Origin of the sequence: Algoriphagus resistens, assembly GCF_001442615.1 — a bacterium.
Lineage (GTDB): Bacteria > Bacteroidota > Bacteroidia > Cytophagales > Cyclobacteriaceae > Algoriphagus > Algoriphagus resistens.
Genome location: NZ_LMXN01000008.1, coordinates 1 through 57,671, shown reverse-complemented (window position 1 = coordinate 57,671; position 57,671 = coordinate 1). Strand labels below are relative to the sequence as shown.

Here is a 57,671-nt window from a genome sequence, read left to right as displayed (position 1 = left end):
GCCCCTTGAACAACCAGGACAAAAACTATTGTTCCTATAACCAGATCAGGCGTACTGGATTCTAGCCAATGAACTAATAGGCCTGCGGCAATTACACCTAAATTAATAATCACATCATTTGAAGTAAAAATCATACTTGCTTTCATATGAGCCTCTTCTTTGCTTTTCGATTTTTGCAACAGGTAAAGGCAAATTCCGTTCGCCATGAGGGCAAGAATTGATACAATAATCATTGTTGAAAAATCCGGAAGCTTCTCGACTCCAAAAAATCTTCTTAATACCTCTACAAAACCGATAATCGCAAGGATGATTTGAAAATATCCAGCCCATTTAGCAATCCGCTTTTTCCTATATACTGTTCCCCCCACTGCAAATAGACTAATCCCATAAACAAAGCTGTCCGCAAGCATATCCAAGCTATCGGCAACCAGCCCCATAGATTTGGAAATAATTCCCGTGGTCATTTCGATTAGAAAAAATGCGAAGTTTATTGCAAGGACAGACCATAGTAACTTTTTTTGGTGAGTGTGTTCTTTAAAGACCGTTTGGTCAGTCTGTACAGTGGAAATTTTCCTTCCTCCTAAATTTAAGCCCACAATAGACTTTTCGATTGCTTCAATTTCCCCTTGATGAAAAACTGTCAGTTTCCGGTTAGGAATATCAAATTCCAAATTCTCAATACTGGAAATATCGTCCAAATTCATCCTGATAAGATTCTCCTCCGAAGGGCAGTCCATTTTGGTTATCTCAAAGATTGTTTTTTGCATGTTGACTAGCTTATCTTTTGACTGCAAGATTTTTAAGATTTAAATATATATTATCAATCAGAACTCTTCAGATCAATGTTGATATGTTCGGTATCTATATCGCTTAAAATTGCATGAATCTGCTCTTTTATAGCACTTGAATCCGATAATAATCGAATGTCTGAAACTATAACATGTGCAGTGACCACAGCTTTTTCCTCCGTTAGCGACCATATATGTAAATGCTCTACATCTTTAACTTTGTCCAGGCAAAGTATTTTTTGACGAAGTTCAGGGAGATTGATGTTCTTCGGAACTTTTTGAAGCAGTATTTTTAGTGCCTGTACCAGTTTATGCATAGCAAATACAAGAACAGTAAGGTTAATAACAATGGCCAGAATAGGATCCAATATTGGAACATCAAATAGCAACATGACAATGCTCCCAACAAGAACAGCAACCCATCCAAGAGCATCCTCTAAAAGATGAATCATCATAACCTGTTTGTTCATCGATTTACCGGATTTCAACTTCCAAACACCGATTCCATTTAAGGCTATACCCAAAAATGAAATGCCAAGCATCCAATATGCATCAGGGTTCTGTGGATTTATTATTCGGTCAATAGATGCATAAACTATATAGATTGATCCGAGTAATAATGTCACCGCGTTTATCATCGCTCCCAATAACGAAAACCGGGCATATCCATAAGAATATTTATCCGTACTTCCTTTCCTGGATTTCTTTTCGAAGTACCAGCCTGCACCCAGTGAAAGGCTGTCAGCAAAATCATGGAGAGAGTCTGCCAAAATAGCGATACTGCCCGAAATCAAACCACCTGTAACTTCTAACACCGTAAAGGCTAGATTCAAGAAAAAGGCCGTCCTAATACTATTATCTTTTTTTGCCACTGCTTAGCTGTTATTTATGATCTACTTGAATCCAGTTTCTTTTTCTGAAATATCAAAATATTTGACTCCAGCAGATAAAAAAAAGCGCAATAAAAACCACTTTTTTTCACTCACTTTTGACCTAACCTAGCCACTACCTAAGCCCTTAATTCATTTCTTCCTTATATCTATATCAAAATAGAAATTAATGATATTAAAGTTTCTTTTGTTGTATTCTTACAGCATTTAAAATTGCCAGCAAAGCCACACCAACATCAGCTATTACGGCTTCCCATAATGAAGCAACACCTCCGGCCCCCAATGCAAGAACAACCACTTTAACAGTCATTGCCAATATGATATTCTGCCAGACAATGTTGCGGGTCACTTTTCCTACCTTTATAGCTACTGGTATTTTGGAAGGCTTGTCATTTTGAATGACCACATCAGCTGTTTCTATGGTTGCATCGCTGCCCAGACCGCCCATTGCAATACCAACATCAGCCAGGGCGATAACGGGTGCATCGTTGACACCATCTCCGACAAAAGCCAGTTTGTGTCCTTCTTTTTTGAGATTTTCAACTTTATCTACTTTCCCGTCCGGAAGCAGTCCACCAAAAGCATCATCAATACCTAACAATTTCGCTACCTGATCTACTACGGTTTGCTTATCACCAGAAAGCATAACTGTTTTAATATTTAAGTTGTGCATCTCCCTGATAGCCTGATAGGCATCTTCTTTTATTTCATCGGCAATGGTGATGTAGCCGCTGTATTTTTGATCAATGGCCACCACAACAATCGTGTCGGTTACCCTCTCTGCTTCTTCTGGATATGCGACACCATATTTCTTTAATAATTTCAGATTTCCTGCCAGCACATCTTTGCCATCCACCGTTCCTTTTAACCCATGACCCGCTACCTCTTCAATATCAGTGACATGTAAACTTTCGTAATCTTTATTTGCATAGTCTGTTACTGCCTTAGCAATGGGATGTGTGGAGTTTTTTTCCAGTGCTGCTGCTATTTTTATCAGTTGGTCTTTTTCTAATTCCTGGGTTACTACATGCTGAACTTTAAATACTCCTTTTGTTAATGTACCTGTTTTGTCCATAACCACTGTTTTAACCTGGGTCATGACGTCCAGGTAATTTCCGCCCTTGAACAGTATTCCATTCCTTGAGGCCAGGCCAATACCCCCAAAATAGCCCAAAGGTATTGAAACAACCAGTGCACAGGGACAACTGATCACCAAGAATACCAAGGATCTATAAAACCATTCTCTGAAAACGTAGTCAGTGACAAAAAAATAAGGTAATAAACAAAGTGCAAGGGCTAAGAAAAACACGATGGGCGTATAAATTTTGGCAAACCGTGAAATAAAAAGCTGTGTCTGAGATTTTCGTGCCGTTGCATCCTGAACCATTTCAAGGATTTTACTGAGCTTACTATCCCTGAAAAGTGCCGTTACCTTCACTTCAGCAAGGGTATTCAAGTTGATCATTCCTGCCAGCACCTGTTCGCCTTTGTACTTTGTATCAGGTTTGCTTTCCCCAGTCAACGCGGCTGTGTTAAACGAAGCGGTCACGGAGACAAGCTCTCCATCCAGCGCTACTTTTTCACCAGGTTTAACCTGAATACTTTCTCCTAATTCTACTTCCGCGGGGTTGCTAACATGGGCCTTACCATTCCGCAACACAGTTACTTCATCCGGCCTTATGTCCAACAATGCTTTTATACTTCTCTTTGCCCTGTTCACTGCCGAGTCCTGGAACCACTCACCGATCTGATAGAATACCATTACAGCCACCCCCTCTTCATACTCACCAATGATAAATGCACCTATTGTGGCTACACTCATCAAGACAAATTCATTAAAAAAATCACCTCTTTTGGACTTTCTCCAAGCAAGATGCAATACCGTTCTACCAGCAAGAAAGTAAGCTACAAGGTTAACGGCAAGTAAAGGAATGTCGGGAATATTAAGATTAAAACCATATTCCAAAACCAGCAATGCCATAAGGAGAACCAGGGCGAAGAGCAAATCCCAATGGGATTTCCATCCAGTATCTTCTTTACCATGGTTATGTGTATCTTTCATTTTAGGCTGCCCAGCTACTTTTTCCAGTTTGTCCAGCTCCAGATTTTCATCTTGTCTTATATTTTTGTTTCGTGCCATTTCCAATGTTTTAATGAGTAAAGAATGATATGATACCGGTGATGATTAGGACTGCCCCCGAGATCAGCCCTGAGTTGTGCTCCAGTCTGTGCCAATTGAATCTGTGCAAGCCTTTCTGCGCCAATGCGACCCAAAGGGTGATTCCCGCAACGGATATCAGGCTGTATAAAAGTCCTATTCCAAGGATTGCTTCCCAGCCATAGGTCCCTGCTACTATAAAATAAGCCTCAATTTCTAGACAGGGAGACAGGAACATCACGAATAGGAGCAAGGTGATCACTTGTCCACGCCCTGCTTTTTCCAGCTTTTGTTTTTCCTGGACATGAAAGTGTTGATGCCTATGGTGCTGGACAACAAAATAAATTCCAAGCATGACTAGCAATACCGGAACAGCCCAACGGGTATAGTTGGTTAAATTATCTGCCAATGACAAACTGGACAAGCCGAGCAATACTCCCAACATGAAAGTACTTAAGGAGTGTGCCAAGGCTGCCCACATTGCCACACGAATAGTTTTTGCAGCAGGCCATGCAAATTTTTCTTTCAGTGCCAATACCGGGATCCAGTGGCTTGGGATGAGACCATGAAGAAGGCTGAGCAATAACGTACCGGTGAAAAGTGTTAACATGGTTTGTTTAGGTCAGCTTAAAGCCCGATTTCATTGAGAATAAATTCTTTTACACCTTCCGGTCCTGACAGTTCCAGCCACACAGGTGAATCCCCGTCGGAAACCATAATTTTAAATTTGAAAAACCCACAGCACAATCTTTCGGTTTTGATGAAAGTAATAAGCAGATCTAGTAATTCATCAGAACCATAAAATCTATACCTGAACCCGTTGTGGATTACCTGCCTTTCCAAGAGCAACTGCTTAAGGCTACCTATGACGGTGGCTTTTCTTTCCATTAATTCCGGAAAGGTTAGCCTGCAACTTAACGTGTCATTCTTATTGCCCATTTAACTGATAGAAAATAATGAAAGGATTTGAAATCAGGTCTGACTTCAAGACACTTTGCCTTAACAGACTGAATGATGCTAAATTACTGCTTAATTGAATGCACAGGAATTGCATTTATAAATGCTAAATAAGCAAGTCCTGGAGTCCAAAGGAATTAACAACAAGACTTAGAATGTAACCTACTTGTTATTATAAAGTATCAGTCCAGTCCCATAGCGGAACAGAAATAAAAAAACCAAAGAGTGCACAATACCTTACGTTGGGCACCCCCAAATTTCCAGCATAGTTTTTAACATCAGGCACCTATGTCGCTGATCTGTTTAGGAAGGCAGGGCAAAGAGCAATAAATAAAATAATCTCCTTGCTTAGCCTTTACAACTGTTCTACTGTAAACATCTTCTTAATTAATATGTAGGCATAGGTGGCCATTCCAACTGATTTCTCAAGCTCATTCAGTACCTGTTAGTATTGACTCCAAAAGGGTACCCTCCAATCTATTTATAAATATAGTTAACTGAATAACCTATATACATTTCCCACAGACACCCTTTACAACCAGATTTGCTTCTTCAGACCTGAATTCCTTCGGTAAATCAATTTCCGGAATTTTATAGTTTGGGAGACAGAAGGTCTCATTGCATATTCTGCAATGAAAATGGACATGCAGATCTCTATTTATATCGCATTCGCACCCTTCTTCACAAAGGGCATATTTAGGTACCCCAGTACCATCGTCTATGCCATGCACCAGTCCGTTTTCCTGGAATGTCTTCAGAGTACGGAAAAGTGTTACCCTGTCAGACTTTTCAAATGATTTTTCCAGATCAGAAAGACTTGTAGCAGTTTGCTGATCTAATAAAGCTTCAAGCACCAACAATCGCATAGCGGTCGGTCGGAGCTTTTTCTTTTGTAGAATGCGTTCAGTTTCTTCGAGCATATGTGTTTGTTGACCTTTTCGGTCATTTTTCAGTTTCTTTTCAAAATAGCTGCTAAATATTAGAGAACACCGGCTATGCCGGGCACATTATCCCAGATTTTGTTTGATAATTCCTTTTGTTTTTCAATTCAGTCCAATAGCAATTATTTGTATTACTATGTTATTTTTAGTCAATGATGCCCACCTTCTTCTTCGCTATTTTTAGCTTTTGAAAGCAGAGTAAAAGCCCCTTGTGTCACCAGCTTGATTTCCTCATAGCTTCGAGCGGAATCCAATAATGTAACCTGAGTGAACCCATCTTCTTTATTCCCCATCATTACTTCTATCATCTCATAATCATAAGCCGGCTGTCCATTTTCATCCCGCTCCCCCAAGTAGGAAAAAATAAAATGCTTCTCACCAAAACGTACTACAGCATCATCTGGTGCTACCAACGCTTTTTCAGTAGCGATTTCTATTTTGGCAGTCACATACATTCCTGGGAGCAAATCAGTATTCTTGCTGTCAAAATGACCATGAACCGTCACAGATCTATCTTTTCTGACTCCCTTACCTACCAAAAACACATGCGCCTCTCTCCATTCTTCATCCGTATTGGCAATGTTGAATTTGATGCGTTGATCCTTTTTAATTTTAGGAATATCATTTTCATAGACAGAAAGCTCCACATGCAAATCATCTGAATTGGTTAAATCCATGATTACATCCTGCGGACTGACGTACTTGCCAATATTGGTATAAACATCCAGCACCGATCCGGATACAGGCGAATAGATGTTTACCACGGATTTAATCTCTCCTGTTTCCACTTTCTCGGGATCAAATCCGATCATTTTTAATTTCGCCCTGGATGTCTTTATCCTGGCTTCATTGGCCAGAAAATTACTTCTTGATTCTTCAAAGGTCTTTCCGGAGGCCACTTGTTCACCATACAATTTCTCCTGACGCTCGTACTCAGATTTTAAAAAGGAACTGTTAGCCAGGCTCTCTAAATAGTCCTGCTGAAATTGAATGAAATCAGGGTTTTCAATGGATACAAGCAGCTGTCCTTTTTTCACAACATCACCGGGAAGAAGTGTAGTGTTTTTTACAAAACCTCCATAAGGCATGGTAATGGAAATGTTATTTTGCGGTGGGACATCAATCATCCCATTCACCATAAGTTCACTTCCAATTTCCTTGAATTCCAATTTACCCAGTTCGATCCCTGTCACCTCAAATTGCGCTTGAGACAGTTCTACCCTGGATTCATTTTCTTCGTGCTCTCCCTGAATTTCAACACTTTCAACTTTTGAATTACAGGAAGCTATAAAGCCTGCTATTGTTAAGGCAAATAGGCTGTTTATGATATATTTTTTCATTTTATAAGATTTTTAGAAATGGTATTATGGAATCGTGAAAGGTTAAACTCATTCTTCTATGTGACTTTTTAGTCATGCTCGATTTCATATTTTTCATTTTAATTGATACCAAATATGAATTCAATCTGAATAAGTGTCTGATTGGATTTGTCGAGCAAATCCAGATAATCAAAACTTACTGATAAACTTCTGTTTAACCCTTGAGTATATTCCACATAACCGATTGCACCGCTTTGGAAGCCCCTTTGAGATTGATTTAGAATGAGTTCGGCCTGGGGCAGAGCATTGGCTTCATAAAAAGCCAAACTTGTCTGGTATTTTTCGTAATCCAGAAGTAAAGTGGCCAAGTGATTTTCTAGCTCGTTGGTAAATGCCGCTTCCTTCTGTTCTGCTTCAGCTATCCTTATGGATTTGGACTTTATGGTTGCGGATTGCGATTTAAGGCTGAAAATCGGTATTGCCAGCCCCACCTGAAAACCATCGAAACGATCTTTGGAAGTGAAGAATTTGGGATCACCTGCCATAGTTTCGCCTGGACCGTTAAAAGATTGATTGAAATACCCCAGTTTAATATCAGGCATCAACCGTGATTTTTCGACCGACTTTTCCTTTTCTGCAACTGCAATCTGCTGCTGAACCCAGCTTAGTGTAGGATTACTATCCACGCTTAATGAAGTTAAGGACACCTCAGAAAGCTTTTGCTCAAGCTTACCCAAATTAGGTTCGATAGCAGCATCTGAGTTTAAAAGCATTTTCAGCCTTCTCAAGTTGATCTCAACATCTGCCTGATTCTGTGCCAATAATGCTTCAATTTCAGCCACCTGCGCTTCGGCAGTTGCCTTTTCAAGCAGGTTGGTTTCCCCTGCCTCAAAGCGTAAGGTGGCAGCTGATGCAAACCGGGAATAAATACTATCCTGTCTAAGGAGCAGATTTCCCTTTTCCTTTGCTGCCCATAACGCATACCAAGTTGACTTTACAGCTCTGATGAGTTCATTTTTACTCATTTCAACGGCCAATTCACCTGAAGTTACTTTGGCCTCAGCCAGTCCATTTTGTCTGCTATAAGTAGTCGGAAATTCAAAGGTTTGTGAAACTGAAAAGCGGGAATCGTTGGTAAATGCACTGTTAGTCTGACCATACTCCATATCCACAGCAGTTTTGCCAATATTCCAGCTAGCCCCCTTTAAAGCCCGCTGCTGCTCCAGCCTTAGTGCTTCTGCTTTTACGTTGGGATTATTTTCAAGCGCCAGTTCTATTGCCTGATCTAAGGAAGAAATTTTTTGAGTTTCCTGAGCAAAAGTCGGGATACTTATAACAGCCAGAAACGTGATGGCGAGCAATCCTACTTTTCGGGTGGGTATTCTGAATCCTTTTTCAAAATAATAATACAAAACAGGCAGTACCACCAAAGTCAGAATTGTGGCAGTGATTAGCCCACCGATGACTACCGTAGCCAATGGTTTTTGAACCTCAGCCCCACTTGAAGAAGAGAGTGCCATAGGCAAAAAGCCTAAGGATGCTACAGAAGCAGTCATAATCACGGGTCTTAGTCTGGTGCGTGTACCTGAATAGATCCGCTCAAATACGTCCGTGATGCCTTCTTTTTTCAGATGGTTAAACTCAGCTATCAGCACAATACCATTGAGTACCGCTACACCGAAAAGTGCGATAAACCCTATTCCTGCTGAAATACTAAAAGGCATCCCTCGCAACGTCAAAGCAAAAATTCCCCCAATGGCAGAAAGCGGTATCGCAGTAAAAATCAGAATACTTTGCTTTATTGACCCGAAGGTGAAAAATAACAATACAAAGATCAGCAATAGTGCCAGTGGAACCGCAACCCCCAACCGCTCTTTCGCTTCAATCAGATTCTCAAACTGCCCACCGAACGTCACAAAATAACCAGATTCAAAAGTAACAGCATTTGCTATTTTGCTTTCAATTTCGTCGACGATACTTTCCACATCCCTATTTCTCACATTGAATGCCACCACAATTCTCCGCTGGGTATCGTCCCGCTGAATCTGGTAAGGTCCTTCTTTCACGGAGACTTCTGCAACTTGATATAACGGGATCTGATCCCCATTTGCCCGGGCTATAAATAGGTTCCGGACATCCTCCAGTTCATTTCTTTTGGTCTGGTCAAGTCTGATCACTAAATCAAATCTCTTTTCGCCTTCGTAAACTTTCCCAGCGGAAGCCCCGGCAAAAGCTGCCTGGATCGAGCGGTTTACTTCTTTGATGCTTAAGCCATATTTTGCCAATTGTGCCCGTTTATAGTCGATGACAATCTGGGGCACACCTGTCACTTCCTCTATGTAAATATCTTCTGCTCCTTCCACTCCTCTGGCTATCTGACCTATCTGATTGGCATATTGAGAAAGCTGGTCTAATTCCTCCCCATAAATTTTTATGGCAACATCTTGCCGGACACCGGACATCAATTCATTGAACCGCATTTGTATTGGCTGTTGAAACCCAAAGTTCACTCCCGGCAAAACAGCTAATGCTTCAGACATTTCATTCGCCAGATCTTCCCGGTTCGTGGCAGATGTCCATTCGCCTTTATCTTTTAGGATAATCATCATATCAGCTGCCTCTACAGGCATTGGATCTGTTGGAATTTCACCAGCTCCTATTTTGGAGACTACCTCTACTACTTCAGGAAACTGATCCAAAAGTATCTTTTCAGCCTGGGTGGTTGCCTTAATGGTATTCTGAAGGGAGGAACCGGTAACCACACGGGTTTCCACTGCAAAATCCCCTTCTTCCAGGGTAGGAATAAACTCACCTCCCAATCTTGAAAAAACCCAACCTGATACCACCAATAATACCAGTGCTACACTTAGTACAACCCCTCTATGATGCATAGCCCAACGGATAGAAGGATCATAAAAACCATGGAAAAAACTCATGATTTTGTCAGAAATATTCGGCTTGTTACTCAGCTTTTTACTCAGAAAAAGAGCTGAGATCATCGGTACATAGGTAAGAGACAGAATAAAAGCACCCAATATAGCAAAGGCAACTGTCTGCGCCATAGGCCTGAACATTTTTCCTTCTGTGCCAACTAATGCCAAGATGGGCAAGTAAACAATGAGGATGATGATCTCCCCAAAAGCGGCAGAATTTCGGATCTTGCTGGCCGAGAGAAATACCTCATCGTCCATCTCTAACTGTGTCAGTTTTCTTTCCTTTTTGACTAACCCAAGATGATGCATCGTCGCCTCAACAATGATAACAGCCCCATCCACAATCAGCCCGAAATCTATAGCACCCAGACTCATTAAGTTTCCTGAAACCCCAAACAAATTCATCAGGGTGAAAGCAAATAATAAGGCTAAAGGAATTACTGAAGCCACAATCAAACCCGCCCTCAGATTGCCCAGTAACAGCAAAAGGACAAAAATAACGATCAGTGCCCCTTCGATGAGGTTCTTGCTCACAGTACCTATTGCGTTATTAACCAGCTTGGAACGGTCTAGGAAAGGCTCAATGGTAACCCCCTCAGGAAGGGTTTTTCTGATCTCATCAATTTTAGCTTTAACATTATCAATGACTTCTGCAGAATTTTCACCTTTCAGCATCATTACTATGGCACTGACTACTTCACCTTCACCATTTCTGGTAGTCGCTCCATAGCGGACAGCATTCCCTAGCTGTACTTTAGCTACATCTTTTATCAGGACGGGAATACCGTTTTCGTTCACTCGCACTGGGATATTATTGATATCTTCAAAAGATCCAACAAGGCCTTCACTTCGTATGAATAGGGCTGTTAGGTTTTTCTCAATGTATGCACCTCCGGTATTTTCATTGTTATCTTCAAGCGCCTTAAAAATATCAGCTATTGAGACATTCAAAGATTTCAATCTATCAGGTTCAATCGCTATTTCGTATTGCTTGAGGTATCCCCCGAAACTGCTCACATCTGCAACACCAGGTGTCCCAAGCAGCTGTCTTCTTACTATCCAATCCTGAATAGTCCGGAGCTCTCTTGCATCGTACTTATCCTCATAGCCAGGTTCTACACCGACTACGTATTGATAAATCTCACCAAGACCTGTAGTGATAGGAGCCATCCCGGGAGCTCCAATATCCGGAGGAATCTGCTCTTTGACTTCGGACATTCGTTCATTGACCTGTTGTCTTGCCCAATAGACATCCACATTTTCCTCAAATACGATAGTAACTACAGAAAGCCCGAAACGGGAAAAGCTTCGGATCTCTTCGATATCAGGAATTGTGGCCATCGTGATTTCAATGGGGAAGGTAATTAAACGCTCTACCTCCTCAGCAGCCAGTGAGGGAGAGGTGGTGATTACCTGTACTTGATTATTGGTAATATCAGGAACTGCATCGATGGGAAGCTTGGTGAGTGAATACACTCCCACAATGACCAATCCTATGGTAAGTAGCCCGATAATCAGTTTATTTTTAACTGAAAACCGGATTATATTATCCAGCATAAGGAATTAATTTTTATGTAATAAAATGGAAATGGGCTCAGGGGCCCTTAGAAAAAACCGCGCACAACAGACCTAATCAGTTTAGTGAAAAGAGCTGAACGAAAAGGGTAAATATGGTGTAAAGCGGGAAATTTAGCTCCGAGGAGGTTGAAAGAGTTCACCTAAAACTGGTGAAGTAAAAAGAAAGGTATAGTAAGTTTCTGGCTCTACTTTCTCATTAAAAGTCCGGACTACAGAAAAATCATTTATTGAAGAGAAATAGATGGGAGCGTGTGAACAGGTATGATTGCCATGAAAAGGTAAATTTTCATGACTTTCTTCATCATGGCTGGTATTGTTTGATCCATGATCAATATAATCTTCTACTACGAATTCAAATACGGAGTCGTCATGCAAAACTTTATGCTCTCCAAAATGTGAAAGCAAAAACGGGATTTTCTGAATCTGACAACATAGATCGAAATTCATCGATAGCATCCCCAAAAGGAGCAAAGCAATAAAAGATCTGTTTCTTATCAGTTTCATATTCTGCAAATCTATGAAATAAAGTAGTGCAAGGCTATTGCACAAAATCGCTAATCCCAGATTCAATTGATGAGGTATAGCTACGACCCAATCTGAGCAAGGGAGGAATTTTTTTTGTCTTTTTTTATAAGCGGTAACCTTATCTGGATTATTACGTGTTTTAGAATTCAATTGGATTTATTTTCATTCTCATGTGAAAAGCCTATAATTGTAATAGTGAAGAAATCATTTTCCATAGTTTTAGCATTCTTACTTCTTTTCGCAAACATTGGTTTGGCGAAGAGCAGCCATATATGCATGGGATCTGAGATGTTAAATGCAATTGGCCTTTCAGCAAAAAATTTGGATTGCGGAATGAAACATCAATCGGAATCTCCTTCGAGTGATCAAGGAGATTTAAGCAATGCTGATGAATGCTGCCAAAATAGTTTTGAACTCATTCACAATGACAGTGATCAGAATCTTAAAGTAATAAACCTCGACGCTGCACAAGTTATTTTTGTAGCAGCTTTCACACAAACATTCATTTTTGGAATAGATTCAGTTCCTACAACTGAATATTCCAACGTATTTATATCTCCCCCTGCGATTGATAAGAACTATACTGTTCTTTTTCAATCTTTCTTGATTTAATCCGGATAGGTAAACTTAGGTCTTACAGACCGTCTTTTTCCATAAGCTCAATTGCTTGTAGCAAAGTTTATCCAGTATTCCATTTTCTTAGGATTATTTCATGCTTAACTCAATTATCAAGTATTTTCTTGAAAACAAATTAGTTACAGTTCTTTTGCTTATCGCTTTGATAGCTTGGGGAATTGTGACAGCTCCCTTCGGTTGGAAAGTAGGTTCGCTTCCATCAGATCCTGTCCCCGTTGATGCCATTCCTGACATTGGCGAAAACCAACAAATTGTTTTCACCCAATGGCCAGGTAGATCTCCACAGGATATTGAGGATCAAATCTCCTACCCACTTACTACCTATCTATTAGGAATTCCTGGAGTAAAGTCCATCCGTAGCTCTTCTATTTTCGGCTTTTCCAGCATATACATCATCTTCAATGAAGACACAGAATTCTATTGGTCTAGATCAAGAATCCTGGAAAAACTCAGTTCATTACCTGCAGGATTGCTTCCAGAGGCAGTTCAGCCGGGACTGGGTCCTGACGCCACTGCTTTAGGCCAGGTATATTGGTACACACTGGAAGGAAGAGATGAGCAAGGCAATCCGACCGGAGGATGGGATCTTCACGAGATAAGGACTGTTCAGGACTTCTTTGTTAAGTATGGCTTAAACGCCGTGGAAGGCGTTTCGGAAGTGGCTTCAATCGGTGGATTTGTACAGGAATATCAGGTAGATGTAAATCCCGACGCGCTTAAAGCCTATAATATTCCCTTGATGAAAGTCATGGAGGCAGTTAAGCAATCCAATAGGGACGTAGGTGCCAAAACCATAGAAATCAACCAAGCAGAATATTTAGTGCGAGGTTTGGGCTATATCAAAAAGGTAGAGGACTTAGAAGAGGCGGTGGTTGCCGTGGAACAAAACGTTCCGATCCGGATAAAAGACATTGGCGTGGTAAGCCTAGGACCAGCCAACAGAAGAGGACTTTTAGATAAAGACGGAGCTGAGGTAGTCGGCGGTGTAGTAGTCGCGCGATACGGCTCTAATCCTCTTCAGGTCATCAACAATCTGAAAGAGAAAATCACAGAAATAGCTCCTGGCCTCCCAAAAAAGACCTTAGCCGATGGTCGTATTAGCCAGTTGACCATTGTTCCATTTTACGATAGATCTACACTGATTCAGGAAACCCTAGGCACCTTGGAGGAGGCGCTTTCTTTGGAGATTCTGATTACTATTCTGGTTGTGATTGTGATGGTCTATAACCTGCGAGCATCTATTCTGATTTCAAGCTTATTACCAATTGCAATTCTGATGGTTTTTATAGCGATGCGCTATTTTGGGGTAGATGCAAATATTGTAGCTCTTTCTGGAATAGCTATCGCCATCGGTACGATGGTGGATTTGGGGATAATCCTTTCAGAAAACATTATCAAGCACATCGATGAAGCTCCTCCAGAGCAGAAGTTGGTCACGACCATTTACAAAGGATCATCAGAAGTAGCCACTGCAATCCTTACCGCTGTGTCCACCACTATTGTGAGTTTTATTCCGGTTTTCACAATGGAGGCTGCCGAGGGGAAATTATTTGGACCTTTAGCCTATACCAAGACTTTTGCACTTATAGCAGCATTGATCGTATCCTTGTTTATTCTGCCAATGTTGGCTCATGTGTTCTTTGGTTTCAAAATCAAAAATCAGCGATATAAGCTTCTAGGAAATGGATTATTACTAATTCTAGGAGTAGGCGCACTGATTTACGGCTACACTTGGGCAGGAATTATTTTGTTACTATTTGGCATTATTTCCTTCGCCAAATTCTATGTAGAGAAAGAGTCTATAGAAATCCCAAAGCGCATACGCCCTATTTATAACCAACTTGAAATTATTCTGGCAATAGGTGGTGTGGTTTGGTTATTAGCGACGTATTGGTTGCCACTTGGTGCTTCACGTTCTCTATTCTCCAATGTCTTGTTCGTCGCCATTCTAGTGAGTTTGATATTGGGGGCATTCACCCTTTTGGAAAACAATTACAAACGTGTATTAACCTGGTGCCTGGATCACAAAGCAATCTTCCTGACTATACCGGCAGTCTTGATTCTCTTTGGAGCTACGGTTTGGCTTGGGTTTAATACCACTTTTGGATTAATCCCAAAGACCACCAATCTGGTTGGCTGGGATATTCAATCCAGTAAGCCTTGGTCTAGTCTAACGCATACTTTCCCAGGTATGCAAAAGGAATTTATGCCTTCCCTGAATGAAGGTAGCTTCCTGCTGATGCCAACCGCCATGCCGCATTCCGGCATTGCTTATAACAGAAAAATCATCGGCCAACTGGATATGCTGCTGACCAATATTCCTGAAGTAGATCTCACGGTCGGAAAACTTGGTAGAGCTGAATCAGCTTTGGATCCGGCACCGATCTCTATGTATGAGAATATCATTAATTATAAACCAGAATATCTTCTCAATGCAAAGGGCCATAAACAGCGGTTTAAAACTGACAAGGAAGACCGATTCATTTTTTCCACGGGAGATACCCTTTACAACCAAGATGCAATCGCACAAAATAAGCCTGCCAAAAACTTAATTCCTGACGAGGAAGGCATGTATTTCCGAAACTGGCGGGAACACATCAAATCTCCAGATGATATATGGAAAGAAATCATCGCAGTTACCAAAATACCGGGAATCACTTCCGCTCCTAAATTACAACCGATAGAAACCAGATTGGTCATGCTCCAAACAGGTATGCGAGCACCAATGGGTATTAAAGTATATGGGCCTGATCTACAGACTATAGAGGACTTTGGTATTCAACTGGAAAACATCCTGAAGCAAGTTCCATCAGTCAAAGAGGAAGCAGTTTTCGCAGATAGAATCGTGGGAAAACCTTATCTGCATCTAAATATCAACCGAGAAAAAATAGCGCGATTTGGACTGACGATAGAAAATGTGCAGCAAACTATAGAAACGGCTATTGGTGGCATGAACATAACCACTACAGTAGAAGGCAGAGAGCGTTTTCCTGTGCGTGTTCGCTATCCAAGAGAATTGCGCGATGACCCTGAAAGTTTGGCTAAGATCTTTGTTCCAACTCCTACCGGAGCTCAAATCCCTTTAGGGCAACTCGTGGATTTTGAGTACAAACGTGGCCCTCAAGCCATCAAAAGCGAGGAGACTTTCTTGGTCGGTTATGTGCTTTTTGACAAAAGAGACGGGGATTCTGAGGTGACTGTGGTTGAAGATGCACGACAGTTGATCCAAAGCAAAATTGATTCAGGGGAGCTGGATGTGCCCGCAGGAATCACCTACAAGTTTTCTGGTAGCTATGAAAATCAGGTTCGTGCTGAGAAACGGCTGAGTATCATCGTTCCGGCAGTATTGGCTATTATCTTTTTGATTCTGTATTTCCAATTCAAATCAGTCACTACTTCCCTGATGGTATTCACTGGAATAGCCATGGCATTCAGTGGTGCATTTATCACACTTTGGTTTTATGGACAAGGATGGTTTGCTGATTTTGATCTCTTCGGTACCAATATGCGAGACCTGTTCCAAGTTCACCAGATCAATCTAAGTGTAGCAGTCTGGGTGGGATTCATTGCACTATTTGGTATTGCCACTGATGATGGAGTGTTAATGGCCACATATCTGGATCAAAGTTTTGAACGAAATAAAACTGATACTCCACAAGGAATACGAATGGCTATTGTGGAAGCTGGTCAGCGAAGAATCAAGCCCGCCGTGATGACTTCAGCTACCACAATCATTGCATTGCTTCCGATTTTAACCTCTTCTGGAAGGGGATCGGACATCATGATTCCTATGGCTATTCCAGCCTTTGGAGGAATGATCGTAGCGGCTATCACCTACTTTATTGTACCAGTTCTTTACTCCATTCGAGAAGAACGAAAACTTAAAAAAAGCTGAAAATGAGAACTTTCACACTTTCCTTTCTTTTGCTCCTGGGGATGAGTTTCTCAGCTGCTTCGCAAAGCTTAGAAGACTATTTTCTAGTGGCCGCCGAAAACAATCCAGGGCTTCAGGCTAAATACAAAGCATTTGAAGCTGCCATGGAAAAAATCCCACAGGTTGGATCACTACAGGACCCCACTTTATCTTTTGGCTATTTTCTTTCTCCTGTAGAGACTCGTGTTGGACCCCAAAAAGCAAGATTTTCATTGACACAAATGTTCCCTTGGTTTGGCAGCTTACGTGCACAAGAAGATGTAGCTGCATTGATGGCTGAAGCGAAATACCAAGAATTTCTAGATGCTAAAAATCAATTATACAGTCAATTGGCTGCGGTGTATTTCCCACTGCAAGAATCTCATGAGTTAATAGCCCTAGAGGAAGAGAATCTAAGAATTCTTCGCACCTATTATATTCTGGCTACTTCCAAATTTGAAAACGGCCAAGGGAGTCTAGCCGATGCACTACGGGTGGATATTATGATTCAAACTTCAGAAACAAATTTGGAGGTTCTTCATAAGAAAATTCAATCTACCAACTCCTGGTTCAACTCACTGCTTTCTAGACCACATGACAGCGAAGTACCTATAAGTGAAGGGCTAATTATTACAGCACAGGATCGAATGATTCTTCCTGATTCTATCCAGTCCAATCCAATGCTGGAAAGTCTGGATTTGAAAATTCAGGCAAGCGAGGCAAATGAGCGTGTAGCCCAAAAACAAGGAATGCCCAAGTTAGGTGCAGGTTTGGACTATGTACTTGTGGGCGAGCGAGAGGATATGGTAATCGCTGACAATGGCAAAAATGTACTCATGCCTATGGTGACAATGAGTCTTCCCATTTTCCGTGGAAAATACAAAGGGGCCCAAAAAGAAGCTCAGCTGATGCAGGAATCCTATTCACTGGAAAAAGAGGAGCTTACCAATAGGCTATACGGGTCTTATTACCGCTACTCCTTTGATATGAAGATACAAGATGATTTGCTCCTCCTCTATGACAGACAAATCAAAACCACCGAACAGACCTTGGACTTGCTGTACAATTCCTATAGCAATTCAGGGAGGGATTTTGAGGAGGTTTTGAGAATCCAGCAGCAATTACTCGAATTCCAAAAAATGAAATTAAAAGCCATGGTGACTTACAAGTCTTCCCTGGCACAAATCAATTATCTAACCGCTAAAACCTACTAATTATGAAAAGCAAAAGCTATGTAAAATTCGCAGCAATGATGGCCGTTTCATTCGTCATTATGTACGCAGTCATGTTTTTGAATGCAGATCTGTTCGAGCATGTGATGCTCAGTACAACTAGAACCTACATGACTATTCTGATGGTGGCGCCCATGGCCATCTCTATGATACTATTTATGTGGGGAATGTACGAAAACAAAAAAGCCAATTACATCATCCTAGTGAGTGCTGCGATAATTTTTGTAGGCACACTGACCATGCTTAGAAATCAGACTTTGATTGCTGATGTGCAATGGATGAAAGCAATGATCCCACATCACTCTTCTGCAATCATGGTGAGTCAGAAAGCCAACCTTAAAGACCCGGAAGCACAAAAACTGGCGCAAGACATAATTGAAGCTCAGAAGCGGGAAATAGCCCAGATGCAGGATATGATCAAAAGACTGGAGGCTAAAAAGTAATTAGACATGATAAAGCTAAACCAATTACCTCATCTAATCACATGGCTTTCCCTTATGGTTGTAACCATGGCGACTGGTTATTCCCAAGCGATACCGACGGATACTTCGACCTACACACTTACTTTAAAGCAAGCAATGGTCTCGAAGACTGGAAAGCCTGTCGCTGCAATGACGATAAATGATGGAATTCCCGGGCCAACTCTGCGATTTAAAGAAGGAGGCTATGCTGTAATCTATGTCAAGAATGAAATGGACGAAGAGACTTCTGTGCATTGGCATGGCATCTTATTGCCAAATTTCTTCGATGGAGTACCCTATTTGACAACACCCCCCATCAAGCCGGGTGAAACTCAGAAATATGAGTTCCCACTGAAACAAGCTGGCACCTATTGGTATCATTCCCATACCATGCTCCAGGAACAAAGTGGAGTGTATGGTTCTATTGTGATTGAACCTAAGGAGGAAACATTATCCTATGATTCAGAATTAGTGATTGTTCTTTCTGATTGGACTAATCAAAAACCCCAAAACGTATTACGGAATCTCAAGCGCGGTAACGAATGGTACAATATCAAAAAAGGAACTGCAACTCCTTTGAATCAGGTGATTAGTCGAGGCGGATTTGGTGCCCAGCTTAATTTTTGGAAACAACGAATGGAAAGTGCGGATATCGCAGATATCTATTACAATGCATTCTTGAATAATGGGGAAACCACTACTGAATATCCAGATTTTAGCCCTGGAGAAAAAGTGCGTGTGCGTTTCATCAATGGTTCAGCTTCCTCTCAGTTCTGGCTGACTTTCGGAGGTAAGGATCCATTACTTGTCTCAGCCGATGGCCTGGACGTGGTGCCTATCGCTCACAATAAAACTTTTATCGCTATAGCAGAAACCTATGATTTTATAGTTACGATCCCACAGCAGGGCAAATTGGAAATCCGTGCTACTGTGCAAGATGGTTCTGGACAAACTTCCACCTTCTTAGGAAAGGGAGATATTATTTCTGCTCCTGATGTTCCCCGACCCGATAAAATAGATATGATGATGAAAATGGCGAAAATGGACATGAAAATGGGTGCTCCTGCTATGAAATTTAAGCCATCTGAGGAGGATCCCAAAGAAATGATGGACAAGTGGGGAATGCAGATGGGTGATGAAATGAATATGGGTGAAATGGATCATTCAAAAATGAATTCCACAGACATGGGCACGGATCATTCCCAAATGATGGACAAGAAAAATCGCACTGATTCTACTAGTAAACCTTCTACGAAAAGCATGGATCATTCCAAAATGAACCACGACGAGTCAATGGACAAATCCATGGAAATGAAAGGCAAGATGGACATGGGAGCAACTATGGACAAAATGCCTGGCATGGACATGTTTGCTGAGTACAATTATAACTACCTCAAGTCCCCTGAGAAGACCAGCTTTCCTACCGACGAACCTGTCAATGAAGTTCTGCTGAATCTTACCGGGAATATGTGGAGATACATTTGGAGTATGAATGGAGTGCCATTGGCTGAAGCTGACAAGATCAAGATCGAAAGTGGAAAAGTGACTCGAATTACATTAAATAATCTTACGATGATGCATCATCCCATGCACTTACACGGGCATTTCTTCCGGGTAATCAATGATAAAGGAGAATATTCGCCGCTAAAGCATACCGTGAATGTACCTCCAATGCAAAAGATCACGATAGAATTTGAAGGGACTGAGGAAGGTGATTGGTTTTTCCATTGTCATGTCCTCTATCACATGATGGGTGGTATGGCACGAGTGTTCTCTTATGACACCCCACGTGATCCAAGATTGAAAGGCTTTCCTTTGAAAAAACTCCTCCATGAAACAGACGGTCTATTTAATTGGGGGACGGCAGAAGTTTCTTCTCAAATGCTCGGACTGAACCTGATGTCATCCAATATCAGAAATCAACTGAACCTGAACTTAGAGTATGGGTATAACCAGAATTTTGAGGCAGAAGTAAGTTATGAGAGGTACTTGTACGATTATTTCAGAGTCTTTGCCGGGGTAAATATGGAAAATGAGATAGAGGAGAGTTTGGATGAAATCAGCACTACGGCCGTAGTCGGTATTCGATTTCTAACTCCATACCTATTCAATCTGGATGTAAGAATGGACAGTAAGCTGAGACCAGAATTCCGGATAAGCAGAGAGATAATGGTCTTTCCTCGCACCACCATCTTCGCAAATTATGAATATCAAATGGATTTTGGGTGGACAGATACCCTTCCTGAATCCGGAGAAAACTCCAATTATAAGGGAGAAACTACCTGGTCTGCCGGAGCTAGCTATATCCTTTCCAGAAATTTCTCATTGATGGGACTTTATGATAACCGTTTCGGTGCTGGTGGGGGCTTAACTGTCAGATTTTAAGCATTCAATTAAAACTAAAAGAGCTACACTATGGATCATTCACATCACAGCAGTACGCAACATGCCTCTCCCAAAAAGGGAAAGCATGAAATGAAAGGAATGGAAGGCCATGATCATAGCATGCATCATATGCATATGATCGAAGATTTCAAAAAGCGGTTCTGGATTTCACTGGTGATCACCTTACCAATTGTAGTCTTAGCACCAATGATCCAAGGACTCTTGGGTTATGAATTTACATTCGAAGGCGATCGGTATTTACAGTTTGTGCTCTCCTCACTAGTCTTCTTTTACGGTGGCTGGCCTTTCTTAAAGGGAATGGTGGGTGAATTGAAAAATAAGAAACCAGGCATGATGACTTTGATTGCTCTGGCCATTTCAGTAGCCTATTTCTATAGCTCAGCTGTGGTATTTGGCTTAACTGGAAAGATGTTTTTCTGGGAGTTGGTCAGTTTAATTGACATCATGCTACTAGGCCACTGGATAGAAATGAAGTCCGTAATGGGTGCATCCAATGCCCTACAGGAGCTGGCTAAGATGATGCCCTCCGAAGCAAGGAGAATTAAGGAAAATGGAGAATCCGAAGATGTACCAATTGCAGAGCTAAAGTCTGGAGACACCATTCTGGTGAGGCCTGGAGAGAAAATTCCAGCTGATGGACAGGTTCTCGAAGGAAATAGTCATGTAAATGAATCCATGCTTACCGGGGAATCCAAACCAGTATCAAAACAAAAAGACGATGAGGTGATTGGTGGGTCAGTCAACGACAACGGTGCACTGAAAATCAAGGTGAAGCACACCGGTGAAGACTCCTATTTGTCCAAAGTAATCGGATTGGTGACAGAAGCACAGAAAACTAAGTCTAACACTCAAAATCTGGCTGACAAGGCAGCAGGCTGGTTGTTTTACATCGCTTTGGCAGCAGGGATTATCACCTTGGTGGTCTGGCTAAGCTTAGGCAAAGATTTCAACTATGCGCTGGAGCGAATGGTAACGGTCATGATTATCTCCTGTCCCCACGCACTGGGATTGGCGGTACCATTAGTGGTCGCGATTTCTACATCAGTTTCGGCCAAGCATGGCTTATTGATTCGAAACAGGACAGCTTTTGAAAACTCTAGAAAACTGACCACCATCATATTTGATAAGACTGGAACCTTGACAAAGGGGGAATTTGGAGTGACTCGATTCAAAAGTGTAAATGTAGAAACTGACGATCAAGAATTACTTGCCATCGCAGCTGCTCTTGAAAATAATTCTGAGCATCCTATAGCTGCTGGAATAGTTAGGAAATCCAAAGAACTAGATCTGAAACTTGACAAGGCAGAAAACTTCCAGAATATCACTGGAATGGGTATAGAAGCTAATCTCAATGAAAAAGAAATCAGCATTTTAAGCCCTGGAGGATTAAAACAAAAAGGAATCGAACAACCAGAAGGAGCTTTTAAAACAGAAGACGAAACTGTGGTTTTTGTTCTTTCGGATGAAAAACTAATCGGCTTCATCGCATTGGCAGATGAAATTCGAGAGGAATCCAATGAGGCAATAGATACCCTCAAAAAGCAAGGGATAAAAGTTCTTATGGCAACAGGGGACAATGAAATAGTTGCAAAGGCTGTAAGTGAAACACTCGGGCTGGACGGCTATTATTCTGAAGTAATGCCAGAAGACAAGCAGAAGATAATCAAAGAATTACAAGGGAAAGGTGAATTCGTCGCAATGACGGGGGATGGAGTGAATGATGCACCTGCTTTGGCTCAGGCAGATGTGGGAATCGCAGTGGGCTCAGGAACTGACGTTGCTGCTGAAACTGCCGATATCATTTTGGTCAATAGTAATCCAAAAGATATTGCCAATTTAATCCTTTTCGGGACGGCCACTTACAGAAAAATGATGCAGAATATCTGGTGGGCGGCAGGCTACAATATCGTGGCAGTACCTCTGGCTGCAGGAGTATTAGCAGGTGTAGGAATTATTCTTAGCCCTGCAATCGGTGCAGCTTTGATGAGCCTCAGTACTGTGATCGTAGCACTTAACGCACAATTCTTAAAAAGACAAATTAAATCCTAAATAAACGTGCTTTACTTATAATTCCCTGTGAGCAACTAAATCAATTAAGTAACCAATTTAAAATTCAAAATTATGAAAACTCAAAAATCAATTTTATCGCTGGCACTCATTGCCGGACTGGCAATTTCCCTTATCGCCTGTGGAGAGAAAAAACTAGATGACCACGCTGAAGGATCAGAAGAACATGACCATGAGGCTATGTCTGAAACTATGGAAAATATGGATCAAGAAATGACCATGGCCGGAACTGCTTCTAAAACAGAACTTATTAACGAATACTTGGAAATTAAGAAAGCTCTAAGTGCCAACAACAAAGAGGATGCTGCCAAAGCAGCCTCCAAACTTGCTGAAAATGCCAAAACGATCTCTTTCGATCAGGTATCTACTGATAATAAAACAACTGTGAATGAAATTCTTGAAGTTATTCAAGAACACAGCGAACACATTGCTAAAAGTGAAATGGATCATCAGATTGAACATTTTCAGGCCATGGGTAAGGATTTTGAAGATCTACTGGCCATTGTAGGTTCGGACAGAAAACTTTATGAGCAATACTGCCCAATGTACAATAATAATGAGGGAGGTATGTGGCTGAGTGATTCAGAAGAAATTGTTAATCCTTTGTTCGCTGGAAAGATGCAAACCTGTGGTTCTGTTAAAAAAGTAATTGACGTCGGGTGAAAAAGGCAATCTGGGTTTCCTTGTTTATACTCATAATTGTATTGGTGGGAATTCAATTCATTCCCACCAACCACAATCCAAACATACCTGCAGGCCCCGATGACTTTCTGATTCTCAATAATACCCCAGTCCAGATAGGAAAGATGCTTAAAACATCGTGCTACAACTGTCATAGTGAACAGATCAACTACCCTTGGTACAGTAATTTTCAGCCAGCAGGCTGGCTATTAGATAAGCATATCCGAGAGGGAATGGCAGAGTTAAATTTCTCAGAATTTGGTAGTCTATCTAGGCGGATGAAAAAGATGAAATTGGAAAGTATGATGAAACAAATTGAGCAAGAAAAAATGCCTATCCCTTCTTATACACTGATTCACAGAGATGCAATATTGTCTGATTCTGAACGGAAGGAGCTTACAACTTATTTAAAAACTCTGAATTAACCCTAAAATCTACATATGGAGAGGCCTCTTGGATAGATTAAAAATAGATCGCAAAAATGAAAAATATACTCAATAACAAGCTTGTAATGCTTGTCACCATATTGGTGGTAGGAATAGCTGTAGGCTGGCTGACTAAACCAGATACAGCTCCGAACATGGAAGTGGATGAACATGATCATGTAGAATCGATTGCAGGAATCCCTATTACGTACACATGCTCCATGCATCCTCAGATAAGACAAAACGAGCCTGGTGATTGCCCTATCTGTGGAATGGATTTAATCCCTCTGGAAAATGAAAATGTAGAAGCTGACCCCATGGCTATCACTATGTCTCCTACTGCTATGCAATTGGCAGGAGTCCAATCATTGGTCGTTGGCAATTCTTCAAGTGATAAGTCCATAAGACTTAATGGAAAAATCCAAGCTGATGAACGCCAAAACTATACCCAGTCAGCCCATATTTCTGGGAGAATAGAAAATCTGACAGTCAACTTTACAGGAGAGTATGTTAAAAAAGGTCAAACTTTAGGACAACTCTATTCTCCGGAATTGGCTACAGCTCAAGAGGAATTGTTTCAGGCTCAGAAAATTAAGGATTCTCAGCCTGCACTTTTCGCTGCTGCAAAATCAAAACTGAAAAACTGGAAATTAACAGATGGTCAAATTGATCAAATTCTGGCAACAGGAAAAGTAACTGAACAGGTACCAATTTTAGCTAATGTTTCTGGATACGTGACTGAGAAAATGGTGAATCTGGGTGATTATGTAAACCGTGGAGAGCCTATCTATCAGATCGCTGATCTCAGCAAAGTTTGGGTGCTGTTTGATGTTTATGAGTCAGAATTACAATGGATTAATAAAGGTGATGAGATTGAATTTACTGTGCAGTCACTTCCAGGAGAGACTTTTACAGGAAAGGTTAGCTACATAGACCCCATGGTCAATCCTCAGACAAGAGTTGCGAAAGCAAGGCTGGAACTGAGCAATTCTAACCTGAAGTTCAAGCCCGAGATGTTTGTTTCAGGAAAAGTTGAGAGTGAAGGTTCCTCAAAGGATAATAGCATTGTGGTGCCAAAAACTGCGGTAATGTGGACTGGAACCCGTTCAGTAGTATACGTTAAGACAGCTACAAATCAGTCCGTAACCTTCCAGCTTAGAGAAGTAACTCTAGGCCCGGCTCTGGGGGATCATTATCAAATAGAATCGGGGTTGTTGCCAGGAGAAGAAATAGCAGTGAATGGCACATTCAGTATAGATGCCGCTGCGCAATTGGCAGGAAAACCAAGCATGATGAGTCCTGATGGAGGTGCAGCAATGTCTGGGCATAATCATGGCGGTATGGCAATGCCTGTTTCAAATACCTCAGCTACTGCAAGTCCCGAACTTATATCTCAAGATGCTAAAAATGAGTTGAAATCTCTTTTTGATAGCTATTTTGAGTTAAAAGATGCTTTGACCCAAGATAAGTTAACAACCTCTTTGATCTCCGCAAGGAAAATGAAATCGATCATTTCAAAAGTAAACATGAGCAAATTCAAAGGTGAATCCCATATGAGTTGGATGAAATATGAAAACAATCTTAAAACCCATCTTGATAAGTTTGTTGAGCAAAAATCACTTGATGAGGTGAGAAAAAACTTCCTTAATATTTCTGATGAAATGGTATCAATGGCAGAGAAATTCCATCCCTATCCTTCAAAAATATATGTTCAACATTGTCCTATGGCAGATAGTAATAGAGGCGCAGATTGGTTAAGTCTCCAGGATAAAGTAGTCAACCCATATTTCGGCCCTTCCATGCTCAGCTGTGGGGAAGTAATTAAAATAATCGACTAATTGCACGAATCCAACTTGTTAAAAATCAATTTTTATTCGTACGCCTCGTACACCTCGTACCCCTCGTACCGTACGAATTCTACGAGGCTAAATTGAGATTCTAAACCATTCAAATTATTTCAATCCTGAGACAACTCAAATACCTTCAAATTTGCAGGAAATTCAAAGGTTCATTTTCTAGTTTTGACCCTACCTAAAATAGGTTCGTTTTCTGATTTTACATCAAAAAGGAAAAAGATCATTCAAAAACCATAAACATTAAAAGTGCCTATACGGCGTATAAATGCACATTTTGAGAGGTTCGAAATGATTGAATTTAAATAAATTTAAAACTGTAAAAACAAAATGAACCTGTCCCAGGTTTTGTCCCAGTTTTATTATAAGTCACTGAAAATCAACAGAAGTTTGTAGCGCTGTTCCCGCTACTGAGCAATTAGTTGATCGTTTTACGGTCAACTTTTTGTGTTTTATAGGGTTTCTGATGCAGGTTGTGGATTCAAATCGGTTTCATTTGTTTCAAACTGTGCCCGGATTTGTCCCACTTTTTGTCCCCTTTCGCTTTTTTAAGGTTTTAGAGCTTTGTGAAACCAAGAATTAAGCAGTTTGGGGGAGTATTAATATGGTTTGCGTTTTTTTGATTTCATCTTAACTAGGAATCCCACCGCTTTTTCCAGGCAGAAAATTCGGAAGGTCTAATTCGATAGCGAACAAAATTTCCTTCATGTAACCCGAGTAATTCTGTTTCTACTACTTCGGCCAACCGGGATCGATCCGGTTCAGGCACTTTTTTGACTTCAGATTTTATTGTTTCGGATGCAGCTTCTTTTTCCATTGCATTGCTTACGATTTGGCTGACGATCCCGCGTAGTTCTTCTCGGTATTTTAAGCGGAAAGGATCCGGCTCCCCAAGAGATTGGCGAATTGCTGCATACCTTAAGGCTGACCGCTCATAGGCCCACAAAAAAACATCTTTGAATAACTCGATACGGTTTAATTCATAAATGCCGAGCATTCCTTTGATATAGCTTTCTTCCGGTACATCTATAAATGAAAGAGGGGCAAGGTTATGTCTGTTTAATGGAATATTGGCAGCCAATCTGGATACTCGCTTATTGACATCATCAAATGGTTGGAGATAAGGAAGCTGAACCAATACAAAAAAAGCTTGCTCAAATGGATTTTGGATTTGGCTTGCATTCGCCAGTATTAGGTCAAAAGATTCTTCGATGAGTTGTGGAATTCCCAACGGAGTAAATACCGAATTGGTGATTCCCACGCCAAATGTTCTAAGCCTGCCGGATGCAGCCGGATTTGGTAATAGGTTGTTTGAAAGCAGGGCATGTAGATTGAGAAAAGTATAGCGATTAAAGCCTACCTCATTAGACGATTCTACCAAAAATTCAATAGCTTCCTTGTGGTTGAGAATCATCTGCGTTTCCATTGGAGATTTATTCGAGGGGGTTTTTCCGTCATGGATTAACAGCTCTGTATCCAACAAGGAATAGGTGTTGCCTTCCAGTCTACTTGAATTCCAGGAAAGGTCGATCAACAAACGATTCAATATTTCTCTGGCATAGGTTCCAGCCGGTCGTTCCTCATTCCTTGTTTTTCCCCATTCTGCCAGTTTTTGTTTTTCTTCTTTGCTGAGATAGCCGTCGATGTTGGGACGGTAACTTTCCAAAAAATCCCGTTCGTAACCGACGGGGTTTCTTAGCACTTCAGGACGGGAGACCAAAGCCCAAACGTCTTTGCCTTCTGGTGAAAGAGGGATTGACATTGACGATTCGTTCTTCGTTTCGATTTTAGAAGGAAAAGCAGCTATATCCTTAATAAAATACCGAGTTGCATGCGATCCACCTTCAGTATAGATTAAATGGACTTCTTTAAGTTTCTTTAATCTTCTCTGCAGAGTTCGTTTTTCTATAGAAATAGGAAGCGCTTCATTTATCTGTTCGAGACTTGCTCCTTTGGGAAAAGACCGCAAAGCAAGCAAAATATTTTCAAGCGTATTCGGAATATTCATGATACTAAATCATTTTTGCGACAATAATAGCGATTTATTGTCGCAAAAGTAAGTTCGCGACAATAATTTGTCGTTAAAAGAAAAGATTGTCGTGAAAAAGCAATAGTAAAAATGGGAACAGTTAAGGCCTATAAAGTTGAACTACCGAGTTTAAATTCTGCACACATCGTGTGCACAAAGTGATAGATTAAATGTATGATAATGTCTTACATCTATACAAGATGGTTGAAACTGCAAAAAGAAAAAGGAGGCTATCAATATTCAATGCTTTGCCTATCACGAATGATAGGATTATATAGTGCTCATGATAGTTTAAAATTCGGTTTTCCTATCACACATGATAGGATTAAATTAATTACCTGCAAAAAACAGGTGCCGGTAGGTCTATAGCCTATATTGTAACTGCTTTTTACAAATTATTCGCGCCAGTTAACTCTGATGATTATTTCAACCTTGAACCCGATGATCGTGGAGCTTCCACAGGTTTTAATTATGAATTGGTTGATAGATTGCAAGTCATTGAAATCTTCACGGCCAAAGAACAAAAATTTCTTGAAAGCCTCAAAAAGGAATATCAAACCAATATTGCCAGCCTTCCCCCAACCCTTTACCTAAAAGAGCTTGAGCGACTGACAATCGAATTGAGCTGGAAATCATCACAAATTGAAGGTAACACTTATTCTCTACTGGAAACCGAACGGCTTTTTAAGGAAAAACAGGAGGCCGACAACAAAACAAAAGAAGAAGCCATAATGCTTCTTAACTATAAGGATGCCCTTACCTATTTAATGGACAATAATGACATTGGCAAAACAATAAATATTCGGTTTTTAGAAGAGATACATATCCTGTTAACCAAAGACCTGAACGTAAGCGGAAATATCCGCGCGCGAGCTGTCGGCATCACAGGAACAGCCTATAGACCTTTAGATAACAACCATCAAATTAGGGAAAGCCTTCAAACGATGTGTGATTTTATAAATGTCAAGGATAATGGCTTTGAGAAGGCCTTACTGGCTGTTGCCATTATTTCCTATATCCAGCCCTTAGAGGTTGGCAACAAACGTACCGGTCTTATGGTCAGCAACGCCCTCCTCATAGCTTACGATGCCTGCCCACTTTCATACCGTAGCGTTGACTCTTTGGATTATAAAAAGGCAATGCTTTTATTTTATGAGCAAAATAACCTTTCGGCCTTTAAACAAATATTTATCGAACAAAATGAGCTTGGGGTTAAAAACTACTTTCAGTAGGCAATTTATCAATAGAACAATATTCGATGTGGCTTCACAGATCAAGTTCTAAAACAACATGGCTCCCAGCAGTACCCTTAGAGATATCAGCATTTAATGGTAAGTCAAACCATCTAGAATTGGGTATGGGAGTTACTTCTTACTAAGATAGAAGTAAAGCTTTTGATTCGGAAACATTTGAAACAATCGATAAAGTGGTTTTTTCTGCTTTGATTCCACTAAGAATTGGCTATAGGTTTCAAAAGCCAGAAGGAGTTTTTTTTTTTTCGTGTGGGATATATTCTATTTACTGGCATTTATGAGTTAATTTTTGTCTCTCGATTTACTGTTATAAAAGTAAATCACAATCGTAATAGGTATTGCGGTGCTACTAGGGGAGGAGACAATTCGATCGCGATATACAGCAATCAGTTTGCTGAAATAAGCACTAGTCGAATACCATGATAGAAGTTCTAATAGCCCGTGTCAAGTTCAGCTGATAGCTTTTGACATGGATAATAGCGCCATAGCTTCCATTAGGTACCTTAGCTCCATTATAGGTTCCGTCCCATACACAGCTGGATTTGACTTCATTTCCAGGAGCTTTATCTTCACAATGGTATATCAATTGTCCCCATCGGTTGAATATCTTTAATTCAATTTCATCCACTAGGTTGTCAGGGTAGATTTCGAATAATCTATTCGGATCATTGAGCCAGATGGCATTTGGAAATCTCAATTCCGGCTCACATTTCTCCTCTACTTCAAACTCTGAAAAGAAGGAACATCCCAATATATCTTTAGCTTCCAATTGATAGTGACCAGCTTCTTGTGGAATAAAAACCGGGTCATAGCCCACCTCTTTGCCATTTAGCATCCAGCTTACTTCTATAAACCTCACTCCGGCTTCAATTTCCACTCGTTCATTTTTTTCCGGGCAATAGGAATATAAGCTGTTTAATACTGGGGGATCGGTGAAAGATTGACGTACCTCAAAATCTGCCCTGCCAATCAAGCAGCCCTCTGTATCGCTCAGGGTTACTTGGTAGTGCCCCTCTTCTGACACGATCAATTGTCGGTTATTTTCGAAAAGGGCCAGGTTTTCATATTCATCGGATCCCTTCTTGTACCAATGGATAGTTAATCCATCGGTGCTCTCTACCAAATCCACAGTCGTTGAGCTGTCATCGCTGCAGAAGGGGCGTAGGTCAATTTCAACTTCGTAAGGTTGGGTGATTTCTGCCTCAAAAGTTTTTACCGCAGGACAAAAACCAGAGTTCCCATTCGTCCCCCTGACAGAATAAGTTCCGGTTTGAACCAATGAAAAACTTCCGTCCGCACCACGTGTCACACTGCTACCGTCTGGAGCTGTTAGAGATAAACTAATGTCGGGACCTGTTTGCGGAAGCCACATGTATTCCGCGCAGGCTATTACAGTCCCGGGTATGTCAAATTGTACTTCGTCTTTGTCTTCTATGGTTACTAAACTTATTTGATAGCTATTTTCATCCCTGTCTAAAAGCTCCAAAGAATAAGTTCCTGCAGGTGCTTCAATAATCAATTGGGTTTGGGGAAGGAAGGTTGCTACCTGTTCAATTTCTCCTGTTTCCGAATCAGTGAGAATGTATGATCCACCCTGTTCTTGAGTCCAGGAAAGGGTAATCCATCCCTTTCCACTTCCACCCAATTCGCAGGAGGCTTCCTTAATGTTAAGAGAATAGTCCAAAAATCCCGGCGCAAAGGAGCCTCCGGAGATTTCCTTGGCATCATTGTCGGTAACCAATGATCCCTGCAAGTCGTTTCCCCCAGCTTGCGAGGATACCCAGACTAGTGTATTTGCCAAGTCCCATGTAGAAATGGAGTGTCTTACCTGAAAAGATTGCTCCTCCTGCGGATCCAGTTCTGGAATTTGCCAATTCCCGTTATAGAGCGATTCATTCACATACACATTAAAAAGAGCATTCTTTCCAGAGTTTTTGACAGTAATTGTGAAGACCACCTCTTCTCCTTCCTTAGTGAATTTTTCTACATTGGAAGTGATGGATAGTTCTATTTGCGGACGAAGGCTGCAGTCTTCGATGTAAAATGAAACTTCTTTTCTGGGACTTTCGCATTCTCCCTCTTTCAGTTGACTCACCCAAATAGAATACTGTTTTGGGGTGGACAAATCGATCATTGGAGCTCCGCTCATCGGACCAGTGCCTGGGTCATTGTCTTTATAATAGAATAGGGTATAGCCTGGTGTCGGTTCCAATACATAAGGAACTGAACTTTCCTCCATGCAATAGTTTAAGTTATCTGTTACAGGTTGCGGACTGGATGGAATTACAGTTAGTTCTAAAGGAATTCGCAATCCTGTACAGCTCCCTTGGGGGCCTTCAGAAACCCACACCTTCTCAGTGCCTACCATAGAGGTGTTGACATAGTAGTTAATCAGGGGAGTGCGCCCGGTTTCATCTGCAAAGAAGTATACTTCAAACCCTTCCTGAGAAGGGGCGATTAGATCGGCTAAGTCTGTTGGTGAATCTCTATGGCAGAATATTGGGATATTTCCTATGTTCAAATCTGTAAATAACTCAAAATCTGGGCAATGAATTGCTGCCCATTCTGCTTTTCCCGTGATAGGTATTTCAGTGGGGCCATAGATTGCGTTGCCTTCACAGGCTTCCTCCTTATATCCTTTGATAAATGGAATGCCTGAAAAGCGCTGCTTTGAAATGCTTCCAGTTCCAGAGATAGACCCATTTATAGAAAGCAATGACTCACAATTGTCATTGGCCAGGACAAAGCAATCTTCCGTGAATTTTAGGGTATATCTCAATGAGGTGATGATGTCATTGTAGGAGTCCGGAATTGGAATGTCCCCCATATCCCAGACAATGGAGCCAGCCACCCCTAGATCGGGATCGAACATGACTGTTCCGAAGGCATTTGGAATGATTTCCGCATCAACAAACAGCGCATTATAGGGCACTGGGATCACTAATTTGTTTTGCTCGGTTTCCTCCGTGCCCACATTTCTAATATCCACCTGAAAGGTAACCTCTTGCCCGGGCTTTATGGTAGAAGAGTCATCGGAAGGAGCACCATTGATACTTTCTATTTTGTTGTGAGCTTCGATACTTGGGGTGTAGCTGGACACGGAAAATGCAAAAAGATATAGGGCAAAAAGATCCTGATTGGTACCAAAGCGGAATTTCGCAGAAGATTGATTGTTGGCAATAAGAGAATTGTCAGGGTTGGGGACCTCCCATTTGAGGAGATCTATTCCCACGTTGTTTTTTAAGTTTGGGAATCTTTGATTTTCCACAAATTCCCCATTATTCATCCGGACTGGCGTGTAGATAGAAGAGTTGAAAAAGTTTTCCGTATTGTTTCCAGGGTGGCTCAGGCGGTTCCAATTGCCTTTCCGATCCAATATTTCCAAATAATCCCCTCCGATAATATTGTCACCTTCACTAGCCATAATTCCCAACTTCACACTTACTGGACCTTCCTCAACCGCTCCAAAGCCTTTGATTTCCAGTTCTCCGTTTTGTGCCAAGCCATTCAAGGCTTCGATGTATGTATATCCGTCAAAAATGGTAACATCCCTGAAGTTCATCTTGGAGTTTTGGTAAACTACTATAAGTCCCCAATTCCCAAACATCCCCGCCTCATCAGATAGCCCCTCAGTCAGAGCAAGGTCGGCTACCGTATAGGCCCCGGCACCATATTCTTTGACCAGATCGGTAACGTCAGCATAGCCGACATAGATGTCCTTGAGCTCCTGGTCTGGGAACAGAATAGCATTTCCCGAGGAGATGATCTCCTGATAATCGGCTGCTCCCGGGGGCTTGAATTTCAATTTCCTTTTGTCAAACTCTTGATTGTAATAGGCTGCGGGAGTATATGTACCCGAACTTTCCAATAAAACGGAATTGTTTCCGTTGATAAACTCATTATAATCGGGAGATAATGAGCGGATTAGGCCATAAAGAGTGACGTTCATTCCGTTACCGCTGAAATGTATAGGCTTAAAGGTTGCTGTGGCCATCCCATTTGATTCCTCAATCTGGAGATCTTCTACAGCGGTCCATCCGGATTGGTTAATGTCGTATTCTATGGTTTTGTCATTATTAAAACGGATGATGTAATAGTTTAGGCCATCCTTGGATACAATCTCATACTGCGGAACGGGTTTGTTTTCCGAGTCAAACATTACAGACATGTAGACATTGTAGGGAAGGTATTCCAATTCGTTTCCTGATCCGACAGTGTCTTTTTTGCCATCCAAGGTTACGGGGTCCAGAAACCCCTCTTTTTTCGTCAGCTCAAATGTCATTCCCGGTGTCTGCACTCTTCCGGACCAATAGAGACCTGCATAGACAATATCGGTGCAGTTTGGATCTGCGCCATTTTCGTCTGAAAACAAAAGGGTGGCAGAAGAGGAATTAAAGGTGCTGGGCACCTCATCAATGTCTACAAAAATCATCTCCTGCCCCGAATTGCCTATATCCTCAGAGTAATTCTTCAAGGTCATATTCGTGTTTCCGATAATGGTAAAGTCCCCCCGGATCCGAAAAATATTATTGGGGACGTCAGATGAGCCAATTCGGTGTCTGAATGGAACCCGGTAGTCATTTTGAGCTTTCAAATCCTGAAACAGTCCCAAAAAAACAAAAAGTAAATAGAGGGAAATTAGCTTTCCAGCATTCATATAACGGATCAATTGTAAACTATACTATGGAAAAACTAAATTTTTGTGGCTGAAAGTAATTCTATTATTTCTATTTCCTAGTTGATGGACATGGATTTATTTAATTGGCTGGGCGGGAGGTAAGGAGGAAGACCTAAAACACAAGACAAGGAACCAAAAGTATAAAGCAAAAATATCAAAAGGCTACTTACTTCACTTATCCTAAACCTACTTTTCTAACTTAAGGTAGTAGAAGGTATAACTTTACCGAAATAAAACTAAAAGCTATTTTACCGATTTTAAGCTTAGTTAATATCCTCGATGAGTTAAGGGCAATAGATTACTTGGGATTATGATGCTACTATCGCCGTGACATCCGCTACAGCAGTTGGAACTTGCTTTAATAGCCCAACAGTAGACTTATTCGACGAAAATCGGGAAAGTCCTCCCATTCTTTTATCTTCAAACAATCATTTTTAAAGGATCGTCCAAAATGGATATTGAAAAAGCGAGACGCATACCCTTATCTGATATATTAGAAAGACTGGGTGTTGCACCCAGTAAATCATCTCAAAAGGAGGAATGGTATCTCTCTCCGTTCAGGAATGAGAAAACAGCAAGCCTTCATGTTGATATTGCCAAGAATATCTGGTATGACTTCGGTGAAGATAAAGGCGGTGATAACATAAAATTTGTACGTGAATACCTGGCATCAGTCGGACAGGATTCAACAGTTTCAGCTGCTTTACGCTGGTTGGGCAATAGGGTTGGGGGGGCAACATTGATTGAGCCTATTCCTAAAAGGGGAAAATCTGAAAAAGACACCAAACTGGTTATAAAAAGTGTTCAGCCATTACACCATATTGCGCTTGTCCGTTATTTGAAGTCCCGTGGGATTCCTCTAAAGGTGGCTCAAAAATATGTCAAAGAAGTTTCGGTCTACCATACGGAAAGAAAAAAAGCCTATTTTTCCATAGGCTTTCAAAACGAAGAACAGGGTTATGAATTGCGCAATCCATATTTCAAAGGATGTGTCCGCCCCAAATATCTCAGCTTTATTCGAGGCACAATGACCCAACCTGATGGCATACACATCTTTGAGGGATTTATGGATTTTCTATCTGTTATAACCCAAAGAAAGGGAGAATCCCTGTCGAATGATACGATCGTTCTGAATTCTCTTTCCTGCATGAAACAGGCAACAGAGTTTATCAAAAACTGTGGCTACAGCATCGGGTTTTCATGGCTGGATAATGACACTGCAGGACAAAAGGCCCTTAAAGCAATTGATGCATTTATTAAAAAGGAGGGTATGATCCATAAGCCTAAAAATGACATCTACGCTCCGCACAAGGATGTCAATGCCTGGCACATACACACGCTGGGCTTGACTTTGTAGGAGTGATCACATAAATGCAATAATTTCCGGTCTCTACTTATTTTCCCTCAGCATGATCTTTATGCTGCATGATAGCTGCAGAGACTGTTTCTACTACTACGGAGCCTGTCAGAAATGATCGTCTTTTCGCTGGATTCAAATCCTGTAAATAAATACATAAGAGCAGCTAAGTACCTGCTTCTGTTTGCACAATCCAAAACAGATAAATGTTCGAAAAACCTGTTCTCAGAGAAAAAGCTTACTTGAAAATATAGGGACCACCTGGGGACAGGCTATTATTTCCCTTTTGATCAAATGGGCCGATTTCTCTATCTCCCTGATCTTCCCGCCACTTAGACAGCCTCGTCTTCAAGTCTTTTACTATTTCTTGATAAAGCGGATTAAAAGCCAGATTATTCGTTTCATCAGAGTCTGCCAACATATCGTAAAGTTCCTCCGTCGGATGATTATGGTAACGTTGCAAGACAGCTTTTGCATGTTCATCTAAGTAGGATTTTTCCACCCAGGTTTTCCAGTAACCTTCATTTGGATGGGCTTTATCCATATGTGTAGTGTATTTCACTTCAGGGGCGATATTGAGGATATACTTGTATCGCTTAGTGCGGATCATCCGCATGGGAGATCTATTCATGTCACCATCGCCGGTATGTGAGGCAACTATATATTCCCGGTGTTTATCCGTTTTCCCCAGCAGCAAAGGCAAAAAACTTTTCCCGTCAATCTTGCTTGGTTCTGAAGGGACATTTCCGTTGGTAGCAGCAATTATTGTCGGCAAAAGATCCACTAAAGATACCAACGCATCGGTATCACGACCTTCTTCTATTACACCGGGCCACCTGACCAGGAGCGGGACTTGAATTCCATAATCATACAGACTCCATTTTCCGAATGCCCACTGAGGGCCTTGGTCGCTAGTGAATATGAAGATAGTATTGGTAAGAAGATTTCTGGTTTCCAGAATTTTCATGAGCCTGCCGACATTCCTATCCATTTTTGTGATGTCAGTATAGTATTTTGACCTGGCTGTCCGAGTCTCTTCAGTATCAATATGGATGGTGGGAATCTGCACCTCAGAAGCATTATATTCAGGGCTTTCGGGCCAGAATACATGGGGACTGTGATCATTGACTACTAGCATAAAAGGAGTGTCTGCCTCTTCAGAGGCATCCGAAAGCCAATCGTCTACGGGATCCATGATCAGATCCGTCCAGAGTACTCCGTCTCCTTCATGCCCCGGCTCGGCCACGTTTGTACCATGGACCATCTCAAAAGGATATGCCTCCATTGGACCCAGATGATATTTACCGGCAATGGCTACTTTATACCCTTCACCCCTTAGATAGGCTGGTAGAGTCAGTATGTTTTCCTTTATTCCGGTATGGTTAGCATGTGCGCCGTTCCTGAATGGCATCATGCCTGTATGGATGGATGCTCTGGAAGGAGAGCAGGTAGGGGAACTGGCAAATGCATTTGTAAAAGTAAGTGATTCACTGCCTAGCTTATCGAGATTGGGTGTCTTCACCAGTTGGTTCCCATAAAGTGGAATATCAATTGCACCAAGATCATCTGCGATAAAAAGCACAATGTTAGGTCTCTTCTGGCAATGGGCCTCAGCTATACCCACAAGGAAAGCCATTATCATTAACGGTATATATTTCATATGTTTATAATTTGTCTTTTAAAGGTCATATGGAATCTCACATGCATTATAATCATCTCAGTGTGTGAGGTTCTGCCTCATGCTCGATTTCATGGGGGTTAACTGAGATTTACTTTAGAGATAAGCTGCATATGTTCTCGGTCATTTAATGACAGGTGTTATAGGGTATGGGCAGAGGCAATTTTTTATCTGCGGGGGGCCTACGGTCTTTCCATTTCTTGCAGATAAAGCTATACTTTTCAAAAGGGTGGTTAGTTCAGCCTCGCCCACTTATTATATTTATTTCTGTATTCAATAGGAGTGAGACCAGTGATCTTTTTGAAAGTAGTACGGAATGCTTTCGTATCAGAGTAGCCGACATCAAACATGACTTCTGCAATGTTCTTCATGGTAGTTTCAAAGCTCCGTTTGGCCGCCTCTACTTTTACACGCTGAATATATTCCAGGACTGAGTTATTAGTTACCCGTTTAAATCTTCTCTCAAAACTTCTTCTTCCTACGGCCACCTGATCAGCTAGCACATCTACAGTAATGCGTTCTTCCAGTTTCTTTTCTATGTACTCCTGCGCTTTTTTGACTGCCTCATCCTGATGGGATTTCTGACCTTTGAACATCGAGAAAGCAGTCTGACTGTCCCTGTCTATATCTATTGCGAAATATTTTGCTGTCAAAATCGCTAGTTCACGATCGGCATATTTCTCCACCAGATGCAATAATAAATTCCAATAGGAATTAGCCCCGCCACTGGAATAGATCCCGTTTTCTTCGGTCACGATTGTCCCGTCCTGGATTTCCACCTCCGGATATAGCTCCCGAAATTGATTTGTAAATCCCCAGTGTGTAGAACATTTTTTACCATTCAGTAATCCTGTGGCGGCTAGTAGAAATGCTCCTACACACAATGAGGCGATTTCTGTTCCGACTGCATACTGAGTTATTATCCAAGGAATATAGGCTTCATTTGCTTTTACAGCTTTTTTCATATCTCCGAAAAGGGCGGGAATCACCACAAGATCCGGTGGGGTAGCCGTTGGTAAAAGCTGGTCAGGAAATACCGAATAGCGTTTGTCATTTAATTTTATCTCTGGGCTCAGTCCTACCAGTTCAACATGAAAAAGAGGAGTGCCACCGGATTTGACCAGGAATTCATTGACCGCTGAAAAACAATATTGAGGGTCCGCAATCGCTTGCAAAACAGATTGTTCCGGAACTAGAATAGCAATATTTTTCATAACTTGAATTTAATGTTTCCTGTCGCAATTCGCCCATTATTTGTCTGGATTGAACAGGATGTATCAAAACTGTGCTTGATAGATTTGTTAAGTTAACTTTTGAAACTAAACTAACTACCATGACTACAACTCAAAAAACCAAAATTACTGTGCAAACTACAGTAAATTCACCTATGCAGACTGTCTGGGATTACTTTACTAATCCCAAGCACATCGTAAACTGGAACAATGCCTCACCGGATTGGCACACCACAAGAGCAGAAAATGACCTTCAGCCTGGCGGAAGCTTTACGTCCAGAATGGAAGCCAAAGATGGAAGTACGGGTTTCGATTTTGAAGGTGTATATCAAGAAGTGGAAAAGTATTCTTTTTACTCCTACATCATGGATGATGGGCGCTATGTGGAAGTTTCCTTTAAGAAAGTGCCTGATGGAATAGAAATCGCGGAAACATTTGATGCTGAGACAGCCAACTCCCTAGAAATGCAAGAAAATGGCTGGCAGGCAATTTTAGATAACTTTAAAACCTATACAGAATCCCATGGCTAAACTAGAAAGATTACACTACGAGATCCAAATAGCATGTCCTCCTGCGAAAGTCCATGAGCTCATGCTTGCAAAAGAAACTTACAAAGAATGGACCCACGCCTTTTCGCCCGGTTCTACGTTCATTGGAAACTGGGACGAGGGAAGCAGGATAATTTTTGTGAGTGAAAATGAAAATGAAGGAATGTATGGACGGATTGAGAAAAATGATCCCGGCAAATTCGTAAGTATAGAGCACTTAGGTGAATGGAAGGACGGGAGAGAAGTGGCACCTGACAGTGCTACCTTAAATTGGGTTGGAGCCCATGAAAATTATACGTTCGAAGAGACAGACAGTGGTACCCTACTGAAAGTTGATCTGGATTCTCCAGAAGATTTTTCAGAACAGTTTGATGGAATGTGGCCAAAAGCACTTGATAAACTCAAAGAAATCTGTGAAAAAAATGGATAAGCAGGCAGTCAACTTATTGAACACACCGATTTACCCCTGTTTGTGGTTTGATGGCAATGCAAAGCAAGCAGCTGAATTTTACTGTGCCGTGTTTGCTGATTCGGTGATAGTGGATGAGAACCCAATGGTGGTAACCTTTGAGTCTGCCGGTCAAAAATTTATGTGCCTGAATGGCGGCCCGGATTTTAAATTTACCCCGGCGATTTCCTTTTACACCCCCATCCTGGATGAATCCGAAATTCAGACTGTATGGGATAAGTTGATTGAAAACGGAAGGGCTTTGATGCCTTTGGATTCTTATCCTTGGAGTAAAAAGTATGGCTGGGTTCAGGATAAATTCGGGGTTACCTGGCAGCTGACAATTGACAGGCCAGATTATTCAAACCAAAAATTCATACCTGCCTTGATGTTTTCTGGGGCTAACTTTGGCAGAGCAGAGGAAGCTATCCATTTCTACAGCAGCATCTTCGGCAACTCCACTACTCGCCTGATTTCCAGGTATAGAGCAGACGATCCCAATGGTCAGGATGGTACAATAAACCATGCGCAGTTTGAACTCAGCGGTAAATTGTTCTCGGTAATGGACAGCGTGGTTGTTCACGATTTCGATTTTAACGAAGCACTTTCCTTAGTTGTGGAATGCAGGGATCAGACACAGGTTGATTATTTCTGGGAAAAGTTAGTAGAAGGTGGCCAGGAAAGCCAGTGCGGCTGGTTGAAGGATAAATTTGGTGTTTCTTGGCAAATTGTTCCTGAAATTCTCCATGAATTGCTAGCTGATCCGGATCGGTCGGATCGCGTAATTCAAGCATTCATGAAAATGAAGAAGTTTGATATTGAAAAACTAATAAACGCCTAAAAAAGACTTATAGTTTTTGATTGGCAAAAGTTATCCTGCTTCTCCAGAAGCAGGATTTATTTTTTACCATTCTAAAATGAAATTTCTTCTTTGAGCAGCCTACTTCGATAGACAGTGAAGTCTTCCTGTTCTTCATCTCCCCCGTACTTTTTTATCCACCAGATATCATTTCCTATTATGGAGAAATCATATGGATTCATTTCTGGCAAGCTTAAGGGGATTATGTCTCCCTTCGGAGTCAGCACTACTGTTCTTTTTTTTGTTTCCTCAGATAGCCTCGCTCTCAACTCCCTGGAAGCCTCGCCGGACATTAAAAGGGAAAGGTCACCTTTGTCAGCTGGAGTAGGTTTATAGGTTATCAATAAATCTTTCCCATATTTTTCCAGATTGAGCACTGTTGATGGAGCGGGATTGATTTTGTAATCTGAAATTTTACCGAAACTCACTGCTCCTTTTTCGAATCCTTCACCAGCTACAAATCCAGAAAGATCCAGGTTTGTCTTATCTTTTAAAACTGGCCCATAACCTGACCAATCATAGGTATATAGGATTGGCTCATTTTGAAACATGAGGTATAGCAGCTGAGATTCCCCGTCGTATGTAAATACAGGTCTGAAATCACTGAATAAAAATACATTCCCATTCAGGAATTGGGAACCATCGGGGAATGGTAGGAAGGTTTTAGTTTCCTCCGTTTCAAGATCTGTAAGAATCAGGTTCTTCCTTGTTTTCAAATATTCTGGACCGTATTCGCCAGGTGCCTCTTCGATTATGTCAAGAGAATAAAGCAGGTATTCCTTCCCCTCTTTTTCGATAACTTGATATGATTTGAAATGCGAAAAAGCACTTCCCAAACTCCTTTGGTTTTGGTAAATACCAAAATTTTGTATTACGCTACCGTTTTTCTTAAATACTTTGAGTCCATTCATGATGTCCAAGACCACCAGATTTCCTGCTTTATCCAGTGCTAAATTCCCGCTTGCCATGGAGATAGCACCGGGGACATCACCGGTTTTTTCCCATTGGTCAATTGGATTCCCCTCCCTGTCGAAAACGAATACTTTACCAGATGCCCCATCCTTGAAGATGATATTGTCCTGGTCGGCCGTTTGAAATAAAAAAAGCCGTGCAAGGATATCTTTGACAGTCACCGAGTCGAGTGTCTCCAGTGTATAGTTTGGTAGATCCCCGGAGTGTTTTTCAGTCTGATTTTGCCCAGTCTGACAAGAAAAAATAGCTAAAGGCAGAATATAATAAAGCAGTTTAATCTTCATCTATGTAGTTTTAGGACTACTAGTATAAGAACAAACTAGGAGATTATCTTAAATCAATAACCTCTATTCCCGGGTACTGTTTGGCATCAAACACAAAATAGGAGGCAGGCAGGTTTGCATCGGGTTTTAGGTTTTTGAAGGTGTAAGAAAATATACCTCCCTGACCGTCAAACATTTCCCATCCCAGCAAATCTGAGCTACTCTTGTCAATCATTAGTTTTACCTGCTCGAATGGGGCGTTGTTCTTTTCCGCGATCAGTTCTACCACCTGAGTTGCTTTGCCCTGAAATTGCTTTTCGGCAAGCAATTTATAGCTATATCCTGCTTCATACAGCCTGTAAATATTAGAAGGGGTAAGTTCCCCTTCCATTTCGGAGGCATCGTTTATGGTGACTTCTTTGTAATTATCAGACTGGATGAAAGTCCAGACAGTCTTTCCATCATTGTAAATTTCCTGATCCGGAAGTTTGAGGCGGTATTGCTCTCCTTTTACTGAGATCTCACCGGAATGACGGTCACTTGTGCCTGAAGCATCTTGGAAGGTATAGTCAAAATTTGCGGTGAAGCCGTTCATTTTCTGGAACTTTTGGCTCATGGCATCCAGAACAGTTTTTGCTTTGGGGTCCTTTTGGGCCGAGGCTTCGAATGAGAATAAGAGGGTAAGAAAAAGCGTATAAACTAAGGCGATTTTTTTCATTGAAATGGGCTGTTTGAACTAGTTGAACAGCTTTTACAAACTCTCCAATAACCGTTCCAAACTGGCTTCATCCTGAATAAGCACTTCACGCGCTTTTGAACCTTCAAATGCCCCTACAATGCCTGCCGCTTCCAGTTGATCGATGATTCTGCCCGCTCTGTTATAGCCTAGTTTTAGCTTGCGCTGGATCAAAGAGGTACTTCCCTGCTGATGCATTACCAACAATCTGGCAGCGTCATTGAAAAGTGGGTCCAAATCAGAGAAATCCACATCACCGACAGAGTTATCAGAATCTTCTCCCTCAAATTCAGGAAGTAAATATGCGTCTGAGTAGCCTTTTTGCTCACCGATCCAATCACAAATAGAATCCACCTCCGGTGTATCCAAGAATGCGCACTGAATACGTGTAACTTCAGATCCATGGGATAAAAGCATATCACCCATACCGATTAATTGATCTGCACCACCTGAATCGAGAATGGTTCTACTGTCAATTTTGGAAGTTACCCGGAAGGAAAGCCGAGCTGGGAAATTCGCTTTGATGATACCCGTGATCACGTTGACCGAAGGTCTTTGCGTAGCCACTACCAGGTGGATCCCGATTGCCCTGGCAAGTTGCGCCAGACGTGCAATAGGTCCTTCTATTTCCTTACCTGCGGTCATCATCAGGTCTGCCAATTCATCTATTACCAAGACGATGTATGGCATAAAGCGATGGCCATTGTCAGGGTTAAGCTTTCTTGCGATGAACTTCGCATTATATTCTTTTAAATTCCTGGCACCCGCATCTTTTAGCAAATTGTACCGATTGTCCATCTCGATACAAAGGGAGTTAAGCGTGTAGATTACTTTCTTGGTGTCAGTGATAATAGCCTCTTCGGCTCCCGGGAGTTTGGCTAAGAAATGCCGCTCTATCTTATTGAAAAGTGTTAATTCTACCTTTTTTGGATCTACTAGGACAAACTTCAACTGAGATGGGTGCTTCTTGTAAATTAACGAAGCCAAAATCATGTTTAATCCTACAGACTTACCCTGACCGGTTGCCCCCGCCATGAGTAAGTGGGGCATTTTTGCCAAATCAACAACAAAAACCTCGTTGGAAATAGTTTTTCCTAAAGCAATCGGAAGATCCTTATCTGAGCGCATAAACTTCTCGGTGCCCAAAACTGCCCGTGCCGGAACCAACTCTCTGTTTTTGTTTGGAACTTCTATGCCTATTGTGCCTTTTCCGGGAATTGGAGCAATAATACGAATGCCCAAGGCTGCCAGACTCAAGGCGATATCATCTTCCAGGTTTTTGATTTTGGAAATCTTTACACCCGGTTCAGGGACGATTTCATACAGCGTTACGGTCGGGCCTATCGTTGCTTTGATCTCCTGAATTCCGATCTTGAAATTTTCAAGTGTCTCTACGATCTTATTTTTATTGTCCTCAAGTTCCTGGCGGCTTACCGTAACTTTCTGGACATCGTACTCATTCAAAAGGTCAAGAATGGGATATTTATAGTGGGGTAAATCCAATGTAGGATCATAAGCATCTAGATTTTGCACCTCCTCAGCGGTTTTTTCTTCTCCGGCCGGTTTTACCACCGAAAAGTTTTTTTCCTCAATTTTCTTTTCTGCCCCCCGGTCTACTAGTGGGTCTAGGATATTTAGTTGAGGTACATCGAAAGCAATTTCCTCTTTTTTTGGTTTTGCATTAGACTCAGACTTCAATTCGATTGGAGCTCCCAGTTCGTCATCTTTGATAGTCCATGAGCTACCGTCGTCTTCAATTTCTTCGTCCTCATCAATTTCATAATCCTCTTTGAAAGGATTTTTCACTGGACTTGCGGATACGGTTTCCAGCTCATCCTCGTCCAAATCAGAATCGGGATCAGTAGCTTTACTGCTAAACCAGTCCAATTTGTCAATATCAAAGAAGAATATCACAAAAATGAGCATGGATCCACCAAGCAATATAAAGGTGCCCCAACTTAAGAAATCTGCGGAGAGCTTGGCTAATTCATAGCCAAATCCGCCGGATAGAAAGCTCCAGTAAGAATATCCCTGAATCAGAATTACCAGATACCCCGTAAGCAAACCTAGCCAGAATGTAAAGAAAAGTGCGAATGTGGTGTATCGTACAAGTGAAACCAGAGAGATCTTAAACGCCCACTTGAAACCTAGCAAAAACAAAAACGGAGGAAACAGGAAAGCAGCTATTCCAAACCAGCGATAAATCAGCCAGTTACTGGCCTGTGCTCCGAAGTACCCGAGCCAATTGGTTGATTCTCGGGCTGTCTGGCGAATTGCCTCATTGGGATTATTCATGACCAAACTTTGATCTGCCGGGCCATTCAGAAGGTAGCTGATAAAAGCAATGGATAGAAAAACCGCCGTTGACATCAGCAAAATACCAAGTGTCAGGCTGATCTTAGCAGTATTTATCTTTCCAAAAGAAAAGCTTGGCGCTTTGATGCCTGTGCCTTTCTTTTTGGTTGGTTCCCCTTTTTTTCTAAAAGTATTGGTCCTTGGTGAATTGGTGGCCATGTATGCGATTCAAATCCGATTTAAGATAAGATTAATGAATTTAGATTGACAAATTACTTAGAAAAATGAGTCAATAATCCTTGGTTAATCTTTTTGATCAGCCCAGGTCCCTCATAAATCATGCCCGAGTACACTTGGACCAGGCTGGCTCCAGCCTCGAGTTTTTCTATAGCATCTTCTGCAGAAAATATTCCGCCCACTCCGATGATTGGGAATGCTTTATTTGATTTTTCGGCCAGGTACCTTATTACATCTGTACTTCTTTTTCTCAATACTTTTCCGCTTACTCCACCTGCTCCAATTGCTTCTATTTCTGCTGCCGAAGTGCTCAATTGCGAACGGTTTATTGTGGTGTTGGTCGCTATTACACCATCGATTTTTGTTTCCTGTACGATCTCGATGATATCGTCCAATTGTCCATTTGTCAAGTCAGGTGCGATTTTCAGAAGAATTGGTTTAGGCTTTGCCTTAAGGTCATTTGCATTTTTCACGGCCTGGAGCAAATGTTTCAGCGGCTCTTTTTCCTGCAGATCCCGTAGATTAGGTGTGTTGGGAGAGCTTACATTCACTACAAAATAATCCACATGATCATGTAGGGCTTCCAGGCAAATCAAGTAATCGTCCACCGCATTTTCGTTTGGTGTGACTTTGTTTTTGCCAATATTTCCGCCGATGAGCACGTTTGATTTTCGCCTTTTCAACCGCTCTACGGCATCGTGCACTCCTCCGTTATTGAAGCCCATGCGGTTGATCAGGGATTCGTCTAGCGGAAGCCTGAAAAGCCGTGGCTTTGGGTTTCCTTCTTGGGGTTTTGGGGTCAGCGTGCCTATTTCGATAAAGCCGAAACCGAGCATTGCCATTTCATCAATTACCTTGGCATCCTTGTCAAATCCCGCTGCCAAACCCACAGGATTCTTGAAGTTCAAACCAAAAACTTCCCGTTCTAAACCTTTGTTTTCCACCGAGAAAATCGATTTTACAATCGGGCCGACTAGTGGAAGATTAAATGTTAGCCTGGTGAGAGCTACCGTGAAGTGGTGGGCTTCTTCTGGCTTTTTTAGGAAGAAAAGAGGTTTCAGTAGCGATTTGTACACTGGAAGTTCGGATTGCGTTTGGAATGCAAAGATACCGTTTTATGAAATTTGAGGATGGGGAAATCCTACGAATTTCAAAATTTGTATTTCTTGGCCGTTTTTTGGAAAAGAAAAAGGCTAACAGATTTCTCCATTAGCCTTTACTATTCAATCTGTATAACTCTTTATTTTTCTGTTCTCGTGTTGGTTCCGTCAACAGGAAGTCTTTTGTCTCTGTTTGCCACGTCCCAGGCGGTATAGAAAATCAGTCTGGCTCTTTTCTCCATCAGCGGAAATTCGATTTTGTCCACTGTATCGGTCACCTGGTGATAATCATCGTGCACCCCGTTGAAAAAGAACGCTACCGGGATATTATGCTTTGCAAAGTTGTAATGATCTGATCTGTAATAGAATCTGTTTGGATCGTCCTCAGCGTCATACCTGTAATCCAGGATTAGATCAGAATAGGTGATGTTATTGTATTCCAGGATTTTTTTCAAATCTGTGGATAGCATCTCTGAACCGATCACATAGACGAAATCTGTGTTTTCAGCATCCTGATACTCGTAGTCAATCCTTCCCACCATGTCGATGTTGAAATTCACAACTGTATTCTCCAATGGGAAAATAGGATGATCAGAGTAATATTCAGATCCCAAAAGTCCTTTTTCCTCACCTGTAACATTTAGAAAAAGGATGGATCTTCTTGGTTTGATACCGTCTTTTGCCGCTGCTGCAAAAGCTTCGGCGATTTCGGTGACCGAGACAGTCCCTGATCCATCATCATCAGCACCATTGAACACTTCACCCGTACTGCTCACCCCTACATGGTCGTAGTGGGATGAGATCACCACTAGCTCATCTTTCTTATCAGATCCTTCTAGATAGCCCATTACGTTTGAGCTTTCAATTTCCTTAACATCCTTTTCGACCTGGTAAGTAACTTTTTGAGATTTAATAGACTCAGGATTGGCTTTTGCAGCTTCTTTTAGTTCTTCAACAGGCGTGTCGAATAGTTCAGCCATTTTATCAGAGCTCACCATGAACACTGGCTTTTGTTCTGTTGGCTTTGCAAACCCGACTCTACCTTTGCCCGCTAGACTTTGGTAGCGACCGGCAATACGGTCAAAGTTTGCCTGGCCTTCCATACTTACAATGACGATACCGGCAGCACCTGCATCCAATACTTTGGTCAAGAGGTCATTTGATCTCACGCCTACAGCCCAGATACCCACCAATTTGCCTTTCACGTCAACTCTAGCCAGGTTTTCCTCGGACACTAAACCAAGGAAAACAAGATCGGTCTTTGCTGCTTTCTTCATGTCTGCGTCCCCGATGAAAACAAAATCTTTATTGTTCTCCAGTTTGTTTTTACCGACTTTCAAAGAAACCTCCCCGAAAGAAGAACTAACCAGTTCCACCGGCTGAAGGTAGCTTCCATCAACTGGTCCGGACAAACCGATTTTTTTGTAAAAATCAGCAAGGTAATTTGCAGCTACTTTTTGTTCCTCTGATCCGGTGTCTCTTCCCTTCATCTCATCTGAAGCCAGGTAAGTAAGACGTTCTTTGAGGTCTCCGGCAGTAATTGTATTGGCGTACTTCACCTGGGCAGGCTGCTGTGCCAACGACGGTAGTGCAAAGCCCAGAGCCATTGCGCCCGTCAATAACAGACTTTTATTCATCAGTTTATAGTTAGGTTTTTTTAGATCTAAAGATGAAATGGTCAATTAGCGCACTGGAAATCACATCTGCGTACAATCGACCGTTTCAATCTTTTTGAATTTCAGGCGCTAAACTAGAGAAATTTTCTGCCCTACAATAAACCGTTTATATATTTTGACTTAGCTCAATGGAAATAATAGGGCACATGAAAACATTATCTTTCAATATATTGTACCTTTGCACCTTGAAAAATCAGCGAGTTTCAAACCCAAATAGTTTATCGTCTTAACGTTCTTATATGAAGATCAATCTTTCTAATGCTGTCAAATTTGAGAGCAGACACAATGGCCCGACAGATACAGAGATCTCAGCAATGCTGGAGAAAATCGGCGCCTCATCTTTAGAGGAATTAATCAATCAAACTGTACCGAAATCTATCCAATTGGATCGTCCATTGGATCTGCCTGCGGCAAAGCTTGAATCGGAATTTTTGAAGGATTTCAAAAAACTCGCTTCTAAAAATAAAGTATTCAAGTCTTTCATAGGCTTAGGGTATTATGACACATTGGTGCCTGGAGTGATCTTGAGAAACGTACTGGAGAATCCGGGATGGTACACTGCTTATACTCCGTATCAGGCCGAAATCGCCCAAGGCAGATTAGAAGCTTTGATCAATTTCCAGACAGTGGTAATGGAACTGACGGGGATGGAGCTTGCAAATGCTTCTCTTCTGGATGAGGGAACAGCTGCGGCGGAGGCGATGAACATGCTTTACGCTGTAAAGCCCCGGGAGAAAAAGAATGCAATAAAATTCTTTGTGGATGAAAAAGTGTTTCCCCAGACTAAAGCTGTATTGGAGACAAGAGCCGAGCCAGTTGGGATTGAACTGGTTTTTGGATCAATAGATTCATTGGACCTGACTGATGAAAATTTATTTGGTGTATTGTTCCAATATCCTGACGCGGACGGTGAAGCTAGAGATTACGCTGCTATCGTAGCTGCGGCTAAGGAAAATAACGTCACAACTGCTTTTGCTGCAGACCTTCTGGCATTGACCCTTTTGACTGCTCCGGGAGAAATGGGTGCAGATGTAGTTATTGGTTCCTCCCAGCGTTTTGGCGTGCCAATGGGGTATGGTGGGCCACATGCGGGGTTTTTTGCAACCAAGGAAGCTTATAAGCGCCAGATTCCTGGAAGGATCATCGGGGTTTCCCAAGACCGTGAAGGCAACAAAGCATATAGAATGGCTTTGCAAACGCGCGAGCAACACATAAAGAGAGAAAAAGCCACCTCAAATATTTGTACTGCGCAGGTACTCCTGGCAGTGATGGCGAGTTTTTATGCAGTTTATCACGGTCCGAAAGGACTGAAAAATATTGCGCTAAGAACGCATGGACTGGCTAAACTTACTGCAAAAGCACTAGCGCAACTGGGATATGAGATTTCTTCCAAAAACTACTTCGATACCATTAAAGTAGGGATAGAGTCAAAGTCGCTAAATGCCATTCAGTCATTGGCTTTGTCCTCAAAAATGAACTTCCGTTACGATTACGATACAGTATTCCTGACCTTTGATGAGGCCAAAACTTTGCAGGATGTAGCATCAGTAGTTGAAGTTTTTGCAAAAACAAAGGGATTGGCAACTCCGGATTTGTCAGCTTTGGCTTCCGAAATAGAACTGGAATTGCCAGAAGAACTGGTAAGAACGTCTGAGTATTTGACCCATCCTGTATTTAATAATTTCCAGAGCGAGCACGAAATGCTTCGCTACATCAAGCGACTTGAGAATAAAGATTTGTCATTGGTTCACTCCATGATTTCTCTTGGATCTTGTACGATGAAGCTAAACGCTACGGCGGAAATGATTCCTGTGACTTGGCCTGAGTTTGGTCAGATCCATCCATTTGCCCCAACCGACCAGACCGCAGGATATCAGGAATTATTTGCAAACTTGAGACACTGGTTGAATGAAATCACAGGTTTTGCTGATACATCCCTTCAGCCGAACTCAGGGGCACAAGGGGAATTTGCTGGTTTGATGGTCATTCGTGCCTATCACCAGAGCAGAGGGGATCATCACAGAAATGTTGCTTTGATCCCTACTTCCGCACATGGAACAAATCCTGCTTCGGCGGTGATGGCCGGGATGAAAGTGGTATTGGTGAAATGTGACGAGAAAGGAAACATCGACATCGAAGACCTACGATCCAAAGCCACTACCCATGCAGATGAGCTATCAGCGCTTCTGGTGACTTATCCTTCTACGCACGGGGTATTTGAAGTAGCGATTCAGGAAATCTGCCAGATCATTCACGAGAACGGTGGGCAGGTGTACATGGATGGGGCGAATATGAATGCTCAGGTAGGATTGACCAGCCCTGGAAGAATCGGAGCTGACGTCTGTCACCTGAACCTTCACAAGACCTTCTGTATACCTCACGGCGGAGGTGGACCTGGCATGGGGCCGATCTGTGTTGCAAGTCACTTGGCGCCATTCCTTCCTGGTAACCCTGTGGTTAAAGCAGGTGGAGAGCAAGCAGTTTCTTCGATCTCTGCTGCTCCTTACGGAAGCGCTAGCATCTTACCAATCTCTTATGCTTACATCGCAATGATGGGCGGAGATGGCCTGAAGAATGCAACGAAAATGGCCATCCTAAATGCGAACTACATCAAGGAAAGATTGAAGGATCATTTCCCTATTCTTTATACAGGAACCCAGGGAAGGGCAGCTCATGAGATGATCGTGGATTGCAGAGCGTTTAAAGAAGTGGGTGTGGAAGTGGAAGATATTGCAAAACGATTGATGGATTATGGATACCATGCGCCAACTGTTTCTTTCCCTGTAGCAGGCACGTTGATGATAGAGCCTACTGAATCTGAGACTAAAGCTGAGTTGGATAAATTCTGTGATGCGCTGCTTTCTATCCGCGCTGAGATCCAGGAAATCGAGGATGGTGTAGCAGACAAAATAGAAAATGTTTTGAAAAATGCGCCACATACTGCAACTATGGTGTTGACTGATGATTGGAACTTGCCATATTCCAGAGAGAAAGCTGTTTACCCGCTTAGCTACGTGAAAGAGAATAAGTTCTGGCCAAGTGTACGTAGAATTGATTCGGCGTTCGGGGACAGAAACTTAATCTGTAGCTGTATTCCGGTGGAAGATTACGCTAGCGAAGAAGCTTAATCTTTAAGAAAGAGAAAAAAAGAGGAAAAAGAGGCTGTCAATTTTTGGCAGCCTCTTTTTTTGCCATAAAGCGCGAAGCTTATGCAAAGATCGTGGCCGTCCTGCTTCTGTTTTTAAAGAATCGGGATTTCATTCTCTTTGGAAAGCTGGATTTCCAAGCCTCCAATTTTTGAGGCGACAAAATTATAAATGACAGCGCCCAATGCTCCAATAACGAAACCCATTATCCCATAGATAATAGGAAATACAATTGCCATCCCGATCCCCATTCCTGCCCCAAATGAAGACATTTCATCTCCCATGAGACCTGAGAATGCCGATAAAAACAGGGCATAAAAGATACCTATTACAAATCCCAGGATACCCAGTGTCAGCCCATAGATTTTAGCAGCGGAGGAAACTCCAATTCTTTCAATTTTTACCATTGGTTTAAAAGTTAGTGTGAAGATGATGTTTTAAATTATTAAAAATTTAGACATAAAAAAAGCACGCCCGAAAGCGTGCTATAATTTTATTTACATCATACCTAGACATTTACATGTCTCTCGGCATGGTAAGAGGATCTTACCAAAGGCCCTGACTCTACATATTTCAAGCCTCTGGCCAATCCTTCTTCCCTGTATTCGGCGAATAGATCCGGATGTATGAATTCGGCTACTTCTATGTGCATTTTGGTAGGCTGAAGATATTGTCCCAGTGTAAGGATATCACAGCCGTGTTCTGCCAGGTCATCCATAGCTTTGAAAACCTCTTCTTTCTTCTCTCCCAAGCCCAGCATTATGCCTGTTTTTGTTCTCTTGCCATACTCCTTGGTCAATTTCGTTTGTTCCAAGGACCGTGCATATTTCGCCTGGGGGCGAACTCTTCTGTAAAGACTTTCCACTGTTTCCATATTGTGGGAAACTACTTCCTGACCTCCGCTGATCATTCTATACAATGCATCCCAGTTTGATTTTACATCTGGGATCAGTGTTTCTATTGTAGTGGAAGGTGAAAGTTCCTTAGTCTGAATTACTGTTTGATACCAGATTTCAGCTCCTTTGTCTTTCAGCTCATCTCTGTTTACAGAGGTCAATACCGCATGTTTTACGCCCATAAGCTTGATGGCCTCAGCTACTCTTCTTGGCTCATCTGTATCATACTCCGGAGGACGGCCAGTGGCTACAGCGCAAAATGAACAAGAGCGGGTACAGACATTCCCTAAAATCATAAAAGTTGCTGTGCCAGCTCCCCAACATTCGCCCATATTTGGGCAATTGCCACTTTCGCAAATGGTATGGAGCTTATGCTCATCCACAAGCTTGCGGACTTTGGCATATTCTTTTCCTACAGGAAGTTTTACTCTAAGCCAATCTGGCTTTTTTCTTCGGGTAGCTTCTTCGGAAATTACGGGTAATTCGATCATTGATTTCTGATTTGATACAAAGGTAAGTCAGCAGCGCACAAAACCCAAGTTGACTTATTGCCGGAACCCGTAGAAGAAAGTAAAGTAGGCCGATTGGAATAGCTGTCTGTTTTCTGTAGTCGGGATCAGCGGGATTTCTTTGGTAAAACCTTCGAGCATGTATCCAAGTTCCAATCCTGTCGCATTTGAGCGAAAAACTCCAAATTCAAATGACAGTGCCGCCTTTAGATTGCCACCAAAAGCAAATTCTGATTGTCCTAAACCTTCAAAAAGTCTACCTGTACCTAAAATATTAAACCGACTTTGATGAATTTGCGGATCGTATTGCTCACTGACAGTTTCTACACGATTTACCGCATATTCAATGTAATAGGGAGCAATCAAACCAAACGATGGGCCGACTGCGGCTAATGCGGAAACCTGCACACCTTGGTTAGGAGCTTTTTTGAAAAGAACTATTTCACGGCCATATTGAGGTCTGATCGAATAGAGGTAATTGGACTTTCCGAAAATATAGCTGTTGCCAAGGACTGTATTGTAGCGTATCTCTTTTGGATTTTTGACATTGGAGAATTCCAGAGCCCAGAAGCTAAACTGAGTGTCGTCTATTCGTGTTCCTGCTTTGAATACAAAACCACCTATTAAGCCTCCATTGGTGTTTTTATTGATCCCAAACATATACTCTTTATCATATTCATAGTTTCCAATGTCCTCTCTTTGGGCAAAAGATTCAATGGATAAGGAAAGGAGCAAAAGCGATAAGATGAATTTCAGCTTGTTCATTCGAATTGGTCAAAAATATAGCCCTATTTTTGGGTGTTGGTATTTTAACTGATTTTAAAAATAAGAGTTTATGTCCACTATAAAAAGTTCATATTTAGGGAATTTGAGAACGGAATCAGAACACCTGCAGTCAGGGGTGAAAATCCTGACAGATGCCCCTGTAGATAATAACGGAAAAGGGGAAGCGTTTTCTCCGACAGACTTGGTCGCCAGTGCTTTAGGGAGTTGTATGATGACGATTATGGGAATTGTGGCCAACAGAGATTCCGTCCCTTTGGAAGGATTGACCTGGAGCGTCACCAAAGTAATGCAGGCTTCTCCCAGAAAAATAAGTGAAATCATTGTTGATTTTCACTGGGAAAATCCGGTAAATGATAGTGCGATGATCCAAAAATTGAAGAATGCAGCGAAGACTTGTCCAGTGGCATTGAGCCTAGACCCAGAGATTAAGCAGACCTTAACGTTTGATTTCTGAGTAAATATTTAGCTCGAATAAATGTCCTTCCATGAGTGAATGACAAAAGCGATCTAAGATTTGTTAGAGGCTATCAAGGATGCTACATACCTGAAAGCTGGAGTCTACGGTCTTCAAGCTCTGTAATCAAAGAGGTTGAGGTAGCTGATATAAATCCAACCTAATACTATAGAATATAACCCCATCTATTATGAGCTATTTATTTGAATCCTTCGCGGGCTGGAAGAGCTATTGTGAAGAGAAGAATACCTCCCTACCTGAGTCTGTGATCGCGTATGAAGTCGATCAGAAAAGTGGCACAGCAGATAAAATCAAAGTTGGGCTTCTTCAGGCTTATACTGTCATGAAAGATGCTGTGAAAACCGGTCTGGAAGAGGATATGACCTCTCGTTCTGGAATGATCAACAATGGAGCAAAGAAAGTTTTCAACCACCCCTTATCAGTGCTTTCCCCTGAGTTTCAGAAATTGATTTCGCGTGCTTTAGCGGCTAAAGAAGTTAATTCATGCATGGGAAGAGTGGTAGCTGCCCCGACGGCCGGTGCAAGCGGGATTCTTCCGGGGACGCTGGTCACACTTCAGGAAATTCACGGATTGAGTGACGGGCAAATTGTTGACGGGCTATTGGTGGGTGCCGGGATTGCTTTGATTATTGAAGAAAAGGCGAGTTTGGCTGGTGCTGTAGGCGGATGCCAAGCCGAAACAGGTTCAGCGGCCGCGATGGCTTCCGGGGCGATTGTCTATTGCTTGGGAGGAACTACAGACCAGGTTTTCAATGCCGTTGCGGTTACTATTCAGTGTATGTTGGGATTGGTCTGTGACCCGGTGGCAGGATTGGTCGAGGTGCCCTGTGTGGTCCGGAATGCGAGTGCCGCAGCCATTGCCTTCAGCTCTGCACAAATAGCCTTGGCCAATGTAAGTGCGGTCATTCCTGTGGATGAGTGCGTGGAGGCAATGGGAGAGGTAGGGGCTTCTATGGAAAGCAGGTATAAGGAAACGGCAATGGGAGGCTTGGCTGCTACGTTGACAGGGCAGGCTATCGCTGAGCGTGTGTTGATAAAGGATATTGAAATCTTACCTGATGAGGAATTAGATTAGAGAAGTGAATTTTGAAGGAAAGGTACCGACAAAATCTTGTCAATACTCAAGCTGATGACTACCGCCCAAAGACATGCACTCCACAGCATGTGGATGTAAATGTGACTTTTCTTGACACCAAAAGATACCATGATCAGTGTGCCGCCAATGGGGGTCAATACTAGTGGTGTAAAGAAAGCAATTCCAATTTCCCCATATTTTCTCCAAAGATGGACAATTCTTCTGCTCTTTTTGGAAAAAATAAGTCTGGGTTTTTTTTGAAAATTCCCTTTAAGAAGTGCCTTGATTTTTGATCCCAGTAAGGTGAAAATCGTTACACTGGTCATCATTCCTGCGACAGTAACCAGCGCATTTACCAATACACTGTAACCTGCCGCAGACCCTAATAATGGGCCAGCAAGAAATTTGAACCAACAAAGAAAGTAGATTCCCAGAAGTGTTAGGATGTTTTCAATCATAGCAGGAAATACAGGTAGGCACCATAGCTTAGCAAGAGCAGAGAGCCTTCAACTTTTGAAACCTGCATCTTCGTACGCATCAACGCGAATAAGAGGATAGTAATTCCAAGCATCCATAAAAAATCAGAATCAATAAATGCCTGCGATACGCCAATTGGCTTAATGATCGCTGTGAGGCCAATAATGGATAGAATATTCATGATATTACTACCAAGAATATTGCCTAGTGCCAAATCTGTTCGTTTGGACAAAGCAGCTATCACGGATGTGATTAGCTCAGGCAAGCTTGTGCCAATAGCAATAATAGTCACGCCTATTATACGTTCTGAAACTCCAAACTCTCTGGATATTTTCACCGCATTGGTGACCAATAGCTCTGACCCGAAATATAAACCCAATACACCGCCTAGGAACAGGGCAATGGAGGCAAACCAAGAGTAGTTTTTTACCTGCTCGATTTCTTCCTCTACTTCGGTATTGTCTATTAAGTCCGCTCCGGGACTTTTGAAAAGAAATACGTTAAATACAATGAACAATCCGAACAGCAAGACGCCCTCCCATAATCCAATGAAGCCATTATAGCTTAAGCCATAGAAAAGTATGGATACAAGCAAGGTGATGAGGTAATCAATCCGGATATGACTTTTTCTGATAAGAATAGGATAAAATATCCCGCTTATCCCGAGCACCAGGGCGATATTGGCAATATTGGAGCCGATTACATTTCCAATAGCAATATCGCTGTTCCCTTTAAGGGCAGCATTCACACTAACCAGAAGTTCCGGTGCCGAAGTGCCAAATGCAACTACAGTCATCCCAATCAGTCCGGCACTCATGCCAAGCTTTACAGCCATTGCCGAAGCGCCGTCTACTAATATTTTTCCTCCATAAAGAAGAATTACCAAACCAAGAAATAATAGGAAATAAGGGAGCATGTAATAATTAAAGTTTTGGGCCAAAAGCAAGATCTCCGGCATCGCCTAGTCCAGGGACGATGTAGGATTGGTGATTTAGTTTTTCGTCAATTGCGCCAAGCCAAAGTGAGTAGGGGCAGGTAACGTTTTCTTTGAGATACTTAATTCCCTCTGGCGCTGCTATGACTGCAGCTATATGGATGTGCTTGGGTGTACCATGCGAAAGTATCGTTTGTATGGATTCGACGAGTGATTTGCCGGTAGCTAGCATGGGGTCAGCCAGAATGATAATTCTCTCCTCTACAGTTGGGCTGGCGTGGTATCCCAGTTGAACCGTGATTTCTCCTGGCTGACTCTCATCCCGAAAAGCTCCGATAAATCCACTCCCAGCCTGATCAAAATAATTTAAGAAACCATTGTAAAATGGTAATGATGCTCTCATTACTGAGATGATTATGGGTTGTTCATTTAGCGTGAGAGTGGAAGTTGAGGTAAGTGGAGTCTCAATTTCCTCTGAAACATAGTCGAATGATTTTGAAATTTCATAGGCCATTATTTCACCCATTCGCTCCAAATTTCTCCGAAAGCGCATTCGGTCACCCTGAATACGGATGTCTCTCATCTCTCGCAGAAAGCGATTTGCTATAGATGGCGTGTCAGATAGAACAAACATGTTGCGAAGATAAAATAAAAACCTGGCTCTTTGGAACCAGGTTTTTTAAATGCTTGTACAAGTTGTTATTACTCTTCAGATTTTGGTTCTTCTTTTGCTTGAAACGGCTTTTCTAAGTCTTCGCTTTTCAAATAAGCAGGAAGGTTCAAACCCGCCATGTTGAATAATTCATTAAGTGGGGGGACTGTCTTCATCATTCCGGAGACAAAGTTAGCTGTGGATCCGTTTCCATTTTCGCCTTGGCCTGAATCCCAAACGGTGATTTTATTGATCTTGATATTTTTCACTGCTTCTACTTGTGTTTTTACCAATTCAGGCAGTTTCTCAATCAAGAGTAACTGGAATGCTTTGGTAGGATCTCCTCCTGCAGCACTTACCACCTCTCGGTAACCTTCTGCCTGTTTTGTCAATATTTCAAAGAGCCCTTTTGCTTCTGCTTCCATCTTGGCATAAATGGCATCCGCTTCGCCTTTTGCCTGTTTTCTGATCCGCTCTGCTTCGGCCTGGGCATCGATGATCGCCCGTTGTTTTGCAATCTCTGCAGGTATCACCACATTGGCATTCTGAGTGGAGCGTTCTCTTTCTGCCCTGGCAGTTTCTGCTTTTTGTTCCGCCAGATAGGCTTCTTCTAAAGCCCTTGCACTTTGGACTTTTTCCGAAGCAAGCGCAATCCTCAATGCCTCTGCTTCTTTTTCTCTCCGTTGTGCATCCGACTGGGCAATGGAGATCTTGGCCTCGTTTTTCCTTTTGATCGCAATGGCATTCGCCTCCGATGTTTTTACACGGGTGTCTCGCTGCGCTTCGGCCTTACCGATACTTTCGTCTTTTTCCGCTTCAGCAATGCTGACTTCCCTGTTTTGTTGGTTATCGCTATTTTTACATCTCTATCACGTTGTTTATCAGTGATCTGCACATCTTTTTCGCGGTCAGCAATAGCTTTTCCGGTTTTACCGATTTTCTCTTGCTCAGCGACGGAGATTTTGGCTTCGTTGATTGCCTTGGCGGCAGCTTCTTTTCCGAGGGCCTCAATGTAGCCCGACTCGTCTTTGATATCCGTTAAGTTGACGTTTATCAGTTTCAGACCGATTTTCTTGAGCTCGCTGTCCACATTCTTGGAGATACTTTCGAGAAATTTATCTCTATCGGAATTAATCTCTTCAATGGTCATTGTCGCAATAACCAAACGCAACTGGCCAAACAGAATATCTTTTGAAAGTTCCTGTATTTGCTCGTGGGCCAAGCCAAGTAAATGCTCAGCAGCGGTGTTCATCGTGTCTGTATCTGTAGAAATAGCAATCGTAAACCTACAGGGTACGTCCACCCGAATATTCTGACGGCTTAGTGCATTGGTCAGATTCGCTTCTATGGAAATTGGTTTTAAATCCAGATAGGCATAATCATGGATTACAGGCCATGTGAATTACCCACCCCCGGCACAGAGCCGATGGGTTGAGCCTCGGGGGTCATAGACTCGCCCAATGGCAACGCCTCATCCCGTTTTTGTTTTGTGTCCGACTGCATCCCACAACCAGACAATACTTTTATGCCCTGTGTTAAGATGTTCTCCTATGTTGAAAACCAAGAAAAACAGCTAAAATTTCACATACTTTTTCAG

At 41.9% G+C, this 57,671-nt stretch carries 43 protein-coding genes (1 of these 43 running past the window's edge); 17 read left to right on the top strand and 26 right to left on the bottom strand.

Going from position 1 to position 57,671, the window contains the following annotated elements; all coding sequences use genetic code 11:
- The 9 genes from AS141_RS14905 to AS141_RS14865 all read right to left on the bottom strand — a co-directional run.
- Positions 1-767 carry the 5' portion of a cation transporter gene (locus AS141_RS14905; RefSeq protein WP_057938479.1) on the bottom strand. The gene continues 28 nt to the left of window position 1, outside the view, so the window shows 767 of its 795 coding nt (coding positions 1-767); it begins with the start codon at positions 765-767; its stop codon lies off the left edge, out of view.
- A 53-nt stretch (positions 768-820) separates the two neighbouring features.
- A complete protein-coding gene (locus AS141_RS14900; RefSeq protein WP_057938478.1) occupies positions 821-1,660 on the bottom strand; it encodes a cation diffusion facilitator family transporter in 840 nt (279 codons plus the stop codon).
- 193 nt (positions 1,661-1,853) lie between these two features.
- Entirely contained in the window at positions 1,854-3,818 is a 1,965-nt protein-coding gene (locus AS141_RS14895; protein WP_087149426.1) for a heavy metal translocating P-type ATPase, read from the bottom strand.
- 10 nt (positions 3,819-3,828) lie between these two features.
- Entirely contained in the window at positions 3,829-4,446 is a 618-nt protein-coding gene (locus tag AS141_RS14890; protein WP_057938477.1) for a hypothetical protein, read from the bottom strand.
- 17 nt (positions 4,447-4,463) lie between these two features.
- Positions 4,464-4,724, bottom strand: coding sequence for a hypothetical protein (locus AS141_RS14885; RefSeq protein ID WP_157243483.1), 261 nt, complete (start codon positions 4,722-4,724; stop codon positions 4,464-4,466).
- A gap of 575 nt (positions 4,725-5,299) precedes the next feature.
- Positions 5,300-5,713, bottom strand: coding sequence for a Fur family transcriptional regulator (locus tag AS141_RS14880; protein WP_057938475.1), 414 nt, complete (start codon positions 5,711-5,713; stop codon positions 5,300-5,302).
- 170 nt (positions 5,714-5,883) lie between these two features.
- Positions 5,884-7,074 (bottom strand): efflux RND transporter periplasmic adaptor subunit, encoded by a 1,191-nt coding sequence (locus tag AS141_RS14875; RefSeq protein WP_057938474.1) that lies wholly within the window; start codon positions 7,072-7,074, stop codon positions 5,884-5,886.
- A 98-nt stretch (positions 7,075-7,172) separates the two neighbouring features.
- On the bottom strand, positions 7,173-11,543 hold the full coding sequence (locus tag AS141_RS14870; RefSeq protein WP_057938473.1) for a CusA/CzcA family heavy metal efflux RND transporter: 4,371 nt from the start codon (positions 11,541-11,543) through the stop codon (positions 7,173-7,175).
- A 132-nt stretch (positions 11,544-11,675) separates the two neighbouring features.
- Positions 11,676-12,068, bottom strand: coding sequence for a hypothetical protein (locus AS141_RS14865; RefSeq protein ID WP_139235858.1), 393 nt, complete (start codon positions 12,066-12,068; stop codon positions 11,676-11,678).
- Between the two features lie 216 nt (positions 12,069-12,284).
- Here AS141_RS14865 and AS141_RS14860 point away from each other — a divergent pair, with 216 nt between their 5' ends.
- The 9 genes from AS141_RS14860 to AS141_RS14820 all read left to right on the top strand — a co-directional run bounded on the left by AS141_RS14860 (position 12,285) and on the right by AS141_RS14820 (position 25,748).
- Positions 12,285-12,701 carry an HYC_CC_PP family protein gene (locus AS141_RS14860; protein WP_157243482.1) on the top strand — a complete coding sequence of 139 codons (417 nt, stop codon included), beginning with the start codon at positions 12,285-12,287 and terminating at the stop codon, positions 12,699-12,701.
- 100 nt (positions 12,702-12,801) lie between these two features.
- Positions 12,802-16,620 (top strand): efflux RND transporter permease subunit, encoded by a 3,819-nt coding sequence (locus AS141_RS14855; RefSeq protein ID WP_057938470.1) that lies wholly within the window; start codon positions 12,802-12,804, stop codon positions 16,618-16,620.
- Positions 16,621-16,622: 2 nt separating this feature from the next.
- On the top strand, positions 16,623-17,852 hold the full coding sequence (locus AS141_RS14850; protein ID WP_087149425.1) for a TolC family protein: 1,230 nt from the start codon (positions 16,623-16,625) through the stop codon (positions 17,850-17,852).
- Between the two features lie 2 nt (positions 17,853-17,854).
- Positions 17,855-18,313 carry a DUF305 domain-containing protein gene (locus tag AS141_RS14845; RefSeq protein WP_057938468.1) on the top strand — a complete coding sequence of 153 codons (459 nt, stop codon included), beginning with the start codon at positions 17,855-17,857 and terminating at the stop codon, positions 18,311-18,313.
- Between the two features lie 6 nt (positions 18,314-18,319).
- Entirely contained in the window at positions 18,320-20,716 is a 2,397-nt protein-coding gene (locus AS141_RS14840) for a multicopper oxidase domain-containing protein (protein WP_082632307.1), read from the top strand.
- A gap of 30 nt (positions 20,717-20,746) precedes the next feature.
- The gene (locus AS141_RS14835; protein ID WP_082632306.1) at positions 20,747-22,786 is read left to right on the top strand and encodes a copper-translocating P-type ATPase; all 2,040 of its coding nucleotides are present in this window, start codon (positions 20,747-20,749) and stop codon (positions 22,784-22,786) included.
- Between the two features lie 72 nt (positions 22,787-22,858).
- Positions 22,859-23,467: a DUF3347 domain-containing protein gene (locus tag AS141_RS14830; protein ID WP_057938467.1), complete on the top strand. Its 609-nt coding sequence runs from the start codon at positions 22,859-22,861 to the stop codon at positions 23,465-23,467.
- Positions 23,464-23,910, top strand: coding sequence for a heme-binding domain-containing protein (locus tag AS141_RS14825; protein WP_232424929.1), 447 nt, complete (start codon positions 23,464-23,466; stop codon positions 23,908-23,910). The genes AS141_RS14830 and AS141_RS14825 overlap by 4 nt, the downstream gene beginning before the upstream one ends.
- Positions 23,911-23,966: 56 nt before the next feature.
- A complete protein-coding gene (locus AS141_RS14820; protein WP_057938466.1) occupies positions 23,967-25,748 on the top strand; it encodes an efflux RND transporter periplasmic adaptor subunit in 1,782 nt (593 codons plus the stop codon).
- Positions 25,749-26,397: 649 nt separating this feature from the next.
- On the opposite strand, the gene AS141_RS14815 is transcribed toward AS141_RS14820, so the two are convergent.
- Positions 26,398-27,771 (bottom strand): Fic family protein, encoded by a 1,374-nt coding sequence (locus AS141_RS14815; protein WP_057938465.1) that lies wholly within the window; start codon positions 27,769-27,771, stop codon positions 26,398-26,400.
- A gap of 509 nt (positions 27,772-28,280) precedes the next feature.
- Here AS141_RS14815 and AS141_RS14810 point away from each other — a divergent pair.
- Positions 28,281-29,024 carry a Fic family protein gene (locus AS141_RS14810; protein WP_057938464.1) on the top strand — a complete coding sequence of 248 codons (744 nt, stop codon included), beginning with the start codon at positions 28,281-28,283 and terminating at the stop codon, positions 29,022-29,024.
- Positions 29,025-29,451: 427 nt separating this feature from the next.
- On the opposite strand, the gene AS141_RS14805 is transcribed toward AS141_RS14810, so the two are convergent.
- Positions 29,452-33,702 carry a T9SS type B sorting domain-containing protein gene (locus tag AS141_RS14805; RefSeq protein WP_057938463.1) on the bottom strand — a complete coding sequence of 1,417 codons (4,251 nt, stop codon included), beginning with the start codon at positions 33,700-33,702 and terminating at the stop codon, positions 29,452-29,454.
- A gap of 472 nt (positions 33,703-34,174) precedes the next feature.
- Between AS141_RS14805 and AS141_RS14800 the strand changes: the two genes are divergently transcribed.
- Positions 34,175-35,080, top strand: a complete 906-nt coding sequence (locus AS141_RS14800) for a toprim domain-containing protein (RefSeq protein WP_057938462.1) — start codon at positions 34,175-34,177, stop codon at positions 35,078-35,080.
- A gap of 238 nt (positions 35,081-35,318) precedes the next feature.
- Here AS141_RS14800 and AS141_RS14795 read toward each other — a convergent pair whose 3' ends face one another.
- A complete protein-coding gene (locus AS141_RS14795; protein ID WP_057938461.1) occupies positions 35,319-36,740 on the bottom strand; it encodes a sulfatase family protein in 1,422 nt (473 codons plus the stop codon).
- Positions 36,741-36,991: 251 nt separating this feature from the next.
- Positions 36,992-37,972, bottom strand: a complete 981-nt coding sequence (locus AS141_RS14790) for a GlxA family transcriptional regulator (RefSeq protein WP_057938460.1) — start codon at positions 37,970-37,972, stop codon at positions 36,992-36,994.
- 119 nt (positions 37,973-38,091) lie between these two features.
- On the opposite strand from AS141_RS14790, the gene AS141_RS14785 reads away from it, so the two are divergent.
- The 3 genes from AS141_RS14785 to AS141_RS14775 are packed head-to-tail and all read left to right on the top strand — an operon-like array spanning position 38,092 to position 39,827.
- Complete coding sequence (locus AS141_RS14785) at positions 38,092-38,520, top strand: SRPBCC family protein (RefSeq protein WP_057938459.1); 429 nt, start codon at positions 38,092-38,094, stop codon at positions 38,518-38,520.
- Positions 38,513-38,968, top strand: coding sequence for an SRPBCC family protein (locus AS141_RS14780; protein WP_057938458.1), 456 nt, complete (start codon positions 38,513-38,515; stop codon positions 38,966-38,968). Before AS141_RS14785 ends, AS141_RS14780 begins: the two co-directional genes overlap by 8 nt.
- Entirely contained in the window at positions 38,961-39,827 is an 867-nt protein-coding gene (locus AS141_RS14775; RefSeq protein ID WP_057938457.1) for a VOC family protein, read from the top strand. The genes AS141_RS14780 and AS141_RS14775 overlap by 8 nt, the downstream gene beginning before the upstream one ends.
- A gap of 71 nt (positions 39,828-39,898) precedes the next feature.
- Here the strand turns inward: AS141_RS14775 and AS141_RS14770 are convergent, their stop codons facing one another.
- From AS141_RS14770 to AS141_RS14750, 5 genes are all read right to left on the bottom strand, one after another.
- Entirely contained in the window at positions 39,899-41,101 is a 1,203-nt protein-coding gene (locus AS141_RS14770; protein ID WP_057938456.1) for an NHL repeat-containing protein, read from the bottom strand.
- A gap of 43 nt (positions 41,102-41,144) precedes the next feature.
- Entirely contained in the window at positions 41,145-41,798 is a 654-nt protein-coding gene (locus tag AS141_RS14765; protein ID WP_057938455.1) for a LolA family protein, read from the bottom strand.
- A 33-nt stretch (positions 41,799-41,831) separates the two neighbouring features.
- Positions 41,832-44,330 carry an FtsK/SpoIIIE family DNA translocase gene (locus AS141_RS14760; RefSeq protein WP_057938454.1) on the bottom strand — a complete coding sequence of 833 codons (2,499 nt, stop codon included), beginning with the start codon at positions 44,328-44,330 and terminating at the stop codon, positions 41,832-41,834.
- A 53-nt stretch (positions 44,331-44,383) separates the two neighbouring features.
- Positions 44,384-45,424 (bottom strand): quinone-dependent dihydroorotate dehydrogenase, encoded by a 1,041-nt coding sequence (locus AS141_RS14755; RefSeq protein WP_057938453.1) that lies wholly within the window; start codon positions 45,422-45,424, stop codon positions 44,384-44,386.
- A 164-nt stretch (positions 45,425-45,588) separates the two neighbouring features.
- Positions 45,589-47,085: a M28 family peptidase gene (locus AS141_RS14750; RefSeq protein ID WP_057938452.1), complete on the bottom strand. Its 1,497-nt coding sequence runs from the start codon at positions 47,083-47,085 to the stop codon at positions 45,589-45,591.
- Between the two features lie 278 nt (positions 47,086-47,363).
- On the opposite strand from AS141_RS14750, the gene gcvP reads away from it, so the two are divergent.
- The gene (gene gcvP / locus AS141_RS14745) at positions 47,364-50,252 is read left to right on the top strand and encodes an aminomethyl-transferring glycine dehydrogenase (RefSeq protein WP_057938451.1); all 2,889 of its coding nucleotides are present in this window, start codon (positions 47,364-47,366) and stop codon (positions 50,250-50,252) included.
- A gap of 113 nt (positions 50,253-50,365) precedes the next feature.
- Here the strand turns inward: gcvP and AS141_RS14740 are convergent, their stop codons facing one another.
- The 3 genes from AS141_RS14740 to AS141_RS14730 form a co-directional block, all read right to left on the bottom strand.
- Positions 50,366-50,677 carry a DUF3566 domain-containing protein gene (locus tag AS141_RS14740; protein WP_057938450.1) on the bottom strand — a complete coding sequence of 104 codons (312 nt, stop codon included), beginning with the start codon at positions 50,675-50,677 and terminating at the stop codon, positions 50,366-50,368.
- Between the two features lie 101 nt (positions 50,678-50,778).
- The gene (gene lipA / locus AS141_RS14735; RefSeq protein ID WP_057938449.1) at positions 50,779-51,657 is read right to left on the bottom strand and encodes a lipoyl synthase; all 879 of its coding nucleotides are present in this window, start codon (positions 51,655-51,657) and stop codon (positions 50,779-50,781) included.
- A gap of 54 nt (positions 51,658-51,711) precedes the next feature.
- Complete coding sequence (locus AS141_RS14730) at positions 51,712-52,440, bottom strand: hypothetical protein (RefSeq protein WP_057938448.1); 729 nt, start codon at positions 52,438-52,440, stop codon at positions 51,712-51,714.
- 70 nt (positions 52,441-52,510) lie between these two features.
- On the opposite strand from AS141_RS14730, the gene AS141_RS14725 reads away from it, so the two are divergent.
- Positions 52,511-52,915 (top strand): OsmC family protein, encoded by a 405-nt coding sequence (locus AS141_RS14725; RefSeq protein WP_057938447.1) that lies wholly within the window; start codon positions 52,511-52,513, stop codon positions 52,913-52,915.
- A gap of 190 nt (positions 52,916-53,105) precedes the next feature.
- The gene (gene sdaAA / locus AS141_RS14720; protein ID WP_057938446.1) at positions 53,106-54,011 is read left to right on the top strand and encodes an L-serine ammonia-lyase, iron-sulfur-dependent, subunit alpha; all 906 of its coding nucleotides are present in this window, start codon (positions 53,106-53,108) and stop codon (positions 54,009-54,011) included.
- Here the strand turns inward: sdaAA and AS141_RS14715 are convergent.
- From AS141_RS14715 to AS141_RS27105, 5 genes are all read right to left on the bottom strand, one after another.
- Entirely contained in the window at positions 54,008-54,469 is a 462-nt protein-coding gene (locus AS141_RS14715; protein ID WP_057938445.1) for a hypothetical protein, read from the bottom strand. The genes sdaAA and AS141_RS14715 overlap by 4 nt on opposite strands.
- Positions 54,466-55,404, bottom strand: a complete 939-nt coding sequence (locus AS141_RS14710; protein ID WP_057938444.1) for a calcium/sodium antiporter — start codon at positions 55,402-55,404, stop codon at positions 54,466-54,468. Before AS141_RS14710 ends, AS141_RS14715 begins: the two co-directional genes overlap by 4 nt.
- A 7-nt stretch (positions 55,405-55,411) precedes the next feature.
- Positions 55,412-56,056 (bottom strand): uracil phosphoribosyltransferase, encoded by a 645-nt coding sequence (upp, locus tag AS141_RS14705; RefSeq protein WP_057938443.1) that lies wholly within the window; start codon positions 56,054-56,056, stop codon positions 55,412-55,414.
- A 68-nt stretch (positions 56,057-56,124) separates the two neighbouring features.
- Positions 56,125-56,733: a flotillin domain-containing protein gene (locus AS141_RS27110; protein WP_232424928.1), complete on the bottom strand. Its 609-nt coding sequence runs from the start codon at positions 56,731-56,733 to the stop codon at positions 56,125-56,127.
- A 101-nt stretch (positions 56,734-56,834) separates the two neighbouring features.
- Positions 56,835-57,422, bottom strand: a complete 588-nt coding sequence (locus tag AS141_RS27105; protein WP_317043046.1) for a flotillin family protein — start codon at positions 57,420-57,422, stop codon at positions 56,835-56,837.
- Between the last annotated feature and the right edge of the window lie 249 nt (positions 57,423-57,671).

Coding starts and splice junctions, on each gene's coding strand:
- AS141_RS14895 (WP_087149426.1), bottom strand. CDS start 3,818: ATGGCACGAAACAAAAATATAAGACAAGATGAAAATCTGGAGCTGGAC.
- AS141_RS14890 (WP_057938477.1), bottom strand. CDS start 4,446: ATGTTAACACTTTTCACCGGTACGTTATTGCTCAGCCTTCTTCATGGT.
- AS141_RS14885 (WP_157243483.1), bottom strand. CDS start 4,724: ATGGAAAGAAAAGCCACCGTCATAGGTAGCCTTAAGCAGTTGCTCTTG.
- AS141_RS14880 (WP_057938475.1), bottom strand. CDS start 5,713: ATGCTCGAAGAAACTGAACGCATTCTACAAAAGAAAAAGCTCCGACCG.
- AS141_RS14875 (WP_057938474.1), bottom strand. CDS start 7,074: ATGAAAAAATATATCATAAACAGCCTATTTGCCTTAACAATAGCAGGC.
- AS141_RS14870 (WP_057938473.1), bottom strand. CDS start 11,543: ATGCTGGATAATATAATCCGGTTTTCAGTTAAAAATAAACTGATTATC.
- AS141_RS14865 (WP_139235858.1), bottom strand. CDS start 12,068: ATGAAACTGATAAGAAACAGATCTTTTATTGCTTTGCTCCTTTTGGGG.
- AS141_RS14855 (WP_057938470.1), top strand. CDS start 12,802: ATGCTTAACTCAATTATCAAGTATTTTCTTGAAAACAAATTAGTTACA.
- AS141_RS14850 (WP_087149425.1), top strand. CDS start 16,623: ATGAGAACTTTCACACTTTCCTTTCTTTTGCTCCTGGGGATGAGTTTC.
- AS141_RS14845 (WP_057938468.1), top strand. CDS start 17,855: ATGAAAAGCAAAAGCTATGTAAAATTCGCAGCAATGATGGCCGTTTCA.
- AS141_RS14840 (WP_082632307.1), top strand. CDS start 18,320: ATGATAAAGCTAAACCAATTACCTCATCTAATCACATGGCTTTCCCTT.
- AS141_RS14835 (WP_082632306.1), top strand. CDS start 20,747: ATGGATCATTCACATCACAGCAGTACGCAACATGCCTCTCCCAAAAAG.
- AS141_RS14830 (WP_057938467.1), top strand. CDS start 22,859: ATGAAAACTCAAAAATCAATTTTATCGCTGGCACTCATTGCCGGACTG.
- AS141_RS14820 (WP_057938466.1), top strand. CDS start 23,967: ATGAAAAATATACTCAATAACAAGCTTGTAATGCTTGTCACCATATTG.
- AS141_RS14815 (WP_057938465.1), bottom strand. CDS start 27,771: ATGAATATTCCGAATACGCTTGAAAATATTTTGCTTGCTTTGCGGTCT.
- AS141_RS14805 (WP_057938463.1), bottom strand. CDS start 33,702: ATGAATGCTGGAAAGCTAATTTCCCTCTATTTACTTTTTGTTTTTTTG.
- AS141_RS14800 (WP_057938462.1), top strand. CDS start 34,175: ATGGATATTGAAAAAGCGAGACGCATACCCTTATCTGATATATTAGAA.
- AS141_RS14795 (WP_057938461.1), bottom strand. CDS start 36,740: ATGAAATATATACCGTTAATGATAATGGCTTTCCTTGTGGGTATAGCT.
- AS141_RS14790 (WP_057938460.1), bottom strand. CDS start 37,972: ATGAAAAATATTGCTATTCTAGTTCCGGAACAATCTGTTTTGCAAGCG.
- AS141_RS14785 (WP_057938459.1), top strand. CDS start 38,092: ATGACTACAACTCAAAAAACCAAAATTACTGTGCAAACTACAGTAAAT.
- AS141_RS14780 (WP_057938458.1), top strand. CDS start 38,513: ATGGCTAAACTAGAAAGATTACACTACGAGATCCAAATAGCATGTCCT.
- AS141_RS14775 (WP_057938457.1), top strand. CDS start 38,961: ATGGATAAGCAGGCAGTCAACTTATTGAACACACCGATTTACCCCTGT.
- AS141_RS14770 (WP_057938456.1), bottom strand. CDS start 41,101: ATGAAGATTAAACTGCTTTATTATATTCTGCCTTTAGCTATTTTTTCT.
- AS141_RS14765 (WP_057938455.1), bottom strand. CDS start 41,798: ATGAAAAAAATCGCCTTAGTTTATACGCTTTTTCTTACCCTCTTATTC.
- AS141_RS14760 (WP_057938454.1), bottom strand. CDS start 44,330: ATGGCCACCAATTCACCAAGGACCAATACTTTTAGAAAAAAAGGGGAA.
- AS141_RS14750 (WP_057938452.1), bottom strand. CDS start 47,085: ATGAATAAAAGTCTGTTATTGACGGGCGCAATGGCTCTGGGCTTTGCA.
- gcvP (WP_057938451.1), top strand. CDS start 47,364: ATGAAGATCAATCTTTCTAATGCTGTCAAATTTGAGAGCAGACACAAT.
- AS141_RS14740 (WP_057938450.1), bottom strand. CDS start 50,677: ATGGTAAAAATTGAAAGAATTGGAGTTTCCTCCGCTGCTAAAATCTAT.
- lipA (WP_057938449.1), bottom strand. CDS start 51,657: ATGATCGAATTACCCGTAATTTCCGAAGAAGCTACCCGAAGAAAAAAG.
- AS141_RS14730 (WP_057938448.1), bottom strand. CDS start 52,440: ATGAACAAGCTGAAATTCATCTTATCGCTTTTGCTCCTTTCCTTATCC.
- AS141_RS14725 (WP_057938447.1), top strand. CDS start 52,511: ATGTCCACTATAAAAAGTTCATATTTAGGGAATTTGAGAACGGAATCA.
- sdaAA (WP_057938446.1), top strand. CDS start 53,106: ATGAGCTATTTATTTGAATCCTTCGCGGGCTGGAAGAGCTATTGTGAA.
- AS141_RS14715 (WP_057938445.1), bottom strand. CDS start 54,469: ATGATTGAAAACATCCTAACACTTCTGGGAATCTACTTTCTTTGTTGG.
- AS141_RS14710 (WP_057938444.1), bottom strand. CDS start 55,404: ATGCTCCCTTATTTCCTATTATTTCTTGGTTTGGTAATTCTTCTTTAT.
- upp (WP_057938443.1), bottom strand. CDS start 56,056: ATGTTTGTTCTATCTGACACGCCATCTATAGCAAATCGCTTTCTGCGA.